Raw genomic sequence first — 55,467 nt, forward strand, 5'->3', positions numbered from 1 at the left:
TCCCTGGTAACCGGGTCACACGGCCTATTTGCGTCTGCTCGGCGCCGCTAGTCGAGGCGTTCGCTGATCTGGGTCTCAGCGGCGCTGCTGCCCAGCGCAGCCACCCAGCCGGTGATCTGGCGGGCAACGTCCTGCTCAGTCAAGCCCACCTCGCCAAGCACTTCGTCGCGAGAGGCGTGGTCGTAGAACCGCTGCGGCACTCCGACATCGCGGCATGGGACATCGATCTCGTCGGCCCGCAACGCCGCCGATACCGCCGAGCCCACACCGCCGCTCACGCCGTTGTCCTCCACGGTGACAACGAGCTTGTGCGCGACTGCCAGCTCATGCACGGCGGCGGGCACCGGCAGCACCCAGCGCGGGTCGATCACCGTCACCCCGATGCCCTGGTTATGCAGACGCCCCGCCACCGCCAGGGCCATCGCCGCAAAGGGCCCGACCGCTACCAGCAGTACGTCATGACTCAGGCCGTCGGCGGGCGCCGCGAGCACGTCCACCCCACCGCGCCGCTCAACAGCGGGAATATCTTTTCCGACACTGCCTTTAGGGAACCGGATCGCGGTCGGGCCGTCGTTGACGTCGAGCGCCTCACCCAGCTCCTCATGCAGCCGTGCACCGTCGCGGGGAGCCGCCACCCGCATACCCGGGACGATGCCCAGCATCGACAGGTCCCACATGCCGTTGTGGCTGGCGCCGTCGTTGCCGGTGATCCCGGCCCGGTCCAGCACCAGGGTTACCGGCAGCCGGTGCAGGGCGACGTCCATCATCACCTGGTCGAAGGCGCGGTTGAGGAAGGTCGAGTAGATCGCCACCACCGGGTGCAGGCCGCCCATCGCCAGTCCGGCGGCCGACGTCAACGCGTGCTGTTCGGCGATGCCGACGTCGAACAGCCGGTCGCCGAAGTGCTGCCCGAACGGTGTCAGCCCGGTCGGGCCCGGCATCGCCGCGGTAATCGCCACCACGTCGCGGCGTTTGGTGCCGTATTCGATCAGCGCGTCGGAAAACGCCCCGGTCCAGCCCGGACCGGACACCGTGGTGGCCCGCCCGGTCACCGGGTCGATCGGTGCGGTGGAGTGCATCTGCTCGGCTTCGTCGTTCTCGGCCGGGCCATACCCCATCCCCTTGCGGGTGACGACGTGCACGATCACCGGACCGCCGAAGCCGCGGGCGTGGTGCAGCGCGGCCTCCACGGCATGTTCGTCGTGGCCGTCGACCGGGCCGACGTATTTCAGCCCGAGGTCGGTGAACATCAGCTGAGGGGACACCGCGTCCTTCACCCCGGCCTTAAGGCTGTGCACAGCGTGGTAGAGCAACTCTCCGAACACCGGGATGCCGCGGATCATCCGGCGGCTCTCGTCCAGGAAACGCTCGTAGCCGGGTGTCAGCCGCAATGCGGCCAGATGCTCGGCGAATCCGCCGATGGTCGGGGCGTAGCTGCGGCCGTTGTCGTTGACGACGATCACCACCGGCCGGTTGCCTGCGGCAATGTTGTTCAATGCCTCCCAGCACATGCCGCCGGTCAGCGCACCGTCACCGACGACCGCTACTACGTGCCGGTTGCGGTGCCCGGTCAGCTCGAAGGCCTTGGCCAGTCCGTCGGCGTACGACAGCGCCGCGCTGGCGTGGCTGGACTCCACCCAGTCGTGTTCACTCTCGGCGCGCGACGGGTAGCCCGACAGGCCGCCCTTCTTCCGCAGGCTGTCGAAGTCGGCACACCGGCCGGTCAACATCTTGTGCACGTAGGCCTGATGGCCGGTGTCGAAGATGATCGGATCGTGCGGCGAGTCGAACACCCGGTGCAGCGCCAGTGTCAGCTCGACCACACCAAGATTGGGACCCAGGTGCCCGCCGGTGGCGGCGACCTTGTGGATCAGGAACTGCCGAATCTCATACGCCAGATCGGTGAGCTGCGCCTGCGACAAGTGCTGCAGATCGGCAGGCCCGCGGATCTGTTCAAGCATTCGACCAGTCTACGCACGACGTATGGTCACACCATGCACGCCGACGAGATCGCCGAGGACTTCCCGGTGGTGAGTATCGACTCTGATGCGCTGGCCGCCGCCCGGCTGCTCGCCGAGCACCAGCTGCCCGGGATCGTGGTGACCGACAGCGCCGGCAAACCCTACGCGGTACTGCCGGCCTCCCAGGTGGTGCGGTTCATCGTGCCCGGCTACGTGATCGACGATCCGTCGCTGGCCGGTGTCCTCAACGAGTCGATGGCCGACCGGGCGGCCGATAAGCTACGCGGCAAAACGGTGCGCGACGTGCTGCCCGAACATCTGCACAATGTGCCGCCGGCCCAAGCCGACGACACCATCATCGAGGTCGCCGCCACCATGGCCCGGTTCCGCAGCCCGCTGCTGGCCGTGGTGAAAGACGGCGCTCTGCACGGGGTGATCACCGCGTCGCGGCTGCTGGCCGCGGCGGTGAAGCCGTAGCCGCGGCTGATAGCGTGACAACCGGTGTGCCGGGAAGCCGGGTCGGCGTGACATGTTCTATGACCAGGAGTATCCCGTGAGCACCCGCCGATGACCGTCCTTGCAATCGCGGCGTTCGTCGTGGCCTACGTCCTGATCGCCAGCGATCGGCTCAACAAGACGCTGGTGGCGCTGGCGGGTGCCGGAGTCGTCATCACCCTGCCCGTCATGCAGTCCGGCGACGTGTTCTACTCCCACGACACCGGCATCGACTGGGACGTCATCTTCCTGCTGCTGGGCATGATGGTCATCGTCGGTGTGTTGCGCCAGACCGGAGTTTTCGAATACATCGCGATCTGGGCCGCCAAACGCGCAGGCGGTTCGGCGCTGCGGATCATGATCCTGCTGGTCCTGGTGACCGCCGTCGCGTCCGCGCTGCTGGACAACGTCACCACCGTGCTGCTGGTGGCCCCGGTCACCCTGCTGGTCTGCGACCGTTTGGAGATCGCCCCGGCACCGTTGCTGATGGCAGAGGTCTTCGCGTCCAACATCGGCGGTGCCGCGACCCTGGTCGGCGACCCGCCCAACATGATCATCGCCAGCCGCTCCGGGTTGACCTTCAATGCCTTTCTGCTGCACATGACGCCGATCGTGCTGATCGTCATCGTGGTGTTCGTGGCCCTGCTGCCCCGACTGTTTCCCGGGTCGCTCACGGTGGACGCGGAACGAATCGCCGAGGTGATGTCGCTGCAGGAGCGCGAAGCCATCCGCGATCCGCGGCTGCTGATCAAATGCGGCGTGGTGCTGGCAGCCGTGTTCACGGCGTTCATCGCCCACGGACCGCTGCATCTCGAGCCATCCCTGACGGCGCTGCTGGGCGCCGGGGTGCTGGTGCTGATCTCCGGGCTGGACCGCTCCGATTACCTGGCCGGCGTCGAGTGGGAGACGTTGCTGTTCTTCGCCGGCTTGTTCGTGATGGTCGGCGCCCTGGTCAAGACCGGGGTGATCGGTGACCTGGCCCGGCTGGCGACCGGCGCCACCGGTGGCAACGCCCTGCTGACCACCATGCTCATCCTGGGGGTCTCCGCGCCGGTGTCGGGCATCATCGACAACATCCCCTACGTCGCCACCATGACGCCGATCGTCGGCGGCCTGGCGGCATCGCTGCCCGAGCACTCCGATCCGCTGTGGTGGGCGCTGGCTTTGGGCGCCGACTTTGGCGGCAACCTGACCGCGGTCGGCGCCAGCGCCAACGTCGTGATGCTCGGCATCGCGCGCCGCGCCGACAACCCCATCTCGTTTTGGGAATTCACCCGCAAGGGCGCGGTGGTGACGACCGTCTCGGTGGCATGCGCGGCGCTGTACCTGTGGTTGCGGTACTTCGTGCTGGGCTGACGCGGCCTCGCCGCCCGTCCGAAAATAAGTTAAGGTGTCTAACATGATGCGGCTTCGCACAACCCCTGTTCTGCGCGCCGGCGCTGTGCTGGCCGCCCTCGGCGCCGCCGCGGTGGCACTGCCCGGCCCCGCCTCGGCCGATTCGACCGACGACTACCCGATCCCGCGCCGGATGATCGCCACCACCTGCGACGCCGAGCAGATCATGGCCGCCACCCGCGACACCTCGCCGGTGTACTACGAGCGCTACATGATCGACTACAACAACCACTCGCCGGAGATCCAGCAGGCCACCCAGGACAAGATGCACTGGTTCTACTCGCTGTCCTCGGCTGACCGGCGGGCCTACTCCGAGGAGATGGCCACGCACTACCCGCCGGAACCGCTCACCACGCAGTGGCCCAACCACGCCAAGCTCTTCTTCAACAACAAGGGCGTGGTCGCCAAGTCGACGGAGAACTGCGCCGGCTACCCGCGTGGCGATATGTCGGTGTGGAACTGGTAGCTGCGCACCTGATGCGTTGATCCTGCGTCCACGGCGCAGTTCACCCGACTTTTTGCGCCATAGCCGCAAAATGAACGTCGGCTAGGTGTTCTTGGCGTGGAAGCGCCGGAACAGTGGCCACACCAGCGCCAGGTTGTACAGCACACCGCCGACCAGATACGGCCACCAGGTGCCGTGGGCGCTGGCCACCCAGAATGCCTTGGCGGCCCAGTAAGGCGGCAGCACCCCGAACGCCAGGCTCCACGTCGAGTCGATGAACCACGGCAAACACGGCAGCCCGGCGATGAGCATGCCGAGGCCGCGCAATGCCGCCAAACCCTGAATCTTGTTGTTGGCCATGGCCACAATCAGCAACAGCGTCACCACCGCCGACAGCCCGGCGAGCAGCCCGATCGGGATCAGCGACACCACCAGGCCCGGCCGCAGGATTCCGCTGAACGTCATGGTGGCGGTCACGTAGCTGGTCGTCACCACCATCACGGTGCCCGCCCGGTAGGCGAAGAACACCGACATCGGGACCGGGGTGACCCGCAGCGCGGCCAGCGTACCGGCGTCGACCTCGTCGAGCACCAGGAAGGCGGCCAGACCTCCGGCGATGATGATCGACGTCAGCAACAGGAACGCCGTCAGCACCAGCGGGTAATAGGGCACCAGGTCGAAGGCGTAGCGCTCGGCGAGCATGCTGGTGAACCGCGGCGTCAGCACCGCCACACCGGTGGTCCAGATGACCGGCGCGAACACGATCATCACCAGCAGCGGGTCCCGGTAGGTGCCGCGCACATCGTTGCGGCCGAACGCCGCCAGTGCGCGCGCGTGGGCGATCACGACGGCCTCTCGATGATGTAGCGGTCGAACAGTGCCCTGGCCGCCCAGCACAACCCGGCGATGCAGACCGTCGGGTAGATCAGCGCGTACCACGCCTGCCACGGCGCCAGGTCCACCTGATCGAACGCCGCCCCGAACAGCAGCAACGGGCCCTGGGTCGGGATCAGGTAGCAGAACGGAGTCGGCCATATCCCGGCGTAGTTCAGCATCGGCAGCGACATCACGGCCAGCGGCACCGTCGCCGCCAAGAACCAGTCGCTGATCGAGGCGAACGGCAGCGAGGTGGTGAATCCGACCAGCAGCATCACCAGCGTCGCCAGCAGCACCCCGGCCAGCAGCGGCACCGGGTGATAGCCGATGCCGCTGGTGATGCTGCTGCCGGCCACCACGAACGCGATGCACACTGAAACCCCCACCAGGAGAGTCAGTTTCGCGGCTAGATACTCGGCGAACCGCAGCGGTGTGGCGATGATGGCCGACAGCGTACGGTCCTGCTTTTCGAAGAACACCGTGCCCGCGATGAAGAAGAACCCGATGATCGCGGTGTCACCGAGCAGGACATACGGCTCGGCAACCGGGCGCAGGCGCACCGGCATCGGCAACAGCACCGCCAGCCAGATCAGCCCGGAGAACACCGCGGCATGCAGAAACTTCTGCCGCACCTGCAGCGTGAGCTCCAGGCGCAGCGCGCCGGCCAGCCGGGTCACGTCAGTCGCCGTCCGGTGACCTCGACGAAGACGTCGTCGAGGCTGGCTTCCCGGCTGTGGATGGTCTCCACGTGATGGTCACGCAGCAGGGTGTGAAACGCCGGGTCATCGGCGAGGGTTTCCATCGGGAACTCAGCGGTCGCCAAGCCGCCGGGGTCACCCCGATACGTCACCCGAACCAGCCGCTGGCTGCGGGCGATCTTCAGCTCGGCGGGCGTGTCCAACGCGACGATCGCCCCGTCGACGACGAACGCAACACGGTCACACAACTCCTCGGCGGTGCCCATGTCGTGGGTGGTGAGGAAAATGGTGCGGCCACGCGCCTTCAGCTGCAGCACCATGTCCTTGACCCTGCGGGCGTTGACGGGGTCCAACCCGGAGGTGGGTTCGTCAAGGAAGATCAACTCCGGATCGTGGATCAGTGCCCGGGCGAATGTCAGCCGCATCTGCATGCCCTTGGAGTAGTTGCCCACCCGCACGTCGGCGTGCTCGGCGAGACCGACGGCATCCAGCAGCACCATCGGATCGATGGTCGGACCGCGATACAGCGACGCGAAGAACCGCAGATTCTCGCGGCCGGTGAGTTTCAGGTAGTGGTTGGGCAGCTCGAAAGAGACCCCGATGCGCTGGTAGTAGTCCGACCCCCAGGCCAGCGGTTCCGCGCCCCAGACCTCAGCATGTCCGCCGTGACCGCGCAGCAAGCCGATGAGAAGCCGCTGGGTCGTCGATTTGCCGGCGCCGCTGGGTCCCAGAAACCCGAAGATCTCTCCGCGCCCGACCGAGAAGTCCATGCCGCGGATGGCAGGTCGGTCCGCGCTCGGATAGCGGTAGCTAAGCCCGCGGACCCGGATCACCTCGTCGCCGACGGGTGACGCTGCCGCCGCAGGCGTAATCTCACTCCGACTGATCACTCCGTCGACTATACTGAAGTTTCAGAAATTATTGAAGATAGGTTCTCCGTGGCACAGACCTCCGAGGTACACGACGTTGCCGAACAGCTCGCGCTGACCCTGACCGGTCTGGGCTTGCAACGGATGACCGCGCGGGTGCTGACCGCGCTGCTGTTCACCGAGCAGCCCACCATGACGATGGGCGAGCTGGCTGAGCGACTGCAGGCCAGTGCGGGAGCGATCTCCGGAGCGCTGAAGATGCTCACCGCGGTCGGGCTGGCCGAGCGCGTTGCCGTACCGGCCAGCCGGCGCGATCATTATCGGTTGCGCGACGATGCCTGGGCGGTGCTGTTCACCAGCCAAAACGTGACGATCGCAGCCATGCAGGACGCCGCCGCGACCGGTATCGCAGCCACCGGCACCGACAGCGCGGCCCACCACCGACTCACCCAGATGCGCGATTTCTACGCGTTTTTGCTCGCCGAGATCCCGGCCCTGCTGGAGCGCTGGCAGCAGCGCTCACCGGGTCAGTAGCGCCACACACTCCACGTGATGGGTGAGTGGGAACGCATCGAACGCCCGGATCTGCGCCACGGTGTAGCCGTGCCGTTGGTACAGACCGACGTCACGGGCGAACGACGCTGCCTCACAACCGATGTGCACCACCCGAGGTACCCCGGCGGCCGCCAGCAGGTCGATCACCTCACGCCCGGCCCCGGTGCGCGGCGGGTCCAGCACGGCGACATCGGCGGCACCGCGTTGTGCGGCCAACGCCCGGCGCACCGAGTCGGTCACCACCCGCACCTGCGGCAGGTCGGCGAGCGCGGCCCGCGCAGCCCCCGACGCCGCTCGTGAGGTGTCGACACTGAGCACCCGGCCCGACTCCCCCACCGCTTCGCCCAGCGCGGCGGCGAACACCCCGGCGCCGCCGTAGAGGTCCCACGCGGTGGTACCGGCGCCAGCCTGGGCCCAGTCCGCGACCAGGGCGCTGTACACGCCCGCGGCATCGCGGTGTGCCTGCCAAAACGCCGTCACCGGCAGCTGCCAGCTCCGCCCGCCTACCCGCTGCACGCCGTGGTAGTCCCCGGTCACCACCTCCGGACGGCGTCCCCGGCCGGTGCTGACCACGTGCCGCGTCCCGGTGTCGTCGACGATCACATGTAGCTGATCACCGGGTCGGCCGTCAGCCGGCAGGCCGTCCAGCATCCCGCCGGGCACCTGCCCGCAGCGCAGATCGGTGACCAGCTCGTCACTGTGGTAGCGGTGAAAACCGGCGCGCCCGTCGGCGCCGACGTCCAGCCGGACCCGGGTTCGCCACCCGGTGGGTTCCCCCAGCGACTCCGCCTCGCCCTGCCATTGATGTCCACCGAGCCGCGCCAGCTGACCGGCCACCACTTCGGCTTTCATCCCCCGCACCGCCGCCGGCTCGGCGAACGCCAGATCGCAGCACCCGGCGCCGTTCGCCCCGGCGATCGGGCACAGCGACGCCACCCGGTTCGGTGACGGTTCGAGCACCTCAATCGCCTCGCCATGCCAATACGCGTCGCGCTGCGCGGTGATGCGGACGCGGACCCGCTCGCCGGGCAACGCGTACCGCACGAAGACCACCCGCCCGTCGTGGCGGGCCACGCAACTTCCGCCGTTGGCCGGGGCACCGGCGGTCAGCGTCAGTTCCTCCGAAACGTCCGAGGTCACTGCGCCCCGTCCGTGAAACCTCGCCGCGTGTCGCCGGCGACCACATGCGGCTGCAGCGTTTTGCGACGTTCCGACGAATTGAGCTGCCAGGGAACCGAAGTCACCATCACACCCGGCATGAACAACAACCGGCCTTTGAGTCGGAGCGCGCTCTGGTTGTGCAGCACGTGTTCCCACCAGTGGCCGACCACGTACTCGGGGATGAACACCGTCACCACCGTGCGGGGCGACTCCTTACTGACCCGCTTGACGTAATCGAGCACCGGACGGGTGATCTCACGGTACGGAGAGGCGATGACCTTGAGTGGGACGCTGATATCGCTGTCCTGCCACTTGTGGACCAGCGCCCGGGTTTCCGCGTCATCAACACTGACGGTGACCGCCTCCAGCACATCGGGCCGGGTGGCGCGAGCATAGGCCAGCGCGCGCTGGGTCGGCAGATGCAGCTTGGAAACCAGGACCAGCGCGTGGTTTCGGCTGGGCAGTACCGTCTGGTCCTCGTTCTCGGCCTCCTGCTCAGCCAGTTCGCGATTCACCGCCTCATAGTGCCGGCGGATCATCTTCATCAACGCGAACAGGATCGACATCGCCACGATCGCGATCCACGCGCCGGCGGCGAATTTCGTGATCACCACCACGACCAGCACCGTCCCGGTCATGACGAACCCGAGGGTGTTGACCATCCGGGAGCGGATCATCGTGCGCCGCGCCGCGGCATCGGTTTCGCTGCGCAACAACCGGTTCCAGTGCCGGACCATGCCGATCTGGCTGAGTGTGAACGAAACGAATACCCCGACGATGTACAGCTGGATCAGCGCGGTCACCTCGGCGCCGAACGCCACGATGAAGGCGATCGCGACCGCCGCCAGGAACACGATGCCGTTGGAGAACGCCAGCCGGCCACCTCGGGTGTGCAGTTGGCGGGGCAGGTAGGAGTCCTGGGCCAGGATCGATCCCAGCACCGGGAATCCGTTGAACGCGGTGTTGGCCGCCAACGCCAGGATCAGCGCGGTGACACCGGCGATGATCCACAAGCCGAGCGGAAATCCGCGGAACACGGCTTCGGCCAGTTGCGCCAGGATCGTCTTCTGCTCATAGTCCGGCGGCGCACCGATCAGTTGCTCGGCCGGCCGGTTGGCGATCTTCACCCCGGTCTTCTGCGCCAGCATGATGATGCCCAGCAGCAGCGTCACCGCGATCCCGCCGAGCATCAGCAGCGTGGTGGCCGCGTTCTTCGACTTGGGTTTGCGGAACGCCGGCACCCCGTTGCTGATCGCCTCCACGCCGGTCAGCGCCGCACAGCCCGAGGAGAACGACCGCGCGACCAGGAACACCAACGCGAAACCGGCGATCTCGCCGTGCGCGGAATGGATCTTGAAGGAGGCCGACTCAGCCTGCAGCGGGTGGCCCAGCACATAGATCTGGAAGAGCCCCCAGCCCAGCATGATGTACATGCCGATCATGAACGCGTAGGTCGGGAAGGCGAATGCGGTTCCGGACTCCCGGATCCCACGCAGGTTCGCTGCCGCGATCAACACCACGGTGCCGACCGCGAACGCCACCTTGTGCTGGGCGATGTAGGGCACCGCCGAGCCGATATTGGCGATGCCCGACGAGATCGACACCGCCACGGTCAGCACATAGTCCACCATCAGCGCACTGGCGACGGTCAGGCCCGCGGTGCCGCCGAGGTTGGTGGTCACCACTTCGTAGTCGCCGCCGCCGGACGGATACGCGTGCACGTTCTGCCGGTAGCTGGCCACCACCGTGATCAACACCACAGCCACCGCCAGGCCCACCCACGGGGTCATCCGGTAGGCGGCGATGCCGGCCACCGAGAGCACCAGGAACACCTCTTCGGGGCCGTAGGCCACCGAGGACAGCGCGTCCGAGGCGAATACCGGCAGGGCGATGCGTTTGGGCAGCAGGGTGTGGCTCAGTCGGTCGCTGCGGAATGGCCTGCCAAGCAGCAGTCGGCGCGCGGCGGTCGAAAGTTTGGACACGAGAGCCAAGAGTAAGCCCACCGGGCGTTGGCGGTAGCGTTCACCGATACCGACGTGGCGTTCGAAGGCGTCCACCTAGTGTGAGCACGATCCAGCCGAAAGGATCTCCAGGTGCGGGTAGTAGTGATGGGGTGCGGTCGGGTGGGCGCTTCCCTGGCCGACGGCCTGTCGCGGATCGGCCACGAGGTCGCGATCATCGACCGAGACAGCACGGCGTTCAACCGGCTGGGCCCGGAGTTCAACGGCAGCCGGGTGCTGGGCATGGGATTCGACCGTGACGTGCTGCTGCGGGCCGGCATCGAGGACGCCGGGGCGTTCGCGGCGGTGTCCTCCGGTGACAACTCCAACATCATCTCGGCCAGGCTGGCCCGCGAAACGTTCGGGGTGGGCCGCGTGGTCGCCCGGATCTACGACGCCAAACGTGCCGCGGTCTATGAGCGGCTGGGGATCCCGACGGTGGCCACCGTGCCGTGGACCACCGACCGACTGCTCAACGCCCTGACGCGGGAGACCGAAACCACCAAATGGCGCGATCCCACCGGCACCGTCGCCGTCGTCGAGGTCATCCTGCATGAGGACTGGGTCGGGCAAAAGGTGACCGACCTCGAGGCGGCGACCGGCGCCCGGGTGGCGTTTCTGATCCGATTCGGCGCCGGAGTGCTGCCGGAGCCCAAGACCGTGCTGCAGGCCAGCGACCAGGTGTACGTCGCCGCGGTGGCCGGCCGGGCGGCCGAAGCGATCGCCATCGCCGCGCTGCCGCCCAGCGAGGATCTGGGCGCGTGACCGCCGGCCACGAAGAGACCGGCGCAGCCGGCGATAAGGAGCGGCGCGGATGAAGGTCGCTATCGCGGGGGCCGGCGCAGTCGGCCGATCCATCGCCCGGGAGCTGATCGAGAGCGGCCACCAGGTGAGCCTGATCGAACGCAACAGCGAGCACGTCGAGGTCGACGCCATCGCCGAGGCGCACTGGCATTTGGGTGACGCCTGCGAGCTGACCCTGCTGGAGTCGATGCACCTGGAAGACTTCGATGTGGTGATCGCCGCCACCGGCGACGACAAGGCCAACGTCGTGCTGTCCCTGCTGGCCAAGACCGAGTTCGCGGTGCCGCGGGTGGTGGCCCGGGTCAACGACCCCCGTAACGAATGGCTGTTCACCGAGTCCTGGGGGGTGGACGTCGCGGTGTCCACGCCGCGGATGCTGGCGTCGCTGGTGGAGGAGGCGGTCGCGGTCGGTGACCTGGTGCAGCTGATGGAGTTCCGCAAGGGTCAGGCGAACCTGCTGGAGCTCACGCTGCCCGACGACACACCGTGGGGCGGGAAACCTCTGCGCAAGCTACAGCTGCCGCGCGATGCCGCGCTGGTGACGATCCTGCGCGGGCAGCGGGTCATCGTGCCGCAGGCCGACGAACCGCTGGAGGGCGGCGACGAATTGTTGTTCGTGGCCGCCCCGGAGTCCGAAGCCGAGCTGCGCAATCTGCTGCTGCCGCCGCGCTGAGCACCGCGCTCGATCGCGTCGCGATTGCGACCAGCACGTCGGGATTGCCCCGACGCCTATGGGGTTGGGGTTACCGAAGCGCTGATGGCGCGTTTCGCGGCCCGGACCGCAAACCAGGTGACCACTGCGGCAATCCCGGTCAGCGGCCAGCCCATCGCGATGCGGGTCACCGCCAGCCAGCCGATGTGGCCGGTGTCATACAGACCGCGTTGCACCAGGAACCGGGAGACGAACACCAGCACCCAGGTCACGGTCGCCAGGTCGAAGGCGTAGACGGCGCGACGCACCGCCCGCCATCCCAGGTCGTGCCCACCCATCCAGCTCCACAGATACCCGACCACCGGACGGCGGATCAGCACCGAGACCAGGAACACCGCCGCCCACAGCAGCGAGGTCCAGATCCCGAGCAGGAAATACCCTTTGGACTGCCCCAGCAGGTAGGCGATCAGTGCGCAGAGGGCGACCCCGAAGAAGCCGGAAACGGCCGGCTGCACGGAATCCCGGCGAATCAACCGCCACAGCAGGATCAGCGCCGCCACACCCAGCGCCGACGCGATCGCGGGCAGTAACCCGTACACGCTGGACACCGGAACGAAGATCAGCACCGGCAACGAGGAGTACACCAGCCCGCTGAGGCCGCCCATTTGCGCCAGCAGGCGCTCGGAACCGGTGCGATCGTCGGTCTGCGCGACGCTCACTGCTGAAGTTCGTAGTGCGGGTTGTAGATCGCCTTGCCGCCGTTCTCCAGCTTGCCCAGCCGACCGTGCACCCGCAGGGTGCGCCCGGAGTCGATACCGGGTATGCGTCGCTGCCCCAGCCACACCAGGGTGACGGTGTCGGTGCCATCGAACAGCTCGGCGCGGACACTGCAGCCACACCCCTTGGCGTTGGCTTCCACACTGCGCAGCATCCCGACCATGGTGACCTCCTGGCCACGTTCACAGTCGATCGCGCGCTGCGCTCCGGTGTTGGCCGCTTCATCGGACAGCTGCTCAACGTCGCGTAGCTCTGGGTCCTCCGTCAACCGTCGCGTGAGCCGGCGCAGATAACCTTCGGCCGTAGCCATGGCCTCTCCTGATACTTCAGCTATTCCACCCAGGAAGGCCCTCGGCGGAAGCCACTACGTTGTGTGCCTACGCCACCGTAGACCTGTTGGTTCGCGAATGCCACGCGGCAGGCACGATCATGGGATGGTTGTCGATCTCCACGACGTCACCGCCGTCCTGCTGCCCGGCACCGGGTCCGACGACGACTACGTCTACCGGGCATTTTCCCAGCCGCTGCGTGCCGTCGGCGCCACTCTGGTGGCCCCGGCACCGCACCCAGAATGCTTGATCGACGGCTATCTGGCCGCCCTGGACGAGGCGGCCGGCGGCGGCCCGATCCTGGTCGGCGGGGTGTCGATCGGGGCCGCCGTCGCAGCTGCCTGGGCGCTGAACCACCCCGAGCGCACGGTGGCGGTGCTGGCCGCCCTGCCGGCCTGGACCGGCGCTCCGGACACCGCACCGGCCGCCCAGGCGGCCAGCTACACAGCTTCTGAGCTGCGTCGCGAGGGTTTGCAGGCCACCGTCGCCCAGATGCGGGCGTCGAGCCCGCCATGGCTGGCGGACGAACTCACCCGCTCGTGGACGGGTCAGTGGCCGCATCTGCCCGACGCCCTGGAAGCCGCCGCGCGCTACCGCTCGCCGCGGCGGTCTGAGCTGGAGCGGCTGCCCGTACCGCTGGGTGTGACCTCGGCCACCGACGACGCGATCCACCCGCTGACCGTCGGCGCCGAATGGGCGGCCGCCGCCCCGCGCGGGGCGCTGCGCACCGTGACGCTCGACGAGTTGGGCGCCGATCCGACGGTGCTGGGCACCGCCTGCCTGTCCGCGCTGCAGGACGCCATCCAGGGCGGCTGGCCGGCAGATCGCCGCTAGCCCCCGGTGGTGGTGCGCAGCTGCTGCATCGCCGAGCCCTGCGCGCTGCGCCGGGCCTCCGGCGCAGGCGTCTCCGGCGACGGCGGCTGCTCGCCCGACTGCTGGGCGACCGCCTGTCGCAGCTGCTCGGCCATCGCCTGGGGCAACTGAACCGGCAACGGGGTGCGCACCGGCATCGGGGTGTCACCGCGGCGCACCACCGTGTCCGCCAGCGCGGTACGCGCCTGGGCGGTCAACGCCTCCAGCGTCTCGTGCGGCCCGTTGACCACGCAACGAACCATCCAGCGATAGCCGTCCACGCCGATGAAACGTACCGCCCCGGTAGCGGTACCCAACACTTCCCGACCCCAGGGCCCATCGACGATGCTGACCTGCGCCTTGTCTTGGCGTAGCGACTCGGCAAGCTCGCCGGCCACCTCGCGCCACAGACCGGCCGACTTCGGAGCCGCGTACGCGGCGATCGTGAAGCGGCCGTTGGGGGTGACCACCCAGACCGCGCTGGGCACACCGGCGTTGGTGAGCTCGACCTGCACCTGACCGTCCGCGGGCAGCGGAATCAGCACCGAACCCAGGTCCAGGCGAGCCTCCTCGGCCGCCGCCGGGTCGTCGAAATCGTCGATGTCGAACGGACCGTCCGACTCCGAGTCGTCAAGCTCGTCGGACTCGTCGTCGAGCATGTCGACCTCGTCGGGGTCAGCGGCAGACTGCTGCGCAGCCCCGTTGTCGTCCGTCTCTTTACGCTTACCGAATGCCATGACCACACACCTCACAAACTCGCGTGTCCGCCGGAGGAACCGTGGCCGCCGTCGCCACGGGTTGTGTCAGCCAGCCCCGCCTCGTCGAATGACGTCACCTCCACCAACTGGGGCAACTCGACCCGCTGCACCAGCAGCTGAGCGATCCGGTCGCCGCGATGCACGACGATCGGCGTGCTCGGATCCAGATTGATCAGCGAAACCTTGATCTCTCCACGATAACCAGCATCGATGGTACCGGGGCTGTTGACGATCGAAAGGCCTACCCGCGCAGCCAAACCCGAACGGGGATGCACCAATCCCACCATTCCGTGCGGGATGGCCACCGCGATTCCGGTGGGTACCAGGGCCCGCTGACCGGGCAACAGTTCCACGTCTTGGCTGCTGTAGAGATCGACGCCGGCATCGCCGTCGTGGGCTCGGCACGGCAGCGGCAGATCGGGGTCAAGGCGAACCACCGCCAGACTGGTCGACACGAGGGCACAGACTACTCTGAGCCGCGTGTCGGGTTCACGCGTCACCGCGCAAAGCGTGAGATATCGCGAGCGGCTGTGGGTTCCGTGGTGGTGGTGGCCCCTCGGCTTCGTTCCCGCCGCGGTGCTGGCCTACGAAGTCAACCTGGGAGTGCGCAGCCTGCCCGACTGGCTGCCGTTCATTGTGCTGTTCGGGGTCGTGGTCGCCACACTGCTGTGGTTGGGGCGGGTCGAGGTCCGGGTGACCGACACCGGCGGTCAGGTCGAGCTGTGGGCCGGCCAGGCGCATCTCCCGGTGGGCGTCATCGCGCGTTCCGCGGAAGTGCCCCGCACGGCGAAATCTGCGGCGTTGGGGCGCCAGCTCGACCCGGCGGCCTATGTGGTGCACCGCGCCTGGGTCGGACCGATGGTCTTGCTCATTCTCGACGACCCCGAGGACCCGACGCCGTACTGGCTGGTGAGCTGCCGCGACCCGCGGCGGGTGCTGGCGGCGCTGTCGAGCTGAGCCGCCCTCAGGCCGCGCAGTCGGTGCAGATCATCACACCGTTTTTCTCGCTGGCGAGCCGGCTGCGGTGCTGCACCAGGAAGCAACATGAGCAGGTGAACTCGTCGGCCTGCTTCGGAACCACGCGTACGGACAGCTCTTCGCCGGACAGGTCGGCACCTGGCAGCTCGAAGGACTCGGCGGAATCGGATTCGTCGACGTCCACAACCGCAGACTGTGCTTCGTTCCGCCGCGCTTTGAGCTCCTCCAGCGAATCCTCGGAAACCTCGTCGGTTTCACTGCGCCGTGGAGCGTCGTAGTCGGTTGCCATCGGAACTCTTCCCCTCACTCCCCCGGTATCCCCGCAAGCACTGCTTTGTACCAGCGTCGAACGCTTCCGCCAAACAATTCGTGCCCAGATGAGTCCCAGTTCATGTGTGATTTACATCACATTACGGGATTGACCGTGGTGGACGGTCATTGTCGCCACGGTCCGAAGCACCTTGTGGCGACCCGCCGCGCCCGGCACCACCGCGCTTGCGATCGCCCACACCCAACGGTGGCGACCCGCCGCGCCCGGCACCACCGCGCTTGCGATCGCCCACACCCAACGGTGGCGACCCGCCGCGCCCGGCACCACCGCGCTTGCGATCGCCACTAGAGTGCGTTTGTGGTTTCACAGATCACCGAGGGCACCGCGTTCGACCGACACGGTCGGCCGTTTCGACGGCGCAACCCCCGGCCGGCCATCTATCTGCTGGTGGCGCTGGTGGTGGCAACGGGCGTGGCGTGGACGATCGCGCTGACCCGCCCGCCCGACGTCGCCGAGGCCGAGGCGTGCAACCCGCCGCCCGCACCGCCGGAGCCCGGCCAACCCGCGCTAGGCACCCCCGTGCCCCGCTCCGAGATGACCGATGTCGCGCCGGCTCTGCTGTCGGGCACCAAGGTCCGCGTGCTCAACGCCAGCGGCCGGGCCGGGCAGGCCGGCGAGGTCGCCGACACGATGCGTGATCTGGGGTTCGCCCAGCCCACCGCCGCCAACGACCCGCTCTACGCCAACGCCAAGCTGGACTGCCAAGGTCAGATCCGCTTCGGGCCGGCAGGCCAGGCCGGCGCCGCCGCGGTGTGGCTGGTCGCACCGTGCGCCGAGCTGTTCCGCGACAACCGCACCGACGATTCCGTCGACCTGTCGCTGGGCACCGACTTCACCGCGCTGGCCCACAGCGACGACATCAACGCGGTGCTGGCGGGTCTGCGCCCCGACGCCACCGAACCCGCCGACTCCGCGCTGCTCACCAAAATCCACTCGGCGATCTGCTGACGGCTCAACGCGCCAGCGGCTGCAACCCGCCGAAGCCTTCCAGCACGGCGAGGAATTCGTCGGCGATGCCGGGAGCGGCGGCGGCCACCACCGAACCGGCCGGTGAACCCGGTGGCGGCAGCCGCACCCATGCGCCCGCCTCGGCCGCGATCAGCGCGCCGGCGGCGCAGTCCCACACGTTGAGTCCGTGCTCGTAGTAGGCGTCCAGCCGGCCCGCGGCGACCATGCACAGGTCCAGCGCGGCCGAACCCATCCGGCGGACATCACGTACCACCGGAAGCATCCGGGCCAGCAACGTCGCCTGCGTTGCGCGTCGCTCCGCTGAATACCCGAATCCGGTGCCCAGCAACGCCATCGACAACTCCTGCACCGCCGTGCACCGCAACGCGCGGACGCCCTGCGCGTCGGTCACGTGCGCCCCGCCGCCGGCCGAGGCGGAGTACACCCGGTCGCCCGCGACGTCGGCGACCGCGCCGGCAACCGACACCCCGCCGATCTGGGCCGCCACCGACACCGCGTAGGCCGGGATGTCGTACACGAAGTTCACCGTGCCATCGATGGGGTCCAACACCCAGGTGACGGTGCCGTCAGGCACTCCCTCGGGCGCAGCACCACCCCCCTCCTCGCCCAGGATCGGATCCCCCGGCCGCAGCTCAGCGAGCCGGTCGCGCAGCAACCGCTCGGCGTCGGTGTCGACCACCGTGACCGGGTCGGTCGGAGTGCTCTTTGACCGCATCGCCTCAGCCGCAGGCCGGGGTTGGTCGAAGACCTCGCCGCGGCGGCGGCGCACGAACTGCGCAGCCTGCCCGGCCAGACTCTCGGCCACGAGACGAAGTTGTGCGGGCTGATCGAATGTCGACACACCCCTATCGCAGCACAATTGCCTCCGCTACCTCCGCTGCCTCGGCGGCGGAGCCCCCGTTAGGGTGTGGGCCAACACGTCAGCCTCCCCGAGGAGACCCCATGACCAGTCCCCAACGCCGCGGATTCGGCGTCGACGTCGGCGGTAGCGGGATCAAGGGCGGCATCGTCGACCTCGACACCGGGCAGCTGATCGGCGAACGGTTCAAGCTGCTCACCCCGCAACCCGCCACCCCGGCCTCGGTCGCCAAGACCGTCGCGGCGGTGGTCAACGAGTTCGGGTGGTCCGGCCCGCTGGGGGTGACCTATCCCGGCGTCGTCGTCGACGGCCTGGTGCGGACGGCGGCCAATGTCGACAAGTCCTGGATCGGTGTGAATGCGCGCGATGCGATCGGTGCCGCCCTGCCCGGCCATGACATCACCGTGCTCAACGACGCCGATGCGGCCGGCCTGGCCGAGGTGCGCTACGGGGCGGGGCGGGACAACAGCGGCGTGGTCGTGCTGTTGACGTTCGGCACAGGCATCGGCTCGGCGATTCTGCACAACGGGAAGCTGCTGCCCAACACCGAGTTCGGCCACATCGAGGTGGGCGGCCGGGAGGCTGAGCATCGGGCCGCCTCCTCGGTCAAGGACAAGCGCGACTGGAGCTACAAGCGTTGGGCGCGCGAGGTGACGAAAGTGCTGGTAGCCGTCGAAAACGCGATCTGCCCGGATCTGTTCATCGCCGGCGGCGGCATCAGCCGCAAAGCCGACAAATGGCTGCCGCTACTGGAGAACCGGACCCCGGTGGTGGCGGCGGTGTTGCAGAACACCGCCGGAATCGTCGGCGCGGCGCTGGCATCGACCACCGACGTCACCCGTTGATTTGTGCCCGCTCGGCGCGGTGCATGCAGACTTTGTCGTTACAATGGTCGACGGCGGCCGCCTAGCCGATAGCCGCGGTACATCACCGCCGACATTCGACATATCCGACACGTTCGGTGGCGCATGCCCAGAGACATTGAAACGACCGTCTGACCGAAGGGGTGTACGTGGCCGCGACCAAGGCAAGCCCGGCAACCGACGAGCCGGTAAAGCGCGCCGCCGCGGCGGCCCCTCGCAAGGCTGCCGCCAAAACGCCAGCCAAGGCTCCCGCCAAGCGCGCCGCGGCCAAGGCCGCCGACGGCTCGGCCCCGGCCAAGAAGGCCACCAAGACCACCGCGCGGGCCACCAAGGCGACCGCCGCCAAGGATGCTCCGGCCAAAGCCGGCAAGACCAAAGCGGCGACCGCGCGGGCGAAAGACGCCGTCGACGGGGACAACCTTGACGCCGACGCCGTCGTCGACGACGAGCTCGACGCCGAGCCCGGTGACGACGACATCGACGTAGACGCCGACCTCGATCTCGAGGACCTAGAAGACGACGCCGCCGACGAAGCTGACGACGACGCTGACGAGGCCGAGGGGGACGGCGAGGGCGCCGAGGCCGCCGAGAGCGCCGGCAAGGCCGGTGGCGACGCCGGCGCCGCCAAGGCCGGCACCGACGAAGAAGAAGACGAGATCCCCGAACCGTCCGAAAAGGACAAGGCATCCGGCGATTTCGTATGGGACGAGGAAGAGTCCGAAGCACTGCGGCAGGCCCGCAAGGACGCCGAACTCACCGCTTCCGCGGATTCGGTGCGCGCCTACCTCAAGCAGATCGGCAAGGTTGCGCTGCTCAACGCCGAGGAAGAAGTCGAGCTGGCCAAGCGGATCGAAGCGGGCCTGTACGCCACCCAGAAGATGTCCGAGCACGCCGAGAAGGGCGAGAAGCTGGCCGTGGCGTACCGCCGCGACATGGCGTGGATCTGCCGGGACGGCGATCGCGCCAAGAACCATCTGCTGGAGGCGAACCTGCGTCTGGTGGTGTCGCTGGCCAAGCGCTACACCGGGCGCGGCATGGCATTCCTGGACCTGATCCAGGAGGGCAACCTGGGCCTGATCCGGGCCGTGGAGAAGTTCGACTACACCAAGGGCTACAAGTTCTCCACCTACGCGACCTGGTGGATCCGCCAGGCCATCACCCGCGCCATGGCCGACCAGGCCCGCACCATCCGTATCCCGGTGCACATGGTCGAGGTGATCAACAAGCTGGGCCGCATCCAGCGCGAGCTGCTGCAGGATCTGGGCCGCGAGCCCACTCCCGAAGAGCTGGCCAAGGAGATGGACATCACCCCGGAGAAGGTGCTGGAGATCCAGCAGTATGCGCGGGAGCCCATCTCACTGGACCAGACGATCGGTGACGAGGGCGATTCCCAGCTCGGCGACTTCATCGAAGACTCCGAAGCTGTAGTAGCGGTGGACGCCGTCTCGTTCACCTTGCTGCAGGATCAGCTGCAGTCGGTGCTGGAGACACTGTCCGAGCGGGAAGCCGGCGTGGTGCGGCTACGGTTCGGGCTCACCGACGGCCAGCCCCGCACCCTCGACGAAATCGGCCAGGTGTACGGCGTGACCCGCGAACGCATCCGCCAGATCGAGTCCAAGACGATGTCCAAGCTGCGCCACCCGAGCCGCTCGCAGGTGCTGCGGGACTACCTGGACTAGCGACGTAACACCGTGCCTAAAGCACCACCGTCGGCGCTGCTGAGTGCCCTCAACGCGTTTCGTGGCGGGCTGCAGCGTCTGCACCAGGCCACCGCCCCCGCCGCCGTCGCGGTCATGGAACTGGGATTCGGCGGGTGGCTGACCCAGGCGCTGTATGCCGCGGTGCGGCTGGGCATCGTCGATGCGCTCAAATCCGGCCCGCTGAGCGCCGAGGACGTCGCCGCGCGGGTCGGCGCCGACCCGGGCGCCACCTACCGGTTGATGCGCGCATTGGCCAGTCAGTCGGTGTTCAAACTGCGCCGCGACGGCCGCTTCGCGCTGACCCGCACCGGACGGGCCCTGGTCTCCGACGAGGCGGCCAGTGTGGCTCCGATGATCGCGTTCATCGGCCACCCGGCACACCGCGAGCATTGGTCCCACCTCGAGCACTCGGTGCGCACCGGTGAGACGGCGGTCGCCAAGTTGCGCGGAATGCCGTTCTTCGAATACGCGGACACCGACCCCGAACTCGCCGAAGTCTTCAACGACGCCATGACCGGCGCCTCCACCCTGGCCATCGAAAGCGCCGTTCCCACATATGATTTCAGCGCCAGCAAGGTGATCGTGGATGTCGGCGGCGGACACGGCGCACTGCTGGCCGCGGTGTTGCGGCAGGCTCCGGACGCACGCGGCGTGCTGTTCGATTTGCCGCCGGTGGTGGCCGGCGCCGACGCCACCCTGGCGGCCGCCGGAGTGACGTCGCGCTGCGACACCCAGGGCGGCTCCTTCTTTGATTCGGTCCCCTCCGGCGGAGACACCTACCTGCTCAAGACCGTCATCCACGACTGGGACGACGATCGATCGCTGGCGATTCTGCGCAATGTCCGCAACGCGATCGCCCCGGACGGCAGGCTGCTGCTGTTTGAAATGGTGCTGCCCGAAGGCGCACCCGCTCATTTGGGGCTGCTGCTGGACCTGGAGATGCTGGTGGCGGCCGGCGGCCGGGAGCGGACCCAGCGTGAGTACGGCGAGCTGCTGGCGCAGGCGGGATTCCGGCTGCAACGGGTGATGCCCACGACGAGTCCGTTGGCGATTATCGAGGCTTGGCCCGTCTGAGGCCCGCACCGCGGTGATGCCGCGTAGGATCGCGGACCATGCCGACGGATGAGGCATCGCAGACGTTCGCGGCGCTGCTGAACCGAGCGATCGTTCACGGTCACCCGGTGCCGGCCGAGGCCGTTCTGGATCCTGCGGTGCTCAAGGCCATCAACGCCGTCGCCGCGGCATGGCCGCGAGTGCCCGCCGCACTGATCAGCAAAGCGCGGACCACGTTCGCCCGTAGCGAACGCACCCGGGTTTCTGCGGCCAAGCCCACCACCCCCATCAGCTTCAATCCGCCGCTGGGAAGGCACCGTCCGGACCCGGCGGATACGCACTGACACCGATCACCGCTTCGACCGGCAGCGGGCCATACAGATGCGGGAACAGCATCGCGGCCGGATCGGCTGGGACCCCGGGCTCCCAGCGCACCGGGCCCACCAGCTTGGCCGGGTCGACCTGCAGCAACACCAAATCGGTGCGGCCCGAGAAGAGCCGATTGGCGGGCAGGTGCACCTGCTGCGGCGTCGACAGGTGCACGAAGCCGGCGGTACGCAGCGACTCGGGCCGCAGCACTCCCGACGCCCGGGCGCTCGACCATTCCTGGGCGCTGCACAGGTGTACCAGGACTCCTTCGTGGCTCATCGGTGAGATCCTGCCCGACTCAGCCACCCGTAAGGGTGAGACACGACACAGCAACGGCGGGGAACAACGCTGAATCCGCCAGCGTCTGACACACTTGAGAGACACGCGAGAACGGAGGAGCCATGAACGCGACTCTGACCAGTCCCGAACTGACTCGGGCTGATCGGTGTGACCGGTGCGGTGCTGCTGCCCGGGTGCGCGCCACGCTGCCTTCCGGAGCCGAACTGCTGTTTTGTCAGCATCACGCAAACGAGCACGAAGCCAGGCTGATTGAGCTGTCCGCCGTGCTTCACGTCAGCGCCCCCGTCGAGGCCTAGCGACAACACGCCCGGCCGCTCGATTGGGCAGCAGCGGCATTCGTCAGGAATGCTGGACGGGTCATGACTGACCAGATTGTGAAACCGTCCCGCCACCACCTGCTGCACATCGGGCGGCGCACCCTCTCCAAGAGCTGGGACGATTCGATCTTCTCCGAGTCGGCCCAGGCGGGCTTCTGGTCGGTGCTGTCGCTGCCGCCGCTGCTGCTGGGGATGCTGGGCAGCCTGTCGTATGTGGCGCCGCTGTTCGGCCCGGACACTCTGCCGACCATTCAGGACCGGCTGATCAGCATGGCGAGCAGGTTCTTCTCCAAGAACGTCGTCGTGGAGATCATCGAACCCACCGTGCGCGACATCGTGGCCAATGCCCGCGGTGAAGTGGTGTCGCTGGGTTTCGTCATTTCGCTGTGGGCCGGGTCCTCGGCAATCTCGGCTTTCGTCGACTCGGTGGTCGAGGCACACGACCAAACGCCGCTGCGTCACCCGGTGCGGCAACGCTTCTTCGCCCTGGGCCTCTATGTGGCCATGCTGGTGATCGTGGTTTCCGGAGCGCCGTTCGCCGCACTGGGGCCCCGCGCGATCGCCGAGCACCTTCCCGACCAATGGACCGACCTGCTGCGCTTCGGGTATTACCCGACGCTGGTGTTGGGCCTGCTGGTGGCCGTGACAGTGCTGTACCGCGTGTCGCTGCCCAATCCCCTGCCCTCGCATCGCCTATTGATCGGTGGAGTGCTGGCGACGACGGTGTTCGTCGTCGCCACGGTGGGGTTGCGAATCTATCTGCGTTACATCACCAGCACCGGGTACACCTACGGTGCGCTGGCGACACCGATCGCCTTCCTGCTTTTCGCCTACCTGCTCGGCTTCGCGATCATGCTCGGCGCCGAGTTGAACGCTGCCATCCAAGAGGAATGGCCGGCGCAGAAAACCCATCTGCACCGCCTGCGCCTCTGGGTGGCCGCGCGAGCGTCAGGATCCGACCGCGCCGCCGATGCGGATCAGCCCGACTTGAGCGTCTCGTAGATCCGCTTGCAGTCGGGGCAGACCGGCGAACCCGGCTTGGGTGAGCGGGTCACCGGGAACACTTCACCGCACAACGCCACCACGTGGGAGCCCATCACCGCGCTCTCGGCGATCTTGTCCTTCTTGACGTAGTGGAAATACTTCGGGGTATCGCTATCGGTCCCGTCGTCGACGCGTTCGTCGGAATCGGTGCGTTCGATCGTCTGGGTGTCCATGGTCACATTGTGCCCTGGTAACCCTGCCGCCCGGTAGCCGGCCGGTGCCGAGACCGCGCGGGTGTGGGACAGTGGAATGCATGAAGCGCAGCCCCGAGCTGGGTTTCGACGACGATGGTCGACCGGTATTGATCACCGCCGCCGCGCCCTCCTATGAGGAGCAGCACCGCGCGCGGGTACGCAAGTACTTGACCCTGATGGCGTTCCGGATTCCGGCGCTGGTCTTCGCCGCGATCGCCTACGGCGTGTGGCACAACGGGCTGATCTCGCTGCTGATTCTGCTGGCCTCGATTCCGCTGCCGTGGATCGCGGTGCTGATCGCCAACGACCGGCCACCGCGCAGTGCCGACGAACCGCGCCGCTACGACGACGGCGGACATCGCACCCCGCTGTTCCCAACGGCCGAGCGTGCCGCGCTGGAGCCGCCCAGGCCGCAAGCGCCGCAATCGAACTCGTCGGGCAACTAACGGTCCCTGATCACCGCCCGTTGTCGCAGGTTCTTACTACATTCTCAGAACGTCGGCGTATTTCCGCAGTTCAAGAGGGGTGAAGTTGGCCCTCGGTGGGAACTCTTGACTCGAGTTGGGCGTTAAACCCCATGACAGTTCAAGTCGATCAGGAGGTCGTCATGGCAACTGACATCACACCCCGGGGTGACAGCAGCGATCTGGACGCTGCGAGCCCCGCCGCGGACCTGGTGCGCGTCTATCTAAACGGCATCGGCAAGACAGCATTGCTGAACGCTGCCGATGAGGTCGAACTCGCCAAGCGCATCGAGGCAGGCCTGTACGCGGAGCATCTGCTGGCCACCCGCAAGCGACTCGGCGTCAACCGCAAACGCGATCTGGCGACCGTGGCACGGGACGGCAAGGCAGCACGTCAGCACCTGCTCGAGGCCAACCTGCGGCTGGTGGTGTCGTTGGCCAAGCGTTACACCGGTCGCGGTATGCCGTTGTTGGACCTGATCCAGGAGGGCAACCTGGGACTGATCCGGGCGATGGAAAAGTTCGACTATGCAAAGGGTTTCAAGTTCTCCACCTATGCCACCTGGTGGATTCGGCAGGCCATCACCCGCGGTATGGCCGACCAGAGCCGAACCATCCGGTTACCGGTGCATCTGGTCGAGCAGGTCAACAAGCTGACCCGGATCAAGCGCGAGATGCACCAGCAGCTGGGCCGCGAAGCCACCGACGAGGAGCTCGCCAACGAATCGGGTATCCCGGTGGAGAAGATCAACGACCTGCTCGAGCACAGCCGTGATCCGGTGAGCCTGGACATGCCGGTCGGCTCCGACGAAGAGGCGCCGCTGGGCGACTTCATCGAGGACGCCGAAGCGATGTCGGCGGAGAGCACGGTGATCGCCGAACTGCTGCACACCGACATCCGCAGCGTGCTGGCCACCCTCGACGAGCGTGAGCATCAGGTGATCCGGCTGCGGTTCGGGTTGGACGACGGACAGCCCCGGACCCTGGACCAGATCGGCAAGCTGTTCGGTCTGTCCCGGGAGCGGGTCCGCCAGATCGAACGTGAAGTGATGGCCAAACTGCGTCACGGCGAGCGAGCCGACCGGCTGCGCTCCTACGCCAGCTGACGCCGACCGCGATCTCCTGGACAGTGTGCCCGCCGTATTGCCGCGGCGGGCACACTGCTGTCCGGAGGTGGTGTTAGGCGACCATCCGTGCAGCTGGGCAAGTAGACTCGGCGGCGATGGAGGATACGGAATGAACGACCTAGTCGACACCACCGAGATGTACCTGCGGACGATCTACGACCTCGAGGAAGAGGGCGTCACGCCGCTGCGTGCCCGGATCGCGGAACGGCTCGAGCAAAGCGGGCCGACCGTCAGCCAGACCGTGTCCCGGATGGAGCGCGACGGGTTGTTACGGGTGGCCGGCGACCGCCACCTGGAACTGACCGACAAGGGGCGGACCCTGGCGATCGCGGTGATGCGCAAGCACCGGCTGGCCGAGCGGCTGCTGGTCGACGTCATCGGGTTGCCTTGGGAAGAAGTGCACGCCGAGGCGTGCCGCTGGGAACACGTGATGAGTGAGGACGTCGAGCGGCGGCTGGTCAAGGTACTCAAAAACCCCACCACCTCCCCGTTCGGCAACCCGATCCCGGGTCTGTTGGAGCTGGGCGTCGGTCCAGAATTCGGTGGTGGGGACGCCAACCTGGTGCGGTTGACCGAGTTGCCGGGAGGATCACCGGTGGCGGTGGTGGTGCGCCAGCTCAGCGAACACGTCCAAGGTGATGTCGACCTGATCAGCCGCCTCAAGGACGCCGGGGTGGTGCCCAACGCGCGGGTGACGGTCCAGACAACCCCGGAAGGCGACGTCACCATCTTGATGCCGGGCCACGTCGACGTCAGCCTGCCGCACGAGATGGCGCACGCCGTCAAGGTCGAGAAGATCTGAACGGCTGATACCGGCTACCCAGCGCGGCGGCCCCGGTGTTGGCGCGCCGGTAGGCGCACCCCCAGCTGTTCGGCCAATCGGTAACCGGTAAGCGCGAGTTTGCGGATCTTGTCCGGCCGCAGTCCCGACTGCAGCGCGGTGTCGAGCATGCCGGCCATCCGATGGCTGGGGTCGGTACGCAGCGCGGCTTCCAGTGACACCCCGGCCAGCGGGCCGTCCCCGCGCACATAGGCGCTGAACGCCAGCAACACCAGCGCCTCGACCCGCCACGGATCGGGCAGCGTTCGGGCCAGCAGCACCCACAGCATCTCGGCCTGCCCGGCGCTCTCCCCCGCAGCCAGCCCGTACAACACGTCGCGGACCTCGATGTCGGTCAACGCACAGCCCAGCGCCGCCAGCTCCGCATCGTCGAGCCGCCGGTCCGCCGCGACCCGACCGGCGGCGGCCACCATCGCCTCGACGTCGCGGCGGCGCTCACCTCGAGGGTCGATGCGGCGTCTGCGCGCCGATGCCTGCTCGGCCATCGGCGCGACCAGCGCTCCGCGCCGTTCCTCATCGACAGCGATGACCTCCTGCAGGTCGGCACGGTGCCCGTAGAGCCGGCGCCCCTCCAGCACCGCGGCCGCGGCCAGCGGGGAGGCCGACGGATCGTCGACCTGGCCCGCCAAGCCGCAGCCATCCGCGCACTGCCAGCGTCCGCTGGCGGTCACCTGGTCCACCAGGTGCGCCGCCCGCAACACGATGCCGTGTGCCGAGAGGGCCATCGCCAGAGCCCCGCACACGTCGCGGTACTGCTGGGCGCAGACCGGGCACCGCACACCGTCCGGGTCGATGATCACCGCGATCGCCGCGTCGGGGTGGGCGGCGGCCGCGACCGAGGACAACTCCCCGACCCGCTCGGCGAGTTGCTCGCACAGGTCGACGCGTAGCACCGACCCCAGCTCGCCGTCGGCAATGGACACCAGGACCAGCGACTTCTCCGGTACGAAGCCCAGGATCGCCGGCAGCGCGGCGATCAGCGCCCCCGGCCGCCGCAGCGTGAAGTCGGGTCGGGTGACGTCATTTCGGGCGAAGCCTTTTCGATGTGTACTCATGCCTGGAACGCTGCCGCCGCGCACCGTCAATCCGCGCCCGCCAACCGCGACACAGCGTCGAACTGTGCATGAACCCGCAACTGTGGAGCGTGTCCCCGATTGACCTGTCGCGGCGCGGCGGCATAATTGGCAGTCTCATGAGTTCGATGCGGGAATACGACGTCATTGTCATCGGCTCCGGGCCGGGGGGTCAGAAGGCTGCGATCGCGTCAGCCAAGCTGGGCAAGTCGGTCGCGGTCGTCGAACGCGGCCGCATGGTGGGCGGCGTATGCGTCAATACGGGCACCATCCCGTCCAAGACGTTGCGCGAAGCGGTGATCTACCTGACCGGGATGAGTCAGCGCGAACTCTACGGCGCCAGCTACCGGGTCAAAGACCGGATCACACCGGCGGACCTCCTGGCCCGCACCCAGCATGTGATCGGCCGAGAAATCGACGTGGTGCGAAATCAGTTGACACGCAACCGCATCGACCTGGTACTGGGGCACGGACGGTTCATCGACCCGCACACCGTTGTCGTCGAGGAGCACTCGGGGACCGACAAGACCACGCTGAGCGGTGACTTCATCGTCATCGCCACCGGCACCCGCCCGGCACGCCCCGGCGGAGTCGAGTTCGACGAAGATCGGGTGCTCGACTCCGATGGGATCCTGGACCTCAAGTCGATCCCGACCTCGATGGTGGTGGTCGGAGCCGGCGTCATCGGCATCGAGTACGCCTCGATGTTCGCTGCGCTGGGCACCAAGGTGACCGTGGTCGAAAAGCGCGACACCATGCTGGAGTTCTGCGACCCCGAAATCGTCGAGGCGCTGCGGTTCCACCTGCGCGACCTGGCGGTGACGTTCCGGTTCGGCGAGGAGGTGACCGCGGTCGACGTCGGCTCGGCGGGCACCGTCACCACGCTGGCCAGCGGCAAGCAGATCCCCGCCGAGACGGTGATGTACTCCGCGGGGCGGCAGGGCCAGACCGACCACCTCGATCTGCACAACGCCGGGTTGGAAACCGACAACCGCGGCCGGATCTTCGTCGACGACCAGTTCCAGACCAAAGTCGAGCACATCTACGCCGTCGGCGATGTGATCGGCTTCCCGGCGCTGGCCGCGACCTCAATGGAGCAGGGCCGACTTGCCGCCTACCACGCGTTCGGTGAGCCGACCTCGGGTATCACCGACCTGCAGCCGATCGGCATCTACTCGATCCCGGAGGTGTCCTACGTGGGCGCGACCGAGGTCGAGCTGACCCGCGACGCCATCCCGTACGAGGTGGGCGTGGCGCGCTACCGCGAGCTGGCCCGCGGCCAGATCGCCGGCGACTCCTACGGCATGCTCAAACTGCTGGTGTCCACCGAAACCCTCAAGCTGCTCGGCGTGCACATCTTCGGTACCAGCGCCACCGAGATGGTGCACATCGGGCAGGCCGTAATGGGCTGCGGCGGCACCGTCGAGTACCTGGTGGACGCGGTGTTCAACTATCCGACGTTCTCCGAGGCCTACAAGACGGCCGCGCTGGACGTGATGAACAAGATGCGGGCTCTGAACCAGTTCCGCGCCTGAGACGTCACGGAATACGAGCCCCCGCGCCCACGTTGGCACCAGCTAGGCGCGGGTAGCCATCCCGCGCGGGCACGTCCTGAGGGACACTGGACACAGGACCACCCGCGAGCCAATGGTGAGGAGGCGAAACCGATGGATCAGGACAACTACCCCGACAAGGCCCGTTACCAGCCAGAACAGAGCGCGATGTACGAGCTGGAGTTCCCGGCTCCCGAGCTGTCGTCGCCCGACGGGCGCGGGCCGGTGCTGGTTCATGCCCTGCAGGGGTTCTCCGACGCCGGGCACGCGATCAGACTGGCCGCGACGCACCTCAAGGATGCGTTGGACACCGAGCTGGTGGCGTCGTTTGCGATCGACGAGTTGCTCGACTACCGCTCGCGGCGACCGTTGATGACGTTCAAGACCGACCACTTCACCGCCTACGACGAGCCGGAGTTGAGCCTGTACGCGCTGCACGACAGCGTCGGCACACCGTTTCTGCTGCTGGCCGGGATGGAACCCGACCTCAAATGGGAACGGTTCATCACCGCGGTGCGGTTGCTGGCCGAACGGCTCGGCGTGCGGCAAACCATCGGCTTGGGCACCATCCCGATGGCGGTTCCGCATACCCGTCCGGTCACATTGACCGCGCATTCCAACAACAAGGAACTCATCACCGAGTTCACGCCGTGGATCACCGAAGTCCAGGTTCCCGCGAGTGCATCCAACCTGCTGGAGTACCGGATGGCCCAACACGGACATGAGGTGGTCGGTTTCACGGTGCACGTTCCGCACTATCTGACACAGACCGACTATCCGGAGGCCGCCCAGGCCCTGCTTGCGCAGGTGGCCAAGAGCGGTTCCCTGGAGCTGCCCCTGGCGGCGCTGTCCGATTCCGCGGCGGAGGTTCGGGCCAAGATCGACGAACAGGTCCAGTCCAGCGCCGAGGTGGCACAGGTGGTGGAAGCGCTGGAACGCCAGTACGACGCGTTCGTGACCGCTCAGGAGAACCGGTCGCTTTTGGCGCGCGATGAGGACCTGCCCAGCGGTGAGGAATTGGGTGCCGAGTTCGAACGATTCCTGGCGCAGGAAGCCCGCAAGAAGTCGACCGACGAAGACTAGAACGCGACACCATGGGCATCGAGGTGACGGTGTTGCGCGTGTTCACCGACGCGGACGGCAACTTCGGAAACCCGCTGGGGGTGATCGACGCCCACCAGGTCGAGCCTGCGGATCGGCAGCGGTTGGCGACCCAATTGGGTTACAGCGAAACGCTATTCGTCGAGATCCCGGCCGCAGGATCGACCAGCGCGCACGCCCGTATCTACACCGCGATGACTGAGTTGCCGTTCGCCGGTCATCCAACGGTGGGGGTGGCGTGGTGGCTGCGTGAGCGGGGTACCCCGATCCACACTCTGCAGGTGCCCGCAGGCGCCGCGCCGGTCAGCTATGAGCTGGACCTGACCGCGGTCAGCGCCCGGGCCCAGTGGGCGCCCGAGTTCGCGATCCATGACCTGGATTCCGTGGCCGACCTCGCCGCGGCCGATCCCGGCCAGTTCCCCGACGACACCGCACATTATCTGTGGGCCTGGACCGACCGGGACCGCGGCGCGCTGCGCTCGCGGATGTTCGGCGAAAACCTCGGCGTACCCGAAGACGAGGCGACCGGGGCGGCAGCGCTGCGGCTTACCGACTACCTCAGCCGCGACCTCACCATCACCCAGGGCGCCGGATCGATGATCCATACCACCTGGAGTGCCGACGGTTGGGTAAAGCTGGCCGGCCGGGTGGTCAATGATGGTGTGATGCAGGTTGTTTGACTGCCGATCAAGGCTAGCTCGTGCGTTGTAATACCGCGGTGAGGTGGTTCTGCGCGGGCTGGCCCACCGCGCCCATCTCCAGCGTGTAGGACAGTTCGTCGCCGTCCAAACGGTATTGACGAGCCAGGGCGGTAACTTCTTTGGCGCTGGGCGCCAATCCGATGGTGGCCGCCGTCATCGCAAATTCGAGGACGCTCCCGGCCGAGGTGAACCCGCCCACCTCGATCTCGGTGATACCGCTGGGATGGGCAAGGATCCACTCCACCCGACCCGGCTGCGGCACCCGCAGATACCCAGTCTCGGCGTGCAGCGGCTTGCCGTCCACGGGCGACCGCGTCTTCTGGCCATAGACCAGAAACGGCTTGCCGACATGAGAGAACACCACCTCTTCGAGGTAGTCGAACGTCTCGATGGTCGGATACACCCCGCGGCCGCTCCCAGACCACGTGCCCAATAGGGGTGCCAAAACTGCGACGTCGGGATGCAAATCGGGCGACATGGCGTCAGCCTACCCAGCGAGGGTCGACGCACCCGCACCCCAAACGCGGTGTTTCAGGATGCATTTGTCTCTGCCGAACCCACTTCGTTGCGGTGTTCGCGCAACGCTTCGATCTCCCGCTCAAAATCATCCGCCGAGGTGAACGACCGGTACACCGACGCGAAACGCAGGTACGCCACCTCGTCGAGTTCCCGCAGCGGACCGAGGATCGCCAGCCCCACCTCGTGACTGGGAATCTCCGGTGACCCCGACGCGCGGACGGTGTCCTCCACCTGCTGCGCCAACAGATTCAACGCATCGTCGTCGACGTGGCGCCCCTGGCAGGACCGGCGTACTCCGCTGATCACCTTCTCCCGGCTGAACGGTTCGGTGACCCCGCTGCGCTTGACGACCGCCAAGACCGCGGTCTCCACAGTGGTGAAACGCCGACCGCATTCTGGACACGATCTGCGCCGCCGAATGGCCTGGCCTTCATCGGCTTCGCGGGAATCAACCACCCGCGAATCGGGGTGCCGGCAAAACGGGCAGTGCATAGCCGCTCCTTCGCCTCGCGGGCAAGGTGTCTGAGACGACACCGAGCCTACCCGCGTCGGATGCGTTGCCAGCAGCCGTAGCATCGTTCAGCCCATCGGTGCGATCAACGTCTGGCCCGCGGCCAATGCCACGGAGTCCAGTCGGTTGAGCTCACGGATCCGATCGGTCACCTGCCCGGCCGGCGCGCCGGGCGCCACCCGCGAGGCCAGGTGTTGCAACGTCTCACCCGGCTCCACCCGCACCACCCCGAGCCGATCGGGTACCGGCTCGGCACTGCGGGTGACCGCGGCACCGAATTGCGCCACCAATCCCAGCCATACCGTGATCAGGGCCGCCAGCAGTGCCAGTGCGGCCGTGGCCCCCGGCGAGATGGGGCGGCGACGGTGCGGTCCACGCGACATCAGCACGCCGGTCCCCCGGTAACGCACCGCCGCACCAGCGGGCCGCCGGCGCGAGGGCCGGGTCCGGGCGGCGGAGGCGGGCCTGGCGGCGGGCCGCTGCGCTGCCACCCGGCCGCGGGACGGAATGTATTGCGGGGTGCGGGGCCGGGCCGTGTCGATCAGTGTCATGTGCGTTCCTTCCGATGGAGGGCGTATCGCTGATGTGTTCGAATATTACTCGCTCATTCGTTCGATTGACGAACGTGTGATCGAATCGTTGTCGAACACTAGTGCGGCCCACCGACAAGAAGGGCCCTACATCATGGCCGGACCCTGGCCGCAGCTCCGCCACGCCCATCGAACAGGTGTTTGATAACCGCACGAAATCGTTCTACATTCGTTCCTATGAGCGATGACAGCGACACGTCGGACAAGCCACTGGACAAGACGCTGACCGCCCGCCAGCGCACCATCTTGGAGGTCATCCGCACCTCGGTTACGCAGCGCGGCTATCCCCCGAGCATCCGGGAGATCGGCGACGCCGTCGGCCTCACCTCGACGTCCTCCGTCGCTCACCAGCTGCGCACCCTGGAGCGAAAGGGCTACCTGCGCCGCGATCCCAACCGACCGCGGGCAGTGGATGTACGCGGCCCGCAGACCGCCGTCGCCGCGGTCACCACCGAGGTGGCCGGCTCGGATGCCCTTCCCGAGCCCGCCTTCATCCCGGTGCTGGGTCGGATCGCCGCCGGTGGTCCGATCCTGGCCGAGGAAGCTGTCGAAGACGTGTTCCCGCTGCCCCGTGAACTTGTCGGCGAGGGCGCACTGTTCATGCTCAAGGTGGTCGGCGAGTCGATGGTCGACGCCGCGATCTGCGACGGCGACTGGGTGGTGGTGCGCCAGCAGAACGTCGCCGACAACGGCGACATCGTGGCGGCGATGATCGACGGCGAGGCCACCGTCAAGACGTTCAAACGCACCGGCGGCCAGGTGTGGCTGATGCCGCACAATCCGGTGTTCGATCCCATTCCGGGCAACGACGCCGCCATCCTCGGCAAGGTTGTCACGGTGCTGCGCAAGATCTGAACGCGATGAATCTCCTTGAGGCCCTCGGGTTGCAGTACCCGGTGGTGCAGGCAGGAATGGGCGGCGGTGTGGCCGGCGGTGAGCTGGCCGGGGCGGTGTCGGCCGCCGGCGCCCTGGGCACGGTCGGGATCACCGATGTCCGTAGTTTCGGCGAGGAGCTGCGCAGGGCCGCAACGCTGGCACCCAAGCGCCCCATCGCCGCGAACCTGCTGGTGCCGTTCATCCGCAAAGCTCATATCGACGCCTGTATCGCCGGACGAGCCGCCCTCGTGGTGCTGCACGGCGGGTTCTCCGCCCGCTGGATAGGCATGCTGCGCGCGGCACGCGTTCCGGTGCTGTGCACCGTGGGCAGCGCGGCACAGGCCCGCCACGCGTTGACCGCGGGTGTCGACGGCCTCGTTGTGCAGGGGGTCGAGGCGGGCGGTCATCTGATGGCCGATCGGCCGCTGACCGTGACGTTGCCGGAAGTACTCGAAGCAGCCGACGGTGTGCCGGTGCTGGCCGCCGGCGGGGTGGTCGACAGTGCCGATGTGCGCCGACTGCTGGCCGCCGGCGCCGCCGGCGCGATCGCCGGAACCCGCTTCCTGCTGACCACTGAATCGCGTGCGCACCCCGACTACAAGCAGCGGGTGCTGGCCGCCGAGCGCACCGTGCGCACCCTGCTGTTCGGCATGGGTTGGCCGCTGCCGCACCGGGTGGTGCCCAATGCGGTGACCGACCGGTGGTGTGCACGCTCCGAGCTGGGGCCAGGCCTGGTCCGGGGGCTCAACCGGGTCAGTGCGCCGCTGGCCGGCTTGCTCCCGCTGACCGCGCTGGACACCGTCGCGGCGCAGCAGCGGGTTTCGCTGCCGCTGTACACGCCGGCCCTACCGCTGGCCGGGATGGACGCCGGCCTGGTCGACCGCTCGGCGCTCTACGCCGGCGAGACGATTCACCGCATCGATGACATGGTGTCGGCCGCCGAGGCGGTGGCGCGGCTGGCGCCGTGAGACCGGGGCGGGCTCAGTCGGCCTTGATAAAGCCGTTGAACTGCGCGACTTCCTCACTGACAAACCAGACTTCGGCCAGGGTGTCAGCGTAAAGCGGGCTGTCGGGTGTGTAGTACAGGCCGGAGACCGTGTTGGCCTTCACCGGGTACCCGCTGGGTGCCTGGTACGGGTCGTCCAGCGGCAGGTGAAACGCCGGATAGGCAGCGGTATTGCGGGTGGGCGGTTCCGGAGTGACGTCGTCCTCGGCGCCGGGGACCGCATGGCGGCCGCCGTGCAGTTCGGCGGCGGTCGGAATGCGGGTGGGAGCCGTGTCGATGGCGTCGGGATCCTCGTCCTCGTCGAAGTCCTCCGCAATATCCTCACCGAAGTCCTCGTCGTCGCGCGCCTCGTCGCCCGCGGCGTCGTCGTGCACGTCGGTGAAGGCGCCCGGCCGCCAGTCCTCGTCGGGCTCCGGGTGGCCGAACAGCTCGGCCTCGGCCGGCGCGCCCGGGTCGTCTTCGTAGTGCCCGGACGTCTGCGGAAGCCGTACCCGCGCACCGGTTTCTTCAACCGGCTCCGGCGACCAGTCGGCGTCAACATCGTGGTCGGCAACCGGAGCCGGACGGGTCCGCAGCGCTGGGCGCCGTCCGCTGCGCCGCAACAGAAATCGCTCAGCGTTGCGCCGTCGCTGACGCCACCACGCCGCCAGCGCCGCAACCAGCGCCAGCACGCCCAGCGTGGCGGCCAGCCACCACCAGTGCCAGCTGAACCCGCTACTGGTTTTGTGGCCCGACGCCGTAGTGCTCGGCGAGCTCTGACCCGGCACCTGCAGACCCGCCAGGTCGGTTGCCAGCTTTGCCGGGTCGGAGCTGAACCTGTTGGCCAGCCGGTCCCACGAGACCGTGCCGCCGCTGAACTTCTGCGAGACCGCGTCGCCGTCCACCGTCTGGTCGCCCACGGGTGCCCCGAGCGCCCCAGCGGCGCCGCCGAGTTTTTCCCAGGCGACCGCCATCGCACCGCGCACCACGAACGCACCGTGTTCAGGGGTGAAGAAGATCACCGGTTTGTCGGCGGCGGAGAAGGTGCTTACCCGGCTGCCCGGCAGGGAGCCGTCCGCCACATTGGTCGCCGGGAAACCCAGATCGCTGCCGCCTGGTCCGCCCACCGACTCGTACTTTGCGAGGACCTCGCCGTCGATGGTGTTCGCACCGGTAGCCGGGGTGAAAAAGATCTTGCCGCGGTCGAAGTCCTGGCCGGCACCGTCGGCGCCAACCGTGTATTCATCACCGGATTTGGCTCCGAGCGCGCCGTCGGCTCCACCCGCCGCGTGCCAGGCTCGGTTGATGGCGGCCGTCGCATCCACCGGGACCTGCAGGTCCTGCAGCTCACCGGCCAATTCCGGCGGGGTGGTGCTGAATTTCTTCGTCGCCTTGTTCCACGACACCTCGCCACCGCTGAACTTCTGGGCAATGACGTCGCCGGTGGCCGTCTCGTCGGCGGTGGGCACCCCCAGGGCGCCCGAGGAGCTGCCCAGCTTGTCCCATGCGGCGTTCATGGCGCCGCGAACGACGAAAGCGCCGTGCTCGGGCGTGTAGAAGATGACCGGGTTGTCGCCGGCCGAGAAGGTCACCGATCGACTGTCCGGACTCGCCTTGCCCGGGCCTTCGTCGACGTTCGGGAAGCCCAGGTCGCTGCCGGCGGGCCCGCCCACCGCCTCATACTTCTGCAGCACCGGCCCGTACAGCGCCCGTGCGCCCGTGCCGGGCGTGTAGAACATCTTCCCGTCGGCGAAGTCCTCCGCGAACCCCTCACCGACCGGATAGACGTCGCCTTGATGCACGCCGACGCTGGAATTGTCGCCGCCAGCAGCCTCCCAGGCTGCGGTGATGGCATCGGATGCGTCTGACTCCGGCGTTGCCGCAGCGGTCGGCACCAACAGCACGATCGCTGCGGTGGCCACCAACCCCAGCGCTGCGCGCGTCGCCGTACTGCCAAACCACTTTCCCTGCCCAGCCACCAAACCTCCCGGCCGTATCCATATTCCGTTATCCGGTCGCACAACTATTGCGCTGGTTGGCCACAATCGCGCAGTCGTAACGCGCACATTACGGAAATGGATGCGAAGCCGACGTCAAATCGATGCACGGTCGCGCCCGTGTCGCCGGAAGACGCGATGGCTTCGCCCCGATCGCCCCGGTCAAACCCCGAGGCTGCGACCGATGATTTCCTTCATGATCTCGGTGGTGCCCCCGTAGATGGTTTGGACGCGGGAGTCCAGGAACGCCCGCGCGACACCGTATTCGCGCATGTAGCCGTAGCCGCCGTGCAACTGCAGACAGCGGTCGATCAGGTACACCTGCTTCTCGGTGGTGTACCACTTGGCCATCGCGGCCTGTTCCACGGTGAGCTTGCGGTCCAGGTGCAGTTTGACGAACTCGTCGACCATCATCCGCACCACGGTGGCTTCGGTGGCCAACTCCGCCAACACGAACCGGCTGTTCTGGAAGCTGCCGATCGGCTTACCGAATGCCTTACGCTCCTTGGTGTATTGGATGGTTTGCTCCAGCACGTGCTCCATCGCGGCGGCGGCCATGATGGCGATCGAGATCCGCTCCTGGGGCAGGTTCTGCATCAGGTAGATGAAGCCCAGGCCCTCCTGACCGAGCAGGTTCTCCGCCGGGACCTTCACATCGGTGAACGACAGTTCTGCGGTGTCCTGGGCGTCCAGGCCGATCTTGTCCAGGTGCCGGCCGCGTTCGAAGCCCTCCATGCCGCGCTCGACGGCCAGCAGGGAGAACCCTTGCGCGCCCTTCTCCGGGTCGGTCTGGGCAACCACGATGACCAGGTCGGAGTGGATTCCGTTGGTGATGAAGGTCTTCGACCCGTTCAGGATGTAGTGGTCGCCCTGCTTGACCGCCTTGGTCTTGATGCCCTGCAGGTCACTGCCGGTACCCGGCTCGGTCATCGCGATCGCGGTGATCAGCTCGCCACTGCAGAATTTGGGCAGCCAGCGCTGCTTCTGCTCCTCGTTGGTCAGCTCCAGCAGATAGGGCGCGACGACGTCGTTGTGCAGCCCGAATCCGATGCCGCTGTAGCGGCCCGCGGTGGTCTCCTCCGTGATGATCGTGTTGTACCGGAAGTCGGGGTTGCCGCCGCCGCCGTACTCCTCAGGCACCGCCATCCCCAGAAAGCCCTGCTTGCCGGCCTCCAGCCAGACCCCGCGGTCGACGATGTGCGCCTTCTCCCACTCCTCGTGGTAGGGGGCGACGTGGCGGTCCAGGAACGCCCGGTAGGACTCGCGGAACAGGTCGTGCTCCGGCTCGAACAGGGTGCGCTGGTATTTGACGGCACTACTCATGGGATGACCTCCGGGAGACTCGGTGCTGTTGCGAACGAGAATAGACCAACCGGATGGTTGGTCGGACCGGTGGTCCGGGTTATCGCGGCTCCCCCGGGCGTCGCAGATCACGGCGCATGACTGAAAACGCCCTCCCAGCGGCGCAACCCCGCGATTTTGTCGGGGGGGTATGTCAGCTGGGAGGGCGTTTTCAGCAGCGTGGGTCTTAGCGGGCGTCCGGCGGCGCGCTGCGTGTCCTGCGTCGCCGGGCCTGCGGTCCGTGCGGCGCCTGCCGCTGGGCTGCACCGCTGGGGCGGCGCCGCCGCAAGCTACTCGAACGCGCAGGCTGGGCTACAGCTTTGACGCGGGCCGGCTGACTGGTTTTCGGTGCGGGCATCTGCAACGGGGCGACCTCGCCGACCAGCGCCTGCACGGTGGTGGAATCGGCCGCCACCTGCTGAGGCGCCACGGTGATGCCGGCCCGGCGCAGCAATACCTGGGTATCCTTGCGCTGCTCGGGCAACACGATGGTGACGACGTCGCCGGCGCTGCCGGCCCGCGCGGTGCGGCCCGAACGGTGCAGGTACGCCTTGTGTTCGGCGGGCGGGTCCACGTGCACCACCAATTCGACCTCGTCGACGTGGACGCCGCGGGCAGCGATGTCGGTAGCCACCAACACCCGAGCCTGCCCGGCACTGAACGCGGCGAGATTGCGGTCCCGCGCCGGCTGAGACAAGTTGCCATGCAAGTCAACTGAGGGCACACCGGCCTCGGTGAGCTGTCGTGCGAGCTTTCGGGCTTGATGTTTGGTGCGCATGAACAGAATTCGGCGGCCGGTACCGGAGGCCAGTCGGTGCACCAGATCTTTCTTGTCCTGCGCTCCCGCTACGTGGAACACGTGATGTGTCATCGTCTGTGGTGGCGCGGCGACGTCGTCGACGGAATGCGACACCGGGTCGCGCAGGAATCGCCGAACCAGCTTGTCCACCCCGTTGTCCAGGGTTGCCGAGAACAGCAGCCGCTGACCGGTGGCCGGGGTGGCCGCCAGGATCCGCGTCACCCCGGGCAGGAAGCCGAGATCGGCCATGTGGTCGGCCTCGTCGAGGACGCTGATCTGTACCGCGTCCAGGCTGATCAGTCGCTGTTTCATCAGGTCTTCAAGGCGGCCGGGACAGGCCACCACGATGTCGACGCCGCGGTCGAGCGCACTGACCTGCCGACTCTGGGGAACACCGCCGAAGATCGTGGTGACCCGCAGCCCGCACGCTGTCGCCAGCGGCTGCAGGGTCGCGGTGATCTGGGTGGCCAGTTCGCGGGTGGGAGCCAGGACCAGCCCCGTCGGCATGTTGGGGCGGCGCGTGACGCCGACCAGACGACTCACCAGCGGAATCGAGAACGCCAACGTCTTTCCGCTGCCCGTCTTTCCGCGGCCAAGTACGTCACGGCCGGCCAGGGTGTCCGGAAGAGTCTGGACCTGGATCGGGAATGCGGCGGTGATGCCGTTGGCGGCCAGCGCCGCGACAACGGGCTGGGGCGCGCCGAGTTCGGCGAAGGAGGAAGTCATTTCCAGTGGTGCCTTTCCGGCATCGGTTGTGCGGCAAGCCGCGACGACGTCGTCAAGCGGCCGGTAACACAAAATGGCGAGATTGCCGGTGGGCAAAATCGATCGCCGCGAGAAGAGCTTGCGTTGAATCAGCGGCGCAGCCGCCACAGTGGTGAAGAAGCATTCCACGACGTGGTCGGCGTCACAGGTGTCACACCGACGTTGGGTATCAGCCTAGCGCATCGGCGAGCAATCCCCGGCCAACTCAGTGAGTGACTGATCACACCTACGAGTGGGCGAATTCGCGCACGCTGGCTGCCAACGCGACCGGGACACGCGCGCGGATCCGGGTGCCGTTCTCGCCGTGCTCGGCCGCATCCACCCGGCCTTCATCGTGCAGTCGGGCGACCAGGTCGCCCCGGTGATAGGGAATTGTCACGTCCACGGCCACATCGGTGGGAGCCACCAACTGGCTCATCCGCTGCCGCAACTTTTCCAAACCGTCACCGGTATGCGCAGAGACGAAGACCGCCTCAGGCAGCGCGCGACGCAGCTGGGCCAGCGCGAGATCACCCGCGGCATCGACCTTGTTGACCACCAACAACTCCGGTGCGGGTCGACCGTCGTGCTCGGCGATTACCTCGCCCACTACCTGGCGGACAGCGTTGATCTGGGCCAACGGGGTGGCATCGGATCCGTCGACGACGTGCACCAAAAGATCGGCGTCGGCCACCTCTTCGAGGGTGGACCGGAATGCCTCCACCAGTTGGGTGGGCAGGTGCCGGACAAAGCCGACGGTGTCGGTGATGACGAATGGCCGTTCGTCATCGAAAGCCCCTCGGCGCGTAGTGGGTTCCAGCGTGGCGAACAGCGCATCCTGTACCAGGACCCCGGCTCCGGTGAGCGCGTTGAGCAGGCTGGACTTACCGGCATTGGTGTACCCGACGATCGCGATCGACGGCACTTCACTGCCCAGCCGGCGACTGCGCTGGGTATCGCGGATCTGCTTCATGGCTTTGATCTCGCGGCGCAGCTTGGCCATCCGCTCGCGGATGCGACGGCGGTCGGTCTCGATCTTGGTCTCTCCGGGACCGCGCAAACCCACGCCGCCGCCGCTGCCGCCGGCGCGGCCACCGGCCTGCCGCGACATTGACTCACCCCAGCCGCGCAGCCGCGGCAGCATGTATTCCATTTGCGCCAACGCCACCTGCGCCTTGCCCTCAGCGCTGGTCGCGTGTTGAGCGAAGATGTCCAGGATCAGCGCTGTGCGGTCAATGACTTTGACCTTGACCGCTTTTTCCAATGCGGTCAGCTGTGCCGGGGAGAGCTCGCCGTCGCAGATGACGGTGTCCGCACCGGTGGCCACCACGACCTCCCGCAACTCGGCAGCCTTTCCGGATCCGATATACGTCGACGGGTCAGGCTTGTCCCGGCGCTGGATCAGGCCTTCGAGCACTTGGGAACCGGCCGTTTCAGCCAGAGCGGCCAGCTCGGCCATGCTGGCTTGGGTGTCGGCGGCACTGCCGTCGGTCCACACGCCCACCAAAACCACCCGCTCGAGCCGCAGTTGGCGGTATTCGACCTCGGTGATGTCATCGAGCTCGGTCGACAGTCCGGCGACACGGCGCAACGCCGCACGATCGTCGAGGGCGAGGTCGCCGGTGCTGGGGATATCGGGGGATTCGGTCATCGTCGATTCTCGATGGTGCCGGTAATCGCCGCGTCTCGCATCTGATTTATCGCTGCCCGCGCCACCATTGCTCCGCGATTTCGCCGTGGCCGACCAACACCGAAGGGCCGCGCAGGAAACTGGTGGCATCGGTCACGGTGACACTGACCTCTCCGCCGGGAATCCGCACCAGCAGGGTGCCGGTCTCCGCCCCTTCCCATGCCAGCGCGGCGACCGCGGCGGCAACGGTTCCCGTTCCACAGGAACGGGTTTCACCGACGCCCCGTTCGTGTACGCGCATCGACAACGCCCCGTCATGCGGCGCGGTCAGAATCTCCACGTTCACCCCGTCGGGGAATTGACTCCCGTCGAACGACACCGGCGCCGCGACGTCCAGCGCTGCCAGGGCATCCGAGGTCAGGTCGGCGTCCACGCAGGCCAGGTGCGGGTTGCCGACGTCGATCGCCAACCCCTGAAACGGCCGGCCGCCTACGATCGCCTCCCCGGTTCCGAGTTGGTTGGCCTTGCCCATCTCGACGGTGATGTCGGCGGCGGTCGCGTCGGCGTGGTGGACGGTGACCGGCCGCGGTCCGGCCAGCGATCCGACCACGAACTCGTCGCGCTGTTCCCATCCGCTGGCCCGCAGGTAGTGGGCGAACACCCGGACCCCATTGCCGCACATTTCCGCGATGGAGCCGTCGGCGTTGCGGTAGTCCATGTACCAGTCACCGGCCGCGACACCGTCGGGCAGCCGCTCGAGCACGCCGGCGTGCCGCGCCGCGCCGGCGGTGGTCACCCGCAGCAGGCCGTCGGCGCCCAGGCCGCGACGCCGGTCACACAGGGCAGCGACCGCGCCCGGCGTCAGCGCCAACGCGGCGTCCGGATCGGGCAGCAGCACGAAATCGTTCTGCGTACCGTGGCCTTTGGCGAACATCACCTGTTCAGGATACGTGTCGGTGCTTGTGCAGGACCGCCTCGACGTTGGCGGCCGGGCTGGCTTCGGCATCCAGCCAGTGGATCCGGTGGTCGCGACGAAACCAGGACCGCTGCCGTCGCACGTAGCGGCGGGTGCCGACAAAGGTCTGCTCTCGCGCCACGGCCAGCGCGGACTCTCCCCCACCGGCATCCAGTGCGGTGATCACCTGCGCATAGCCCAGCGCACGGGCCGCGGTGACGCCGTCGCGCAGCCCCGCGCCCAGCAGGGTCCTAACCTCGTCGACCAGCCCGTCGGCGAACATCGTGTCGGTGCGCGCAGCCAGTCGTTCGTCGAGGCGCTCGGTGTCACCGTCGAGTCCGACGATCACGGTGTCCCATCGCGGGGTGCCGATCGTGGGTGCGGACGCGGCGAACGGTTTTCCGGTCAGCTCCACCACTTCCAGCGCCCGCACGATGCGCCGCCCGTCGGTGGGCAGAATCGCCGCGGCCGCCGCCGGGTCGGCGTCGGCCAGCTCGCCGTGCAGGGCGGCGACCCCGATCTCGGCGAGTCGCTGTTCCCATTTGGCCCGCAACGCCGGGTCGGTGGCCGGAAACGTCCAGTCGTCGAGCAATGCCTGGATGTAGAGCATGGAGCCACCGACCACGACCGGTACCGCGCCCCGGGCAACGATCGCCTCGACGTCCGCGGCGGCGGCGCCCTGATAGCGGGCGACCGTCGCCGTTTGCGTGACGTCGAGGACATCGAGTTGGTGATGAGGAATGCCGCGGCGTTGCGGCACGGTCAGCTTCGCGGTGCCGATGTCCATGCCGCGGTAGAGCTGCATGGCGTCGGCATTGACAATCTCAGCCGATTTCCCCAGATGTTCGGCGACGGCGAGGGCCAGCTGCGATTTTCCGGTCCCGGTCGGGCCGACGATCGCGATCGGTCTCACGGCTGCCAGACGCCCGCGAAGTAGCCGACCCCGTAGGGGGCGCCGCGGTAGAGCTCCTTGGCCGGACGCGGCTCCGGCCCAGCCAGCCCGGCCAACACCGCGAACCCGGTCCGCCCGACGACCTGTGCCGGCAGGTCGGTCAGCGCCGCCACGTCACCGCCGGCCAGCGCGTCGTCCAGCGCGCGCTGCACGTCGATGTCGGGTGGGTGGTATCCGCCGGGAGCGGCCTCGGTCAACGTGCTAACGCCGTCGGCGACCACCAGCACACCGATCGGCTCGTCGGCCGCGTCGATCTCGGCGCGCAGCCGTCGCCCGGCAGCGCACGGATCGGCGCCGAACACCCGGACCTCGGCCCAGGCGTCGGGTTGCGCCTGCCCGCGCACCCAGCCGGTGACCAGGGCGCACAACGGCAACGCCACGGGCGTGTCGGCCCGCGGTGAGAGCCCGACCGGCACGTCGACCCCGAAGCCGGCGAAGGTGCCGAGGCACTCCGGTCCGAACACCGCCTCATCGGCGTGCGGGCCGGCGCCCACCGCAACCCAGCGCGCCGGCAGCGACGCGGCGACCGCGAGGACGGCTGCCCGCAGGTCGGCCACCTCAGCGGCTGCGCCGGCCACCTCGGGCACCAGCACAGGGGCCGACGGAATGATCCCGATAGCGCCTAGCACGCCACCAAGTTAGCTGGTCGCCGGCGCGGCGCTGGGGTGGGTCGGTTCGCCTGCCGTCATGGAGGCGGCTTCACCGCGGGCCAGCGCCGCCGTCGCGACGATCACCAGCGCCACCGCCACCACCAGGGCGAAATCTTCGGGACCGTGAATCTGCAGTGCCTCGCCGAGAACCATGATGCCCAGCACCGAGCCCACCACCGGTTTCGCCACGATCATCGTCGGCATGGAGGCGGTCAACGAGCCGGCCCGAAACGCCGACTGCTGAAACATCATCCCGGCCAGCGCAGCCGCGATGGCCGCATACAGTTCGGGGGCACCCAGCACCGCTGCGGCGCCGCGGCCGGTCGCGTCGACGACGCCCTTGATCAACACCGCGAACAGCGCCATCGACGAACCCGCGACCGCGGCCAGCAATACCGCGGCGACCGGGCGGCCCGCCCATATCCGCGCTCCCACCACGCACAGCATCAGCAGCGGACCCAGCACCGCCGCCACCACGATCCAGGTGTTGGGCGGGGCACGGTTGACACCGGTGGACGGGTCACCGACGGTCACCACCACCGCCAACGCGGTGGCCAGCACCCCCGCCCACAGCCACTCCCAGCGGGTCACCGGCTGACCGGTCAGCCGCGCATACATCGGCAACGCGAATAGCAGTGCCGCCACCTGCAGACCCGTCACCAGCACCACGGACCCCAGCGATAGCGCGGCGGCCTGCAACGCGTAATTGGCGATCGCGGCCAGGGCACCGAGTTGCCAGCGCCGGTCGCGGGTCGACATGCGGAACAGTTCCACGTGACCGACCGATTGCGCGGTGATCTCCTGCGCCGATCGTTGCCGGATCACATTGCCGATCGCCGATGCCAGCGCCGCGGCCAGCGCGAGCAGCGCAGCGATATCCGCCTTGGCCACCTGACCTCCTCGCTGATGCGTCAGCTGTTCGACGACGCAGGCGTGGGCACTGCGGTGTCGCTTCCCCCGGCGCTGGCAGCCAGGGTGGCGGCCTCGCCGCGGGCCAGGGCTGCGGTCGCGACGATGATCAGGACCACGCACACGGCCACGGCCACGTCCTCGATACCGCCGGCTTGCAGGTGCTCACCGAGCACTAGGACGCCGAGCACCGTGGCCACCATGGGCTTGGCGACGGTGATCGTCGGCATCGAGGCGGTCAGCGCCCCGGCACGAAACGCCGACTGCTGGAAAATCATGCCGACCAGCGTGGCCGCCACCCAGGGCACCAGCTCGGGAGCGGTCAGCACCGCCAAAACGCCGTTATGGGCCACCGCCACAATGCTCTTGGTCAGCACCGCGAACAACGCCAGCGACGAACCCGCCACCACGGCGAGCAACACCGCCGCTACCGGGCCGCCCCGGAAAATCCGGGCCACCAGCACACACACCACCAGCGCGGGCACCATCACCACGGCCACCACCGCCCAAACCCGCCAATCGGCCCGGTCCTGCCCGGCGGTCGGGTCGCCGACGATCACCACCACCGCCAACGCCGCGGCGAGCACCGCCGCCCACAGCCATTCCCAGCGGGTCACCCGTTGACCGGTCAGGCGCGCATAAATCGGCAACGCGAACAACAGGGCCGTCACCTGCAGCCCGGTCACCAACATCACCGACCCGACCGCCAGGGCGGCCGCTTGCAGAACGTAATTTCCGACGGCGCCCAGACCGCCACCCCACCATTTGGGGTCGCGCAACGACATTTGGAAAAGTTCCCAATGGCCGACATCGGCCTTGTCGGTGATCTCCTGGGCGGAGCGCTGGCGGATCACATCACCGATCGCCGATGCCAGCGCCGCGCACAGCGCGAGCAGCGTCGCAATCACATTCGCGGCCGTCATCGACGGCATAGGCGGCCTCCTCAACTGACTTCCGGCGTCACCCGCTTCGACCTGCTCGGATTACGCCAACGTACAGGCGGATGACGCGCCGGACCGCTACACGGTACTGGTCGGAACCATACCGTTACTGCCGATTCCGCCGGTCAGCCAGGCACTGGCGCGTCGCCGACGGCGATCGAACCCCCGGTGCTGTCGACCTGCGCCTCGGCGGCCTCGTCGCGGGCCAGCGCGGTTATCGCGACGACCATCCCGATCACCGCCGCCGCCAGCGCAAACCAGCCCATCTGCCCTGGTCGCAGTATCTCGCCGAGCAGCACCATGCCCAGCGCCGAAGCCACGACCGGCTCGGTCACCGTCATCGTCGGCAACGAGACCGTCAACGCGCCGGCCCGAAACGACGACTGCTGAAACATCGTGCCCAACGTCGCTACCAGCACCCACGCGTAGAGCTCGGGCGATCGCAGCAACGCCGCCGGGCCCTGACCGAGCAGGTCGACGACACCCTTGGTCAGCACCGCGAACACTCCCCACGACGCACCCGACACCAGGCCCAGCAGCACCGCCTCGCCGCGGCCCGGCCAGCGCCGGGCGCCCAGCACACAGGCCACCGCCGCCGGCCCGAGCACGGCGGCCACCACCATCCAGGTGCCCGGTGACGCCCGCGACTGACCGGCCGTCGGGTGCCCGACGATCACGATGACCGCCACCGCGCCGGCGAGCAGTGCGGCCCACACCCAGTCCGCCCGGGACACCCGGTGACCGGCCAGCCGCGCGTTGATCGGGAGCGCGAACAGCAGCGATGTCACCAACAGCGCCTGCACCAGCAGCACCGAACCCAATCCCAGGGCGGCCGCCTGCAGCCCGAATCCGCCGGCCGAGACGAGGCTGCCCATCCACCACCGGGTGTCGCGCAGCAGCCGGGCGAACAGCCCGATGTTGCCTACCGGCTCGTCGGTGACCGTGTGGGCGCACTGTTGGTGGACCACGTCGCCGATGGCGATCAGCAGCGCCGCACCCAGCGCGAGCAACACGGCGATATCCGTCTTCGCCATCGCCGACCTCCTCGCGTTACCCGATGACCGTTGCACCGGCTTACGCCCAGCAACCGTAAGGTTGCGACGCGGCGGCCCCCGACCTGCTTCAATACCAGGGGGGCTTGGCCTCCGGAGAATTATTGTCGACGGCGCCGCGGTGCGCGGCAGGTGCGTGGGGGTTCCCGCGCGAAGGGTAGGTGAGGTAACGCATGACCACCGGCAACGACTCGCCCCGCCCCGGGCCACGTCCGGGCCCGCGGCCCGGCCCGGGCCCCGGTCCCCGTCCCACCGCGCATCCCGTCGCCGTACCCCCTCCCAGCGATCCGCACCGCTTCGGGCGGGTCGACGCCGATGGCACCGTATGGCTGATCACGTCCGCCGGGGAGCGGGTCATCGGCTCCTGGCAGGCCGGCGACACCGAGGCCGCATTCGCCCACTTCGGGCGGCGTTTCGACGATCTCAGTACCGAGGTCACGCTGCTGGAGGAGCGGCTGACGTCGGGCAACGGCGACGCCCGCAAGATCAAGGCCACCGCGACGACGCTGGCAGAGGGGTTGCCGTCGGCGAGCGTGCTCGGCGACGTCGACGCCCTGGCCGCCCGGCTCAGCGCGGTGTGCGAGCACGCCGAGACCGTTGCGGCCGGCGAACGGGCCCGGCGCGACGAACAGCGCTCCGCGGCGACCGCCCGCAAGGAAGCGCTGGCGGCCGAGGCCGAGGAGTTGGCCGCCAACGCCACACAGTGGAAGGCCGCCGGCGACCGGATGCGGGCGATCCTGGACGAATGGAAGACCGTCACCGGGCTGGACCGCAAAACCGACGATGCACTGTGGAAGCGCTACTCGGCAGCCCGTGAGACCTTCAACCGTCGGCGCGGATCGCATTTCGCCGAACTCGACCGCGAGCGCGCCGGCGCCCGCCAGGCCAAGGAACGGCTGTGCGTGCGTGCCGAGGAGCTGGCCGACTCCACCGACTGGGCGGGCACCCGCACCGCGTTCCGGGACCTGCTGACCGAGTGGAAGGCGGCGGGTCGCGCCGCCAAGGACGTCGACGACGCGCTGTGGCAGCGCTTCAAGGCCGCCCAGGACACGTTCTTCGCGGCCCGCAACGCGGTGAACGCGGAGAAAGACGCCGAGTTCGCGGCCAATGCCGTCGTCAAAGAGTCGCTGCTGGCCGAGGCCGAGAAGCTGGACACGACCAACCATGACGCCGCCCGGGCAGCGTTGCGGTCGATCGTGGATCGCTGGGAGGCCGCGGGCAAGGTGCCGCGGGAGCGTTCCGCTGAGCTGGAGCGGCGGTTGCGGGCAGTCGAGAAGAAGGTGCGTGAAGCTGCCGAATCGGACTGGAGCGACCCGCAGGCACAGGCCAGGGCCGAGCAGTTCCGTGCTCGCGCTGAACAATTCGAGCAGCAGGCCGAGAAGGCACGGACGGCCGGCCGGGACAAGGACGCCGACGAGGCCAGCGCGAACGCCGCCCAGTGGCGGCAGTGGGCCGAGGCCGCCGAGGGCGCCCTGAAGAGCTAGCTTTTCACCGCGAACAGACGCAAATGTGCCGCATTCGCGCGGGATATGAGCACATTTACGTCTGCTCGCCGGGAGGGGTCTCCTGGTCGGGTGGGTTCAAATCGTCCAGCAGCGTCTTCGACTGGCGCTGCGCGGCGGCGCGGCGGCGCTCCTCCTCGGCGGCCAGCTGCACCGCGGTGCGCGACCAGACCACCCGCGCCCAGTGGAACGTCAGCACGATAACGGTGAGCCACGCCAGGATCAGCCCGATACCGGGCCCCGGATGACCCGCGGCCACCGTCTGCCGCGACCACACCGCCAGCAACCCGGTTGCGCTGGCCACCGCCGAGCCGGCCAGTGCCACCCACGCCACCCCCCAGCGCCGGGTCAGCAGGGCCAACATCGAGAACCCGACCCCGAACACCAGCACCAGCCAGCCGAACAGCCGTGACGGCAGCGCCACCGCGGCCGCGCTGGCGTTGTCGCTGCCGAACAGCACGTCCCAACCCCACACATGGCCGGTATGCGGCAGCGCGAACGATGCGATCAGCACGAGCACCGCGATCGCGACCACCAGAGCTCTCGCCCCCGGGTCGATTTCACGTGCGACCCGGCGTTCGGCGGCTTCCAGGTCCGCCTTGTACGCGTCGAATGCCTCGTTGCCGCTCATCGGCTGCAGCCTGCCGGCTCGGCGGCGGGCGCGGGCCGTCCGATCCCGGGCATCCCCAGCCCGACGCCGCGGGGTCCGGCCTCGTGCGCGTCACCGGCGCGGGTCCGCCGGTAGCTCAGCAACGGTCCGTCCGCGAGCAGGTGGTGCGGGGCGGCGCCGGTGACCACGGTGGTGACGACGTCGCCGGGACGCACCTGCTGATCGCCGGGGGCGAAATGCACCAGCCGTCCGTCACGGGCCCGTCCGCTCATCCGGGCCGTACGTTCGTCCTTGCGCCCCTCACCGACCGCGACCAACAGTTCGACGGTGCGTCCGATCTGTGCGTGGTTCTCCTCCAACGAGATCTGCTCCTGCAGGTCGATGAGCCGGTCGTAGCGTTCCTGCACGACCGCTTTGGACAGCTGCCCGTCCAGTTCGGCGGCCGGCGTGCCGGGACGTTTGGAGTACTGGAAGGTGAACGCCGCCGCGAAGCGCGCCTGCCGCACCACGTCCAGGGTCGCGGCGAAGTCCTCCTCGGTCTCGCCGGGGAACCCGACGATCAGGTCGGTGGTGATCGCAGCATGCGGGATGGCCGCCCGAACCCGCTCGATGATGCCCAGGTAGCGCTCCGCGCGATAGGAGCGCCGCATCGCGCGCAGCACCCGGTCCGAACCGGACTGCAGCGGCATGTGCAGCGTCGGGCACACGTTGGCGGTTTCGGCCATCGCGTCGATGACGTCGTCGGTGAACTCGGCGGGATGCGGGGAGGTGAACCGGACCCGTTCCAGGCCGTCGATGGTTCCGCAGGCACGCAGCAGATCGGCGAAGGCGCCGCGGTCGCGGGGTTGGTCCGGGTCGGCGAACGAGACCCCGTAGGCGTTCACGTTCTGGCCCAGCAGGGTGATCTCGCACACACCGGTGTCGACCAGCGCCCGCACCTCGGCCAGGATGTCGGCCGGATTGCGGTCGACCTCTTTGCCCCGCAGCGACGGGACGATGCAGAAGGTGCAGGTGTTGTTGCAGCCCACCGAGATCGACACCCAGGCGGCATAGGCGGATTCGCGGGCGGCGGGCAGCGCCGAGGGGAACTCCTTGAGCGATTCGAGGATCTCCACCTGGGCGGTCTTGTTGTGCCGGGCGCGTTCCAGCAGGGTCGGCAGCGACCCGATGTTGTGGGTGCCGAACACCACGTCGACCCACGGCGCCTTGCGCAGCACCGCGTCCTTGTCCTTCTGCGCCAGACAGCCGCCCACCGCGATCTGCATGGCGGGGTTGTCGCGCTTGCGGGGCGCCAGGTGGCTGAGGTTGCCGTAGAGCTTGTTGTCGGCGTTCTCGCGCACCGCGCACGTGTTGAAAACCACCACGTCAGCGTCAGTGCCCTGCGGGGCACGCTGGTAGCCCGCCGCTTCCAGCAGTCCGGCCAGCCGCTCGGAGTCGTGGACGTTCATCTGACAGCCGTACGTGCGCACCTGGTAGGTGCGCACCGCCATGTCCGCCGTCGATGTCACGCGCCCATGGTACGGCGCAGCGACCGTCGGCTCCTATTTCGGCGACCGCGGCCCGCATGACCGAGCCACAGCGTCTGACCCCGGCTACAGTCGTACTAACCGCAATCGGACAGGAGACTCTGATGGCCTTCAAACCCAAGGACGCGCTCGACGCCGTCCGCGATATCGCGACCAACTCGGTGGAAAAGGCCTCGGACATCGTCGAGGACGTCAGCCACATCATCCGAGGCGACGTGGCCGGCGGCACCAGCGCCATCGTCAAGGACTCCATCTCGATCGGTACGTACGCCGTGGACCGGGCCAAGGAAGCCCTCACCGGCTCTGACGAGGACATCGACGAGGACGTCGACGACGCCGAGTAAAACCCCGACCGGTACGGCACCTGCCGCGCGCGGCCGGCCGGGCCGTCAGTGGTCGGCCGGGACCCGGATCCGGTCGATGCGCCCGCCGGAGGCCCCATGCCGACGCTGTTGATCTGCCTGGTCGCCGCATTCTTCTTGGCGATGGGGCTGTACGCGCTGATCGCGCCGGCGGCTATTTTGCGCCCGCTGGGCTTCGTCATCGAAACACCGCAGACACGATCCGAAATCAGGGCTGTCTACGGGGGTTTCGGTGTTGCCATCGCCTGCGTACTGCTCACGGCGCTGTCAGCTCCCGGTATCCGTCCCGGCGTGTTGGTGACGGTGGGAGCTGCGCTGGCCGGAATGGCGGTGGGACGCGTCGTGTCCCGGCTGGCCGACACCTCGACCCCGTTGTTCCCGGTGTGGCTGTACTTCTGGATCGAGTCCGTCGCGGCGGCCGCGATGTTTGTTGCCGCCGCACTGACCTGAGCCGGTAGCAGCCAGTTCCGTTCAGCCCGAACGGGTCACCTGCACCACACGGATGCTGCATACTCGCTTCGCATGGAGCCGACAGACGACGCGCAGTCCACACCCGACAAGACCGAGGCCGAAGGCCGCACCTTCGGGAAGCTGTCAAGGCGTGCGGTTCTCGGCGGGATCGCCGCTGCCGGGGCCAGTGCCGCCGCCGCCCCGTTCGTCGCCGGATGCGACAACGGCGAGAGGATGAAGGACGCCGGCAACGGCGGCCCGCCGGGCTACGGGACCGGGATCAACGACGGCTTCGACGGCACGATCAACCTCGACGTCCGCGACTCGAAGCCGGACTGGGGCCCATTCGAACTCAAGCACGCCCCCGCCGGCGCGCCCAACGTCTTGGTGGTGCTCTTCGACGACACCGGGATGGCGGCGTGGTCGCCCTACGGCGGCCGCATCAACATGCCGACCATGCAGCGCCTGGCCGACAACGGGCTGACCTACACCCAGTGGCACACCACCGCGCTGTGCTCGCCCACCAGGTCCTGCCTGTTGACCGGTCGCAATCACCATGTGAACCGTTTCGCCTCGATCACCGAGGGATCCGACGGCTACCCGGGCGCCGCAGCCCGCCTGCCCGCCCAGTGCGCGACGGTCGGGCAGGTGCTTCAGGACAACGGCTACAGCACCTTCTGGGTGGGCAAAAACCACAATGTGCCCCAAGAGGACGTCTCCAGCGGGGGCAGCAAATCGGAGTGGCCGCTGCAGAAAGGCTTTGACCGGTTCTACGGATTCCTCGGCGGAGAAACCAACCAGTGGTACCCGGATCTGGTCGAGGACAATCGATTCATCGAGCAACCCAGCAGTCCCGACGACGGCTACCACCTGTCGAAAGATCTGGCGGACCAGGCCCTGCGGATGTTGCGCGATCAACGGTCCAGCAATCCGTCCAAGCCCTGGTACATGTGGTTTTGTCCCGGCGCCAACCACGCGCCGCACCACAGCCCCGCGGCGTATGCCGAGAAGTACAAGGGCCAGTTCGACGACGGCTATGAGGCGTATCGGGAATGGGCGCTGGCGCGGATGGTGGACCGGGGCATCATGCCGAAAGGCACCGTCCTGACCCCGCTGAACCCGTTGCCCGACGATGTGGCCGTGCAAGCGGATTCGGTGCGGCCGTGGGATTCGCTGAACGCCGACGAGAAGCGGTTGTTCTCCCGGATGGCCGAGGTCTACGCCGGGTTCTCCGAATACACCGACGCCCAGGTCGGACGGATCGTCGACTACCTGCAGCAGACCGGTCAACTCGACAACACGGTGATCTTCTACTGCGCCGATAACGGCGCCTCCGGGGAAGGCTCCCCCAACGGCTCGGTCAACGAGAACAAGTTCTTCAACGGCTACCCCGACGATCTCGCGGAGAACATGCGGGACATCGACGTGCTGGGCACCCCCGATACCTACAACCACTATCCGACCGGCTGGGCGGTCGCCTTCTCCACGCCCTTTCAGATGTTCAAGCGCTATTCGCAATTCTCCGGCGGCACCTGCGACCCGATGGTGATCCACTGGCCCAAGGGGATCAAAGCCAAAGGCCAGGTACGCCACCAGTACCACCACGCCACCGACATCGTGCCGACCATCCTCGACCTGACCGGCATCGGCATGCCGGAGGAGTATCGCGGCGTCAAGCAATATCCGGTCAACGGGGTCTCGATGCAGTACAGCTTCGACGCCGCCGATGCACCGACCGCCAAGAAGCGGCAGTACTACGCGATGCTGGGGACCCGCGGAATCTGGGCCGACGGCTGGAAAGCGGCCGCGCTGCACGCACCGATCAGCGGCAAGGGTCATTTCGATCAGGACCGCTGGGAGCTCTTCCACGTCGACGAAGACCGCTCCGAGTCGAAGAACGTCGCCGACCAGCATCCCGAGAAACTCAAGGAGTTGATCGACGCGTGGAACGAGGAGGCCAAGAACAACTTCGTCCTGCCCCTCGATGACCGCACCGCGATCGAGTTGCTCAGCATTCAGCGGCCGTCTTTCGAGCCGCGCCGCACCCGCTACCTCTACTATCCGGATGCGGCGCCGGTGCCCGAGGGCGTGGGCGCCAACGTTCGCGGGCGGTCATACAAGATCATCGCCAACGTCGAGCTCGCCGCGGATGCGCAAGGGGTGATCTTCGCGCACGGCTCCCGGTTCGGTGGGCACGCCCTGTTCATCAAGGACAACAAGCTGCACTACGTCTACAACTTTCTGGGCATCAAACCCGAACAAGACTTTGTCTCCGCTGCGCTGACACCCGGCAAGCACACGCTGGGGATGGCCTTCACCCGCGAAAGTGCCGGCAAATACGGTGAATCCCTCGGCAACACCGTGCTTTATGTCGACGCTCAGGCGGTCGCCAAGGGTCCGATGCGCGCCCAGATCGGCACGTTCACCCTCGGCGGCGACGGGCTGTGCGTCGGGTACGACAGCGGCGACAACGTTTCTCCGCAGTACCAGAACCCGGGCACCTTCAGCGGCGGAACGATCCACGTCGTCGCTATCGACGTTAGCGACGAAGCCTTCACCGACCTGCAGAAAGAGGCCGCGGCCGCTTTTTCGCGCGACTAAAACTCCTGGGCGTCACGCGCAGACTTCCGCTACACCCGCCGACGCTCGCGTTCGGCGGCCAGTTCGGCACTGACCACGTCGTAGGCCATCGACTGGTGATACCCCCGGCGGGCCAGCATCGCCACCAGCCGCCGAGCGACCCGCACGTCGTCGTCGTCGAGTTTCTCCCGACGCAGCTTGGTGCGTACCAGTTGCTCGGCGCGGTCGCGTTCGGCGTCGGCGTCGATGCCGTCCAGCGCGGCACTGATCACGTCGTTGTCGACACCTTTGGTGCGCAGCTCGGCGACCAGCGCGCGTTTTCCCTTCCCCGCGTGCAACCGCCGCGACCGCACCCATTGCTCGGCGAAGTCGGCGTCATCGACCAACCCGACGGCGGCCAGCCGGTCCAGTACCGCGACGCTCACGTCGTCGGGATATCCGCGCTTGGTCAGCTGACCGGCCAGTTCGGCCCGGGTGCGCGCCCGCGCGGTGAGCAAGCGAAGGCACAATGCCCGCGCCTGCTCCTCGCGGTTGGCGGACTCAGAAGGCTCAGAAGGCTCAGAAGTCGACGGGAGCGGGCAGGACGCCATCAGCCAAGTCATCGGTCATCACGGCGCCAATGCCGAGCTTCTCTTTGATCTTCTTCTCGATCTCGTTGGCCGCGTCGACGTTCTCCAGCAAGAAGTTGCGGGCGTTCTCCTTGCCCTGCCCCAGTTGCTCGCCGTCGTAGGTGAACCACGAACCGGACTTGCGGATGAAGCCATGTTCCACACCCATGTCGATCAGCGACCCTTCGCGGCTGATGCCCCGCCCGTAGAGGATGTCGAACTCGGCCTGCTTGAAGGGCGGCGAAACCTTGTTCTTGACGACCTTGACCCGGGTGCGGTTGCCCACCGCGTCGGTGCCGTCCTTGAGCGTCTCGATGCGCCGTACGTCCAGGCGAACCGAGGAGTAGAACTTCAGCGCCTTTCCACCCGTGGTCGTTTCGGGCGAGTTATGCACCATCACCCCGTCGACGAAATAGTTGTGGTTACCCTCCACCTCGATATCGAAGCGGTGCATTGACCGGGTCTGTGGCTTGACGTGCACATCGAGCACCCGAGCCGGCACCAGCCGCTGCATGGGCTCTGCAAACTGCGGAACCACGGTGCCTTGACCGCGGTATCGCGGCAACAGCTTGTACTCCATCGATGGCGCCATGTACGGCGCCACCAATTCTTGAAACTTGGCCGTAGCCGCGGTGGAGAACACCAACACCGCCTTACCGGCCGAACCGGAGAGCCGCAAACGCACCTCCAGGCCGTACGTATCGCGCAGATACTCGCGTAGCCGGGTCCGTGTACCTTCCGTCATTGCCTCCACACAGATTTCGATCCGCCCACTACCACCGGCGGTACGTTCCTGCAATCCCTTGGAGCGCTCCGTGAATGAGCCATCGTCCATATACCAGATAGCCAATGCGAGCGGGGTGAGTGCCTTGAGGTAATCCTCGGAGAAGAACTTCTTACCGTCCCCGAAGTACACCGCGCGCTGCAGTTCGCCCAGTTCGGGAAGCGGAGTGAAATCGACGAAGTGCGAACCCTTGACATTCTCACGCATCGAGTGCCCGATGTTGCCCATCAGCGCGGTCTTCCACTGCAGATACTCCACCTGCTTAGCGCCGTGTCCAAGCCGGAACCGGACACCGTTGCGGTCACGCCGATTGGGTGAGAGATTTCCATCGCCCATTAGCGAGCCGAGAACGACTTGGAACTGCTGCTCGCTGAGTAGGTGCGGTTCGGCCGCCAACACGCGGTCACCGGCGATCAGTTCACCGGCTTCGGTCCAGCCACCCGGCGTGCGGATGAGGTGGTTGGGGGTAGCGGCGAACTGCGATTTGCCGTTACCGCTGGACTTCTCGACCGTGAATTGCAGGAACTTCTCGGTAGGTCCGTTGTCAAACCAGTTCACGATCTTGCGCGGCACCAAGCGGTCGGCAACGGGGTCGTAGGACAACACCTCGACGTCCATCTTGTTGTTGACGATCTTGCCGATCTTCTCGGTGCTGCCGTCGGCAAGGGTCACGCGGGTGCTGTAGTTCATGCACCCGAACATGACTCCGATCTTTTCCCGCAGCTGGTTGATGAAGATCGCGGTGGTACCCGAATTGTTCAGCGCGCCCGTCATTTTCCGCAGCGCCTGGCTCATCAGCCGGGCCTGCAGACCGACATGGCTGTCGCCCATCTCACCTTCGATCTCGGCGCGCGGCACCAGCGCGGCCACCGAGTCGATGACCAGGATGTCCAGCGCGCCGGAGCGGATCAGCGTGTCGGCGATCTCGAGTGCCTGCTCGCCGGTGTCGGGCTGGGAGACCAGCAGCGAGTCGGTGTCCACCCCGAGCTTCTTGGCGTAGTCGGGGTCCAGGGCGTGCTCGGCGTCGATGAATGCCGCGATTCCGCCGGCAGCCTGGGCGTTGGCCACCGCATGCAGTGCGACGGTGGTCTTACCCGAGGATTCCGGGCCGTAGATCTCCACGATGCGAC

At 67.7% G+C, this 55,467-nt stretch carries 59 protein-coding genes (1 of these 59 only partly in view); 27 read left to right on the top strand and 32 right to left on the bottom strand.

Annotated elements, in window-relative coordinates:
- Positions 1-47: 47 nt before the first annotated feature.
- The gene (dxs, locus tag AC5Y36_RS18495; protein ID WP_500042397.1) at positions 48-1,961 is read right to left on the bottom strand and encodes a 1-deoxy-D-xylulose-5-phosphate synthase; all 1,914 of its coding nucleotides are present in this window, start codon (positions 1,959-1,961) and stop codon (positions 48-50) included.
- A 33-nt stretch (positions 1,962-1,994) separates the two neighbouring features.
- Here dxs and AC5Y36_RS18500 point away from each other — a divergent pair, with 33 nt between their 5' ends.
- From AC5Y36_RS18500 to AC5Y36_RS18510, 3 genes are all read left to right on the top strand, one after another.
- Complete coding sequence (locus AC5Y36_RS18500) at positions 1,995-2,438, top strand: CBS domain-containing protein (protein WP_500042398.1); 444 nt, start codon at positions 1,995-1,997, stop codon at positions 2,436-2,438.
- A gap of 90 nt (positions 2,439-2,528) precedes the next feature.
- Positions 2,529-3,812: an ArsB/NhaD family transporter gene (locus tag AC5Y36_RS18505; RefSeq protein ID WP_500042399.1), complete on the top strand. Its 1,284-nt coding sequence runs from the start codon at positions 2,529-2,531 to the stop codon at positions 3,810-3,812.
- Positions 3,813-3,858: 46 nt separating this feature from the next.
- The gene (locus tag AC5Y36_RS18510; protein ID WP_500042462.1) at positions 3,859-4,317 is read left to right on the top strand and encodes a DUF5078 domain-containing protein; all 459 of its coding nucleotides are present in this window, start codon (positions 3,859-3,861) and stop codon (positions 4,315-4,317) included.
- A gap of 81 nt (positions 4,318-4,398) precedes the next feature.
- Here AC5Y36_RS18510 and AC5Y36_RS18515 read toward each other — a convergent pair whose 3' ends face one another.
- The 3 genes from AC5Y36_RS18515 to AC5Y36_RS18525 are packed head-to-tail and all read right to left on the bottom strand — an operon-like array spanning position 4,399 to position 6,742.
- Positions 4,399-5,142, bottom strand: a complete 744-nt coding sequence (locus tag AC5Y36_RS18515; protein WP_500042400.1) for an Rv2686c family ABC transporter permease subunit — start codon at positions 5,140-5,142, stop codon at positions 4,399-4,401.
- A complete protein-coding gene (locus AC5Y36_RS18520) occupies positions 5,139-5,849 on the bottom strand; it encodes a fluoroquinolone export ABC transporter permease subunit (protein WP_500042401.1) in 711 nt (236 codons plus the stop codon). The genes AC5Y36_RS18515 and AC5Y36_RS18520 overlap by 4 nt, the downstream gene beginning before the upstream one ends.
- Positions 5,846-6,742, bottom strand: a complete 897-nt coding sequence (locus AC5Y36_RS18525) for an ABC transporter ATP-binding protein (protein WP_500042463.1) — start codon at positions 6,740-6,742, stop codon at positions 5,846-5,848. Before AC5Y36_RS18525 ends, AC5Y36_RS18520 begins: the two co-directional genes overlap by 4 nt.
- Positions 6,743-6,808: 66 nt before the next feature.
- On the opposite strand from AC5Y36_RS18525, the gene AC5Y36_RS18530 reads away from it, so the two are divergent.
- Entirely contained in the window at positions 6,809-7,273 is a 465-nt protein-coding gene (locus AC5Y36_RS18530; RefSeq protein ID WP_500042402.1) for a GbsR/MarR family transcriptional regulator, read from the top strand.
- Here the strand turns inward: AC5Y36_RS18530 and AC5Y36_RS18535 are convergent.
- The gene (locus AC5Y36_RS18535) at positions 7,259-8,434 is read right to left on the bottom strand and encodes a class I SAM-dependent RNA methyltransferase (RefSeq protein WP_500042403.1); all 1,176 of its coding nucleotides are present in this window, start codon (positions 8,432-8,434) and stop codon (positions 7,259-7,261) included. The genes AC5Y36_RS18530 and AC5Y36_RS18535 overlap by 15 nt on opposite strands.
- On the bottom strand, positions 8,431-10,437 hold the full coding sequence (locus tag AC5Y36_RS18540) for an APC family permease (protein ID WP_500042404.1): 2,007 nt from the start codon (positions 10,435-10,437) through the stop codon (positions 8,431-8,433). The genes AC5Y36_RS18535 and AC5Y36_RS18540 overlap by 4 nt, the downstream gene beginning before the upstream one ends.
- Positions 10,438-10,548: 111 nt before the next feature.
- On the opposite strand from AC5Y36_RS18540, the gene AC5Y36_RS18545 reads away from it, so the two are divergent.
- Both AC5Y36_RS18545 and AC5Y36_RS18550 read left to right on the top strand, forming a co-directional pair.
- Entirely contained in the window at positions 10,549-11,220 is a 672-nt protein-coding gene (locus AC5Y36_RS18545; RefSeq protein WP_500042405.1) for a potassium channel family protein, read from the top strand.
- 49 nt (positions 11,221-11,269) lie between these two features.
- The gene (locus AC5Y36_RS18550; protein WP_500042406.1) at positions 11,270-11,932 is read left to right on the top strand and encodes a potassium channel family protein; all 663 of its coding nucleotides are present in this window, start codon (positions 11,270-11,272) and stop codon (positions 11,930-11,932) included.
- Between the two features lie 56 nt (positions 11,933-11,988).
- Here the strand turns inward: AC5Y36_RS18550 and AC5Y36_RS18555 are convergent, their stop codons facing one another.
- Together AC5Y36_RS18555 and AC5Y36_RS18560 are read right to left on the bottom strand one after the other, a co-directional pair.
- A complete protein-coding gene (locus tag AC5Y36_RS18555) occupies positions 11,989-12,576 on the bottom strand; it encodes a DUF3159 domain-containing protein (RefSeq protein ID WP_500042464.1) in 588 nt (195 codons plus the stop codon).
- A gap of 50 nt (positions 12,577-12,626) precedes the next feature.
- On the bottom strand, positions 12,627-12,998 hold the full coding sequence (locus AC5Y36_RS18560) for an OB-fold nucleic acid binding domain-containing protein (RefSeq protein WP_500042407.1): 372 nt from the start codon (positions 12,996-12,998) through the stop codon (positions 12,627-12,629).
- Between the two features lie 124 nt (positions 12,999-13,122).
- Here AC5Y36_RS18560 and AC5Y36_RS18565 point away from each other — a divergent pair, with 124 nt between their 5' ends.
- The gene (locus AC5Y36_RS18565; RefSeq protein WP_500042408.1) at positions 13,123-13,851 is read left to right on the top strand and encodes an alpha/beta hydrolase; all 729 of its coding nucleotides are present in this window, start codon (positions 13,123-13,125) and stop codon (positions 13,849-13,851) included.
- Here AC5Y36_RS18565 and AC5Y36_RS18570 read toward each other — a convergent pair.
- Together AC5Y36_RS18570 and dut are read right to left on the bottom strand one after the other, a co-directional pair.
- A complete protein-coding gene (locus AC5Y36_RS18570) occupies positions 13,848-14,528 on the bottom strand; it encodes a DUF3710 domain-containing protein (protein ID WP_500042465.1) in 681 nt (226 codons plus the stop codon). The genes AC5Y36_RS18565 and AC5Y36_RS18570 overlap by 4 nt on opposite strands.
- Before the next feature lie 89 nt (positions 14,529-14,617).
- Complete coding sequence (gene dut / locus AC5Y36_RS18575) at positions 14,618-15,082, bottom strand: dUTP diphosphatase (protein ID WP_500042409.1); 465 nt, start codon at positions 15,080-15,082, stop codon at positions 14,618-14,620.
- A 25-nt stretch (positions 15,083-15,107) separates the two neighbouring features.
- On the opposite strand from dut, the gene AC5Y36_RS18580 reads away from it, so the two are divergent.
- Positions 15,108-15,584, top strand: coding sequence for a DUF3093 domain-containing protein (locus tag AC5Y36_RS18580; RefSeq protein ID WP_500042410.1), 477 nt, complete (start codon positions 15,108-15,110; stop codon positions 15,582-15,584).
- Between the two features lie 7 nt (positions 15,585-15,591).
- Here the strand turns inward: AC5Y36_RS18580 and AC5Y36_RS18585 are convergent, their stop codons facing one another.
- Positions 15,592-15,894: a DUF4193 domain-containing protein gene (locus AC5Y36_RS18585; protein WP_500042411.1), complete on the bottom strand. Its 303-nt coding sequence runs from the start codon at positions 15,892-15,894 to the stop codon at positions 15,592-15,594.
- A gap of 339 nt (positions 15,895-16,233) precedes the next feature.
- On the opposite strand from AC5Y36_RS18585, the gene cei reads away from it, so the two are divergent.
- Complete coding sequence (gene cei, locus AC5Y36_RS18590; RefSeq protein WP_500042412.1) at positions 16,234-16,884, top strand: envelope integrity protein Cei; 651 nt, start codon at positions 16,234-16,236, stop codon at positions 16,882-16,884.
- Between the two features lie 4 nt (positions 16,885-16,888).
- Here the strand turns inward: cei and AC5Y36_RS18595 are convergent, their stop codons facing one another.
- Positions 16,889-17,746 (bottom strand): inositol monophosphatase family protein, encoded by an 858-nt coding sequence (locus AC5Y36_RS18595; protein WP_500042413.1) that lies wholly within the window; start codon positions 17,744-17,746, stop codon positions 16,889-16,891.
- Between the two features lie 101 nt (positions 17,747-17,847).
- On the opposite strand from AC5Y36_RS18595, the gene ppgK reads away from it, so the two are divergent.
- The 4 genes from ppgK (at position 17,848) to AC5Y36_RS18615 (ending at position 21,724) form a co-directional block, all read left to right on the top strand.
- Positions 17,848-18,609: a polyphosphate--glucose phosphotransferase gene (ppgK, locus tag AC5Y36_RS18600; protein WP_500042414.1), complete on the top strand. Its 762-nt coding sequence runs from the start codon at positions 17,848-17,850 to the stop codon at positions 18,607-18,609.
- A gap of 167 nt (positions 18,610-18,776) precedes the next feature.
- The gene (locus tag AC5Y36_RS18605; protein WP_500042415.1) at positions 18,777-20,306 is read left to right on the top strand and encodes an RNA polymerase sigma factor; all 1,530 of its coding nucleotides are present in this window, start codon (positions 18,777-18,779) and stop codon (positions 20,304-20,306) included.
- 12 nt (positions 20,307-20,318) lie between these two features.
- A complete protein-coding gene (locus AC5Y36_RS18610; protein WP_500042416.1) occupies positions 20,319-21,401 on the top strand; it encodes a methyltransferase in 1,083 nt (360 codons plus the stop codon).
- Between the two features lie 38 nt (positions 21,402-21,439).
- Positions 21,440-21,724 carry a hypothetical protein gene (locus AC5Y36_RS18615; protein ID WP_500042417.1) on the top strand — a complete coding sequence of 95 codons (285 nt, stop codon included), beginning with the start codon at positions 21,440-21,442 and terminating at the stop codon, positions 21,722-21,724.
- On the opposite strand, the gene AC5Y36_RS18620 is transcribed toward AC5Y36_RS18615, so the two are convergent.
- Positions 21,675-22,028 carry a DUF952 domain-containing protein gene (locus AC5Y36_RS18620; RefSeq protein ID WP_500042418.1) on the bottom strand — a complete coding sequence of 118 codons (354 nt, stop codon included), beginning with the start codon at positions 22,026-22,028 and terminating at the stop codon, positions 21,675-21,677. The two genes, AC5Y36_RS18615 and AC5Y36_RS18620, sit on opposite strands and share 50 nt — an antisense overlap.
- A gap of 122 nt (positions 22,029-22,150) precedes the next feature.
- Here AC5Y36_RS18620 and AC5Y36_RS18625 point away from each other — a divergent pair, with 122 nt between their 5' ends.
- Both AC5Y36_RS18625 and AC5Y36_RS18630 read left to right on the top strand, forming a co-directional pair.
- Complete coding sequence (locus AC5Y36_RS18625; protein WP_500042419.1) at positions 22,151-22,345, top strand: DUF7455 domain-containing protein; 195 nt, start codon at positions 22,151-22,153, stop codon at positions 22,343-22,345.
- A 63-nt stretch (positions 22,346-22,408) separates the two neighbouring features.
- On the top strand, positions 22,409-23,368 hold the full coding sequence (locus AC5Y36_RS18630; protein WP_500042420.1) for a YihY/virulence factor BrkB family protein: 960 nt from the start codon (positions 22,409-22,411) through the stop codon (positions 23,366-23,368).
- Here AC5Y36_RS18630 and AC5Y36_RS18635 read toward each other — a convergent pair.
- Positions 23,344-23,583: a DUF3039 domain-containing protein gene (locus tag AC5Y36_RS18635; RefSeq protein WP_500042421.1), complete on the bottom strand. Its 240-nt coding sequence runs from the start codon at positions 23,581-23,583 to the stop codon at positions 23,344-23,346. The genes AC5Y36_RS18630 and AC5Y36_RS18635 overlap by 25 nt on opposite strands.
- Positions 23,584-23,663: 80 nt before the next feature.
- Here AC5Y36_RS18635 and AC5Y36_RS18640 point away from each other — a divergent pair, with 80 nt between their 5' ends.
- From AC5Y36_RS18640 to AC5Y36_RS18650, 3 genes are all read left to right on the top strand, one after another.
- Complete coding sequence (locus AC5Y36_RS18640) at positions 23,664-24,050, top strand: DUF3099 domain-containing protein (RefSeq protein ID WP_500042422.1); 387 nt, start codon at positions 23,664-23,666, stop codon at positions 24,048-24,050.
- 161 nt (positions 24,051-24,211) lie between these two features.
- Complete coding sequence (locus tag AC5Y36_RS18645) at positions 24,212-25,174, top strand: sigma-70 family RNA polymerase sigma factor (RefSeq protein ID WP_500042423.1); 963 nt, start codon at positions 24,212-24,214, stop codon at positions 25,172-25,174.
- A 130-nt stretch (positions 25,175-25,304) separates the two neighbouring features.
- Complete coding sequence (locus AC5Y36_RS18650; protein WP_500042424.1) at positions 25,305-25,997, top strand: iron-dependent transcriptional repressor DtxR; 693 nt, start codon at positions 25,305-25,307, stop codon at positions 25,995-25,997.
- Between the two features lie 14 nt (positions 25,998-26,011).
- Here the strand turns inward: AC5Y36_RS18650 and AC5Y36_RS18655 are convergent, their stop codons facing one another.
- The gene (locus tag AC5Y36_RS18655; protein ID WP_500042425.1) at positions 26,012-27,091 is read right to left on the bottom strand and encodes a DUF4192 domain-containing protein; all 1,080 of its coding nucleotides are present in this window, start codon (positions 27,089-27,091) and stop codon (positions 26,012-26,014) included.
- Positions 27,092-27,237: 146 nt separating this feature from the next.
- Here AC5Y36_RS18655 and sthA point away from each other — a divergent pair, with 146 nt between their 5' ends.
- From sthA to AC5Y36_RS18670, 3 genes are all read left to right on the top strand, one after another.
- A complete protein-coding gene (gene sthA, locus AC5Y36_RS18660; RefSeq protein WP_500042466.1) occupies positions 27,238-28,644 on the top strand; it encodes a Si-specific NAD(P)(+) transhydrogenase in 1,407 nt (468 codons plus the stop codon).
- A gap of 132 nt (positions 28,645-28,776) precedes the next feature.
- Positions 28,777-29,745, top strand: coding sequence for a proteasome assembly chaperone family protein (locus tag AC5Y36_RS18665; protein WP_500042426.1), 969 nt, complete (start codon positions 28,777-28,779; stop codon positions 29,743-29,745).
- 11 nt (positions 29,746-29,756) lie between these two features.
- Positions 29,757-30,443 carry a PhzF family phenazine biosynthesis protein gene (locus AC5Y36_RS18670; protein ID WP_500042427.1) on the top strand — a complete coding sequence of 229 codons (687 nt, stop codon included), beginning with the start codon at positions 29,757-29,759 and terminating at the stop codon, positions 30,441-30,443.
- A gap of 13 nt (positions 30,444-30,456) precedes the next feature.
- On the opposite strand, the gene AC5Y36_RS18675 is transcribed toward AC5Y36_RS18670, so the two are convergent.
- The 3 genes from AC5Y36_RS18675 to AC5Y36_RS18685 all read right to left on the bottom strand — a co-directional run bounded on the left by AC5Y36_RS18675 (position 30,457) and on the right by AC5Y36_RS18685 (position 32,045).
- Positions 30,457-30,942, bottom strand: a complete 486-nt coding sequence (locus AC5Y36_RS18675) for a peroxynitrite isomerase (RefSeq protein WP_500042428.1) — start codon at positions 30,940-30,942, stop codon at positions 30,457-30,459.
- Positions 30,943-30,995: 53 nt separating this feature from the next.
- Positions 30,996-31,475: a transcriptional regulator NrdR gene (nrdR, locus tag AC5Y36_RS18680; protein ID WP_500042429.1), complete on the bottom strand. Its 480-nt coding sequence runs from the start codon at positions 31,473-31,475 to the stop codon at positions 30,996-30,998.
- Between the two features lie 87 nt (positions 31,476-31,562).
- The gene (locus tag AC5Y36_RS18685; RefSeq protein WP_500042430.1) at positions 31,563-32,045 is read right to left on the bottom strand and encodes a LysM peptidoglycan-binding domain-containing protein; all 483 of its coding nucleotides are present in this window, start codon (positions 32,043-32,045) and stop codon (positions 31,563-31,565) included.
- A 216-nt stretch (positions 32,046-32,261) separates the two neighbouring features.
- Here AC5Y36_RS18685 and lexA point away from each other — a divergent pair, with 216 nt between their 5' ends.
- Both lexA and AC5Y36_RS18695 read left to right on the top strand, forming a co-directional pair.
- Positions 32,262-32,939, top strand: coding sequence for a transcriptional repressor LexA (lexA, locus tag AC5Y36_RS18690; RefSeq protein WP_500042431.1), 678 nt, complete (start codon positions 32,262-32,264; stop codon positions 32,937-32,939).
- A 5-nt stretch (positions 32,940-32,944) separates the two neighbouring features.
- Positions 32,945-33,928, top strand: coding sequence for an NAD(P)H-dependent flavin oxidoreductase (locus AC5Y36_RS18695; protein ID WP_500042432.1), 984 nt, complete (start codon positions 32,945-32,947; stop codon positions 33,926-33,928).
- A gap of 13 nt (positions 33,929-33,941) precedes the next feature.
- On the opposite strand, the gene AC5Y36_RS18700 is transcribed toward AC5Y36_RS18695, so the two are convergent.
- From AC5Y36_RS18700 to AC5Y36_RS18745, 10 genes are all read right to left on the bottom strand, one after another.
- Positions 33,942-35,924, bottom strand: a complete 1,983-nt coding sequence (locus AC5Y36_RS18700) for an LGFP repeat-containing protein (RefSeq protein WP_500042433.1) — start codon at positions 35,922-35,924, stop codon at positions 33,942-33,944.
- A 180-nt stretch (positions 35,925-36,104) separates the two neighbouring features.
- Positions 36,105-37,265, bottom strand: a complete 1,161-nt coding sequence (locus AC5Y36_RS18705) for an acyl-CoA dehydrogenase family protein (RefSeq protein WP_500042434.1) — start codon at positions 37,263-37,265, stop codon at positions 36,105-36,107.
- A 205-nt stretch (positions 37,266-37,470) separates the two neighbouring features.
- Positions 37,471-38,814, bottom strand: coding sequence for a DEAD/DEAH box helicase (locus AC5Y36_RS18710; protein WP_500042467.1), 1,344 nt, complete (start codon positions 38,812-38,814; stop codon positions 37,471-37,473).
- A 259-nt stretch (positions 38,815-39,073) separates the two neighbouring features.
- Positions 39,074-40,477: a GTPase HflX gene (gene hflX / locus AC5Y36_RS18715; protein WP_500042435.1), complete on the bottom strand. Its 1,404-nt coding sequence runs from the start codon at positions 40,475-40,477 to the stop codon at positions 39,074-39,076.
- A 46-nt stretch (positions 40,478-40,523) separates the two neighbouring features.
- Positions 40,524-41,393: a diaminopimelate epimerase gene (dapF, locus tag AC5Y36_RS18720; RefSeq protein ID WP_500042436.1), complete on the bottom strand. Its 870-nt coding sequence runs from the start codon at positions 41,391-41,393 to the stop codon at positions 40,524-40,526.
- A 4-nt stretch (positions 41,394-41,397) separates the two neighbouring features.
- Positions 41,398-42,324, bottom strand: a complete 927-nt coding sequence (gene miaA / locus AC5Y36_RS18725; RefSeq protein ID WP_500042437.1) for a tRNA (adenosine(37)-N6)-dimethylallyltransferase MiaA — start codon at positions 42,322-42,324, stop codon at positions 41,398-41,400.
- A complete protein-coding gene (locus AC5Y36_RS18730) occupies positions 42,321-42,992 on the bottom strand; it encodes a class III extradiol ring-cleavage dioxygenase family protein (protein ID WP_500042438.1) in 672 nt (223 codons plus the stop codon). Before AC5Y36_RS18730 ends, miaA begins: the two co-directional genes overlap by 4 nt.
- A 9-nt stretch (positions 42,993-43,001) precedes the next feature.
- Positions 43,002-43,904: a DMT family transporter gene (locus AC5Y36_RS18735; RefSeq protein WP_500042439.1), complete on the bottom strand. Its 903-nt coding sequence runs from the start codon at positions 43,902-43,904 to the stop codon at positions 43,002-43,004.
- A gap of 20 nt (positions 43,905-43,924) precedes the next feature.
- Complete coding sequence (locus AC5Y36_RS18740; protein WP_500042468.1) at positions 43,925-44,845, bottom strand: DMT family transporter; 921 nt, start codon at positions 44,843-44,845, stop codon at positions 43,925-43,927.
- 143 nt (positions 44,846-44,988) lie between these two features.
- Complete coding sequence (locus AC5Y36_RS18745; RefSeq protein WP_500042440.1) at positions 44,989-45,897, bottom strand: DMT family transporter; 909 nt, start codon at positions 45,895-45,897, stop codon at positions 44,989-44,991.
- A gap of 191 nt (positions 45,898-46,088) precedes the next feature.
- Here AC5Y36_RS18745 and AC5Y36_RS18750 point away from each other — a divergent pair, with 191 nt between their 5' ends.
- Positions 46,089-47,399, top strand: a complete 1,311-nt coding sequence (locus tag AC5Y36_RS18750; protein ID WP_500042441.1) for a DUF349 domain-containing protein — start codon at positions 46,089-46,091, stop codon at positions 47,397-47,399.
- A gap of 55 nt (positions 47,400-47,454) precedes the next feature.
- Here AC5Y36_RS18750 and AC5Y36_RS18755 read toward each other — a convergent pair whose 3' ends face one another.
- Together AC5Y36_RS18755 and miaB are read right to left on the bottom strand one after the other, a co-directional pair.
- Positions 47,455-48,048: an Rv2732c family membrane protein gene (locus AC5Y36_RS18755; RefSeq protein WP_500042442.1), complete on the bottom strand. Its 594-nt coding sequence runs from the start codon at positions 48,046-48,048 to the stop codon at positions 47,455-47,457.
- Positions 48,045-49,517 carry a tRNA (N6-isopentenyl adenosine(37)-C2)-methylthiotransferase MiaB gene (gene miaB, locus AC5Y36_RS18760; protein ID WP_500042469.1) on the bottom strand — a complete coding sequence of 491 codons (1,473 nt, stop codon included), beginning with the start codon at positions 49,515-49,517 and terminating at the stop codon, positions 48,045-48,047. The genes AC5Y36_RS18755 and miaB overlap by 4 nt, the downstream gene beginning before the upstream one ends.
- A 140-nt stretch (positions 49,518-49,657) precedes the next feature.
- Between miaB and AC5Y36_RS18765 the strand changes: the two genes are divergently transcribed.
- From AC5Y36_RS18765 to AC5Y36_RS18775, 3 genes are all read left to right on the top strand, one after another.
- Positions 49,658-49,897, top strand: a complete 240-nt coding sequence (locus AC5Y36_RS18765) for an Rv1893 family protein (RefSeq protein ID WP_500042443.1) — start codon at positions 49,658-49,660, stop codon at positions 49,895-49,897.
- Between the two features lie 96 nt (positions 49,898-49,993).
- Positions 49,994-50,365: a DUF4345 domain-containing protein gene (locus tag AC5Y36_RS18770; RefSeq protein ID WP_500042444.1), complete on the top strand. Its 372-nt coding sequence runs from the start codon at positions 49,994-49,996 to the stop codon at positions 50,363-50,365.
- Positions 50,366-50,437: 72 nt separating this feature from the next.
- Complete coding sequence (locus AC5Y36_RS18775) at positions 50,438-52,966, top strand: arylsulfatase (RefSeq protein WP_500042445.1); 2,529 nt, start codon at positions 50,438-50,440, stop codon at positions 52,964-52,966.
- A gap of 29 nt (positions 52,967-52,995) precedes the next feature.
- Here AC5Y36_RS18775 and recX read toward each other — a convergent pair whose 3' ends face one another.
- The gene (gene recX, locus AC5Y36_RS18780) at positions 52,996-53,538 is read right to left on the bottom strand and encodes a recombination regulator RecX (protein WP_500042470.1); all 543 of its coding nucleotides are present in this window, start codon (positions 53,536-53,538) and stop codon (positions 52,996-52,998) included.
- Positions 53,504-55,467 carry the 3' portion of an intein-containing recombinase RecA gene (gene recA / locus AC5Y36_RS18785; protein WP_500042446.1) on the bottom strand. Its footprint extends 178 nt past the window's final position, so only the last 1,964 of its 2,142 coding nucleotides appear in the window; the start codon falls outside the window, past its right edge — the gene reads right to left on this strand; the stop codon is at positions 53,504-53,506. The genes recX and recA overlap by 35 nt, the downstream gene beginning before the upstream one ends.

Source organism: Mycobacterium sp. NGS50 (genome assembly GCF_059812545.1).

Excerpts from the sequence above, each read along its gene's own strand:
- dxs (WP_500042397.1), bottom strand. The coding sequence starts at position 1,961 with ATGCTTGAACAGATCCGCGGGCCTGCCGATCTGCAGCACTTGTCGCAG.
- AC5Y36_RS18500 (WP_500042398.1), top strand. The coding sequence starts at position 1,995 with ATGCACGCCGACGAGATCGCCGAGGACTTCCCGGTGGTGAGTATCGAC.
- AC5Y36_RS18505 (WP_500042399.1), top strand. The coding sequence starts at position 2,529 with ATGACCGTCCTTGCAATCGCGGCGTTCGTCGTGGCCTACGTCCTGATC.
- AC5Y36_RS18510 (WP_500042462.1), top strand. The coding sequence starts at position 3,859 with ATGCGGCTTCGCACAACCCCTGTTCTGCGCGCCGGCGCTGTGCTGGCC.
- AC5Y36_RS18550 (WP_500042406.1), top strand. The coding sequence starts at position 11,270 with ATGAAGGTCGCTATCGCGGGGGCCGGCGCAGTCGGCCGATCCATCGCC.
- AC5Y36_RS18555 (WP_500042464.1), bottom strand. The coding sequence starts at position 12,576 with ATGGGCGGCCTCAGCGGGCTGGTGTACTCCTCGTTGCCGGTGCTGATC.
- AC5Y36_RS18560 (WP_500042407.1), bottom strand. The coding sequence starts at position 12,998 with ATGGCTACGGCCGAAGGTTATCTGCGCCGGCTCACGCGACGGTTGACG.
- AC5Y36_RS18565 (WP_500042408.1), top strand. The coding sequence starts at position 13,123 with ATGGTTGTCGATCTCCACGACGTCACCGCCGTCCTGCTGCCCGGCACC.
- AC5Y36_RS18570 (WP_500042465.1), bottom strand. The coding sequence starts at position 14,528 with ATGCTCGACGACGAGTCCGACGAGCTTGACGACTCGGAGTCGGACGGT.
- AC5Y36_RS18585 (WP_500042411.1), bottom strand. The coding sequence starts at position 15,894 with ATGGCAACCGACTACGACGCTCCACGGCGCAGTGAAACCGACGAGGTT.
- ppgK (WP_500042414.1), top strand. The coding sequence starts at position 17,848 with ATGACCAGTCCCCAACGCCGCGGATTCGGCGTCGACGTCGGCGGTAGC.
- AC5Y36_RS18615 (WP_500042417.1), top strand. The coding sequence starts at position 21,440 with ATGCCGACGGATGAGGCATCGCAGACGTTCGCGGCGCTGCTGAACCGA.
- AC5Y36_RS18620 (WP_500042418.1), bottom strand. The coding sequence starts at position 22,028 with ATGAGCCACGAAGGAGTCCTGGTACACCTGTGCAGCGCCCAGGAATGG.
- AC5Y36_RS18625 (WP_500042419.1), top strand. The coding sequence starts at position 22,151 with ATGAACGCGACTCTGACCAGTCCCGAACTGACTCGGGCTGATCGGTGT.
- AC5Y36_RS18630 (WP_500042420.1), top strand. The coding sequence starts at position 22,409 with ATGACTGACCAGATTGTGAAACCGTCCCGCCACCACCTGCTGCACATC.
- AC5Y36_RS18635 (WP_500042421.1), bottom strand. The coding sequence starts at position 23,583 with ATGGACACCCAGACGATCGAACGCACCGATTCCGACGAACGCGTCGAC.
- AC5Y36_RS18640 (WP_500042422.1), top strand. The coding sequence starts at position 23,664 with ATGAAGCGCAGCCCCGAGCTGGGTTTCGACGACGATGGTCGACCGGTA.
- AC5Y36_RS18645 (WP_500042423.1), top strand. The coding sequence starts at position 24,212 with ATGGCAACTGACATCACACCCCGGGGTGACAGCAGCGATCTGGACGCT.
- AC5Y36_RS18650 (WP_500042424.1), top strand. The coding sequence starts at position 25,305 with ATGAACGACCTAGTCGACACCACCGAGATGTACCTGCGGACGATCTAC.
- AC5Y36_RS18655 (WP_500042425.1), bottom strand. The coding sequence starts at position 27,091 with ATGAGTACACATCGAAAAGGCTTCGCCCGAAATGACGTCACCCGACCC.
- sthA (WP_500042466.1), top strand. The coding sequence starts at position 27,238 with ATGCGGGAATACGACGTCATTGTCATCGGCTCCGGGCCGGGGGGTCAG.
- AC5Y36_RS18665 (WP_500042426.1), top strand. The coding sequence starts at position 28,777 with ATGGATCAGGACAACTACCCCGACAAGGCCCGTTACCAGCCAGAACAG.
- AC5Y36_RS18670 (WP_500042427.1), top strand. The coding sequence starts at position 29,757 with ATGGGCATCGAGGTGACGGTGTTGCGCGTGTTCACCGACGCGGACGGC.
- AC5Y36_RS18675 (WP_500042428.1), bottom strand. The coding sequence starts at position 30,942 with ATGTCGCCCGATTTGCATCCCGACGTCGCAGTTTTGGCACCCCTATTG.
- nrdR (WP_500042429.1), bottom strand. The coding sequence starts at position 31,475 with ATGCACTGCCCGTTTTGCCGGCACCCCGATTCGCGGGTGGTTGATTCC.
- AC5Y36_RS18685 (WP_500042430.1), bottom strand. The coding sequence starts at position 32,045 with ATGACACTGATCGACACGGCCCGGCCCCGCACCCCGCAATACATTCCG.
- lexA (WP_500042431.1), top strand. The coding sequence starts at position 32,262 with ATGAGCGATGACAGCGACACGTCGGACAAGCCACTGGACAAGACGCTG.
- AC5Y36_RS18695 (WP_500042432.1), top strand. The coding sequence starts at position 32,945 with ATGAATCTCCTTGAGGCCCTCGGGTTGCAGTACCCGGTGGTGCAGGCA.
- AC5Y36_RS18705 (WP_500042434.1), bottom strand. The coding sequence starts at position 37,265 with ATGAGTAGTGCCGTCAAATACCAGCGCACCCTGTTCGAGCCGGAGCAC.
- hflX (WP_500042435.1), bottom strand. The coding sequence starts at position 40,477 with ATGACCGAATCCCCCGATATCCCCAGCACCGGCGACCTCGCCCTCGAC.
- AC5Y36_RS18740 (WP_500042468.1), bottom strand. The coding sequence starts at position 44,845 with ATGACGGCCGCGAATGTGATTGCGACGCTGCTCGCGCTGTGCGCGGCG.
- AC5Y36_RS18745 (WP_500042440.1), bottom strand. The coding sequence starts at position 45,897 with ATGGCGAAGACGGATATCGCCGTGTTGCTCGCGCTGGGTGCGGCGCTG.
- AC5Y36_RS18750 (WP_500042441.1), top strand. The coding sequence starts at position 46,089 with ATGACCACCGGCAACGACTCGCCCCGCCCCGGGCCACGTCCGGGCCCG.
- AC5Y36_RS18755 (WP_500042442.1), bottom strand. The coding sequence starts at position 48,048 with ATGAGCGGCAACGAGGCATTCGACGCGTACAAGGCGGACCTGGAAGCC.
- miaB (WP_500042469.1), bottom strand. The coding sequence starts at position 49,517 with ATGGCGGTGCGCACCTACCAGGTGCGCACGTACGGCTGTCAGATGAAC.
- AC5Y36_RS18765 (WP_500042443.1), top strand. The coding sequence starts at position 49,658 with ATGGCCTTCAAACCCAAGGACGCGCTCGACGCCGTCCGCGATATCGCG.
- AC5Y36_RS18770 (WP_500042444.1), top strand. The coding sequence starts at position 49,994 with ATGCCGACGCTGTTGATCTGCCTGGTCGCCGCATTCTTCTTGGCGATG.
- AC5Y36_RS18775 (WP_500042445.1), top strand. The coding sequence starts at position 50,438 with ATGGAGCCGACAGACGACGCGCAGTCCACACCCGACAAGACCGAGGCC.